Annotated in this window: 53 protein-coding genes and 1 tRNA gene (2 of these 54 cut by a window edge); 36 read left to right on the top strand and 18 right to left on the bottom strand. The window is 59.6% G+C overall.

Annotated features, from left to right (window positions below; all coding sequences use genetic code 11):
* A protein-coding gene (locus HAD_RS11405) for an NAD(P)/FAD-dependent oxidoreductase (protein ID WP_035571126.1) crosses the window boundary here: on the bottom strand, positions 1–756 show its 5' portion. It extends 372 nt beyond the left edge of the window; the window shows 756 of its 1,128 coding nt (coding positions 1–756); it begins with the start codon at positions 754–756; its stop codon lies off the left edge, out of view.
* Positions 757–967: 211 nt separating this feature from the next.
* Here HAD_RS11405 and HAD_RS11410 point away from each other — a divergent pair, with 211 nt between their 5' ends.
* The 6 genes from HAD_RS11410 (at position 968) to HAD_RS18600 (ending at position 9,138) form a co-directional block, all read left to right on the top strand.
* Positions 968–1,963, top strand: coding sequence for a glycosyltransferase family 2 protein (locus tag HAD_RS11410; RefSeq protein WP_035571128.1), 996 nt, complete (start codon positions 968–970; stop codon positions 1,961–1,963).
* A 326-nt stretch (positions 1,964–2,289) separates the two neighbouring features.
* Positions 2,290–3,585 (top strand): outer membrane beta-barrel protein, encoded by a 1,296-nt coding sequence (locus tag HAD_RS11415; protein ID WP_035571130.1) that lies wholly within the window; start codon positions 2,290–2,292, stop codon positions 3,583–3,585.
* Positions 3,586–3,639: 54 nt separating this feature from the next.
* A complete protein-coding gene (locus HAD_RS11420; protein WP_156942236.1) occupies positions 3,640–6,033 on the top strand; it encodes a GumC family protein in 2,394 nt (797 codons plus the stop codon).
* 23 nt (positions 6,034–6,056) lie between these two features.
* Positions 6,057–7,259, top strand: a complete 1,203-nt coding sequence (locus HAD_RS11425; RefSeq protein ID WP_156942237.1) for a glycosyltransferase family protein — start codon at positions 6,057–6,059, stop codon at positions 7,257–7,259.
* Positions 7,256–8,560: an O-antigen ligase family protein gene (locus tag HAD_RS11430; RefSeq protein ID WP_035571132.1), complete on the top strand. Its 1,305-nt coding sequence runs from the start codon at positions 7,256–7,258 to the stop codon at positions 8,558–8,560. The genes HAD_RS11425 and HAD_RS11430 overlap by 4 nt, the downstream gene beginning before the upstream one ends.
* Positions 8,561–8,925: 365 nt before the next feature.
* Positions 8,926–9,138 (top strand): hypothetical protein, encoded by a 213-nt coding sequence (locus HAD_RS18600; RefSeq protein ID WP_156942238.1) that lies wholly within the window; start codon positions 8,926–8,928, stop codon positions 9,136–9,138.
* 88 nt (positions 9,139–9,226) lie between these two features.
* Here the strand turns inward: HAD_RS18600 and HAD_RS11435 are convergent, their stop codons facing one another.
* From HAD_RS11435 to HAD_RS11450, 4 genes are all read right to left on the bottom strand, one after another.
* Entirely contained in the window at positions 9,227–9,814 is a 588-nt protein-coding gene (locus tag HAD_RS11435) for a sugar transferase (protein ID WP_156942239.1), read from the bottom strand.
* 470 nt (positions 9,815–10,284) lie between these two features.
* The gene (locus HAD_RS11440) at positions 10,285–10,875 is read right to left on the bottom strand and encodes a polysaccharide biosynthesis/export family protein (RefSeq protein WP_035571134.1); all 591 of its coding nucleotides are present in this window, start codon (positions 10,873–10,875) and stop codon (positions 10,285–10,287) included.
* A 58-nt stretch (positions 10,876–10,933) separates the two neighbouring features.
* The gene (locus tag HAD_RS11445) at positions 10,934–11,842 is read right to left on the bottom strand and encodes a metallophosphoesterase family protein (protein ID WP_051596175.1); all 909 of its coding nucleotides are present in this window, start codon (positions 11,840–11,842) and stop codon (positions 10,934–10,936) included.
* 74 nt (positions 11,843–11,916) lie between these two features.
* On the bottom strand, positions 11,917–12,930 hold the full coding sequence (locus HAD_RS11450; RefSeq protein WP_035572168.1) for a glycosyltransferase family 2 protein: 1,014 nt from the start codon (positions 12,928–12,930) through the stop codon (positions 11,917–11,919).
* 164 nt (positions 12,931–13,094) lie between these two features.
* Between HAD_RS11450 and HAD_RS11455 the strand changes: the two genes are divergently transcribed.
* The 4 genes from HAD_RS11455 to HAD_RS11470 all read left to right on the top strand — a co-directional run bounded on the left by HAD_RS11455 (position 13,095) and on the right by HAD_RS11470 (position 17,572).
* Positions 13,095–13,385 (top strand): putative quinol monooxygenase, encoded by a 291-nt coding sequence (locus HAD_RS11455; protein ID WP_035571136.1) that lies wholly within the window; start codon positions 13,095–13,097, stop codon positions 13,383–13,385.
* Between the two features lie 9 nt (positions 13,386–13,394).
* Positions 13,395–14,618 carry an acyl-CoA dehydrogenase family protein gene (locus HAD_RS11460; protein ID WP_035571138.1) on the top strand — a complete coding sequence of 408 codons (1,224 nt, stop codon included), beginning with the start codon at positions 13,395–13,397 and terminating at the stop codon, positions 14,616–14,618.
* 9 nt (positions 14,619–14,627) lie between these two features.
* Complete coding sequence (locus HAD_RS11465; protein ID WP_035571140.1) at positions 14,628–16,082, top strand: MFS transporter; 1,455 nt, start codon at positions 14,628–14,630, stop codon at positions 16,080–16,082.
* A gap of 68 nt (positions 16,083–16,150) precedes the next feature.
* A complete protein-coding gene (locus HAD_RS11470) occupies positions 16,151–17,572 on the top strand; it encodes a Do family serine endopeptidase (protein WP_241765346.1) in 1,422 nt (473 codons plus the stop codon).
* Between the two features lie 9 nt (positions 17,573–17,581).
* On the opposite strand, the gene HAD_RS11475 is transcribed toward HAD_RS11470, so the two are convergent.
* Complete coding sequence (locus HAD_RS11475) at positions 17,582–18,835, bottom strand: cytochrome P450 (RefSeq protein WP_035571144.1); 1,254 nt, start codon at positions 18,833–18,835, stop codon at positions 17,582–17,584.
* Positions 18,836–18,908: 73 nt separating this feature from the next.
* Positions 18,909–19,751 (bottom strand): TauD/TfdA dioxygenase family protein, encoded by an 843-nt coding sequence (locus HAD_RS11480; protein WP_035571146.1) that lies wholly within the window; start codon positions 19,749–19,751, stop codon positions 18,909–18,911.
* A 59-nt stretch (positions 19,752–19,810) separates the two neighbouring features.
* Between HAD_RS11480 and HAD_RS11485 the strand changes: the two genes are divergently transcribed.
* Both HAD_RS11485 and HAD_RS11490 read left to right on the top strand, forming a co-directional pair.
* Positions 19,811–21,115 (top strand): replication-associated recombination protein A, encoded by a 1,305-nt coding sequence (locus HAD_RS11485; RefSeq protein WP_035571147.1) that lies wholly within the window; start codon positions 19,811–19,813, stop codon positions 21,113–21,115.
* Between the two features lie 2 nt (positions 21,116–21,117).
* On the top strand, positions 21,118–21,849 hold the full coding sequence (locus HAD_RS11490; protein WP_035571148.1) for an RluA family pseudouridine synthase: 732 nt from the start codon (positions 21,118–21,120) through the stop codon (positions 21,847–21,849).
* On the opposite strand, the gene HAD_RS11495 is transcribed toward HAD_RS11490, so the two are convergent.
* The gene (locus HAD_RS11495) at positions 21,834–22,838 is read right to left on the bottom strand and encodes an NAD-dependent epimerase/dehydratase family protein (RefSeq protein WP_035571149.1); all 1,005 of its coding nucleotides are present in this window, start codon (positions 22,836–22,838) and stop codon (positions 21,834–21,836) included. The genes HAD_RS11490 and HAD_RS11495 overlap by 16 nt on opposite strands.
* 133 nt (positions 22,839–22,971) lie before the next feature.
* Positions 22,972–24,744, bottom strand: coding sequence for a signal peptide peptidase SppA (sppA, locus tag HAD_RS11500; RefSeq protein ID WP_035571150.1), 1,773 nt, complete (start codon positions 24,742–24,744; stop codon positions 22,972–22,974).
* Between the two features lie 196 nt (positions 24,745–24,940).
* Here sppA and HAD_RS11505 point away from each other — a divergent pair.
* The 9 genes from HAD_RS11505 (at position 24,941) to HAD_RS11545 (ending at position 32,191) form a co-directional block, all read left to right on the top strand.
* Positions 24,941–25,015, top strand: a tRNA-Gln gene (locus tag HAD_RS11505).
* A gap of 429 nt (positions 25,016–25,444) precedes the next feature.
* The gene (locus HAD_RS11510; protein WP_035571151.1) at positions 25,445–26,212 is read left to right on the top strand and encodes a DUF3450 domain-containing protein; all 768 of its coding nucleotides are present in this window, start codon (positions 25,445–25,447) and stop codon (positions 26,210–26,212) included.
* Positions 26,213–26,245: 33 nt separating this feature from the next.
* A complete protein-coding gene (locus HAD_RS11515; protein WP_035571152.1) occupies positions 26,246–27,640 on the top strand; it encodes a MotA/TolQ/ExbB proton channel family protein in 1,395 nt (464 codons plus the stop codon).
* Between the two features lie 36 nt (positions 27,641–27,676).
* Positions 27,677–28,186, top strand: coding sequence for a MotA/TolQ/ExbB proton channel family protein (locus HAD_RS11520; RefSeq protein ID WP_034762936.1), 510 nt, complete (start codon positions 27,677–27,679; stop codon positions 28,184–28,186).
* On the top strand, positions 28,186–28,605 hold the full coding sequence (locus HAD_RS11525) for an ExbD/TolR family protein (protein ID WP_035571153.1): 420 nt from the start codon (positions 28,186–28,188) through the stop codon (positions 28,603–28,605). Before HAD_RS11520 ends, HAD_RS11525 begins: the two co-directional genes overlap by 1 nt.
* A 12-nt stretch (positions 28,606–28,617) precedes the next feature.
* Positions 28,618–29,034: an ExbD/TolR family protein gene (locus HAD_RS11530; protein WP_035571154.1), complete on the top strand. Its 417-nt coding sequence runs from the start codon at positions 28,618–28,620 to the stop codon at positions 29,032–29,034.
* Positions 29,035–29,043: 9 nt separating this feature from the next.
* The gene (locus HAD_RS11535) at positions 29,044–29,667 is read left to right on the top strand and encodes an energy transducer TonB (protein WP_035571155.1); all 624 of its coding nucleotides are present in this window, start codon (positions 29,044–29,046) and stop codon (positions 29,665–29,667) included.
* A gap of 227 nt (positions 29,668–29,894) precedes the next feature.
* The gene (locus HAD_RS11540; protein ID WP_084331905.1) at positions 29,895–30,584 is read left to right on the top strand and encodes an energy transducer TonB; all 690 of its coding nucleotides are present in this window, start codon (positions 29,895–29,897) and stop codon (positions 30,582–30,584) included.
* Between the two features lie 206 nt (positions 30,585–30,790).
* Positions 30,791–32,191, top strand: coding sequence for a tetratricopeptide repeat protein (locus HAD_RS11545; protein ID WP_035571157.1), 1,401 nt, complete (start codon positions 30,791–30,793; stop codon positions 32,189–32,191).
* A gap of 67 nt (positions 32,192–32,258) precedes the next feature.
* Here HAD_RS11545 and HAD_RS11550 read toward each other — a convergent pair whose 3' ends face one another.
* The 3 genes from HAD_RS11550 to HAD_RS11560 form a co-directional block, all read right to left on the bottom strand.
* On the bottom strand, positions 32,259–33,599 hold the full coding sequence (locus tag HAD_RS11550; protein WP_035571158.1) for a vWA domain-containing protein: 1,341 nt from the start codon (positions 33,597–33,599) through the stop codon (positions 32,259–32,261).
* A gap of 21 nt (positions 33,600–33,620) precedes the next feature.
* Entirely contained in the window at positions 33,621–34,613 is a 993-nt protein-coding gene (locus tag HAD_RS11555; RefSeq protein ID WP_035571159.1) for an AAA family ATPase, read from the bottom strand.
* Between the two features lie 122 nt (positions 34,614–34,735).
* On the bottom strand, positions 34,736–35,335 hold the full coding sequence (locus HAD_RS11560) for a hypothetical protein (protein WP_035571160.1): 600 nt from the start codon (positions 35,333–35,335) through the stop codon (positions 34,736–34,738).
* A 204-nt stretch (positions 35,336–35,539) separates the two neighbouring features.
* Between HAD_RS11560 and HAD_RS11565 the strand changes: the two genes are divergently transcribed.
* Complete coding sequence (locus HAD_RS11565) at positions 35,540–36,580, top strand: glycosyltransferase family 2 protein (protein ID WP_051596176.1); 1,041 nt, start codon at positions 35,540–35,542, stop codon at positions 36,578–36,580.
* Here HAD_RS11565 and HAD_RS11570 read toward each other — a convergent pair.
* Positions 36,568–36,981: a PaaI family thioesterase gene (locus HAD_RS11570; RefSeq protein ID WP_035571161.1), complete on the bottom strand. Its 414-nt coding sequence runs from the start codon at positions 36,979–36,981 to the stop codon at positions 36,568–36,570. The two genes, HAD_RS11565 and HAD_RS11570, sit on opposite strands and share 13 nt — an antisense overlap.
* A gap of 82 nt (positions 36,982–37,063) precedes the next feature.
* On the opposite strand from HAD_RS11570, the gene HAD_RS11575 reads away from it, so the two are divergent.
* From HAD_RS11575 to HAD_RS11605, 7 genes are all read left to right on the top strand, one after another.
* The gene (locus HAD_RS11575; RefSeq protein WP_035571162.1) at positions 37,064–37,645 is read left to right on the top strand and encodes a TetR/AcrR family transcriptional regulator; all 582 of its coding nucleotides are present in this window, start codon (positions 37,064–37,066) and stop codon (positions 37,643–37,645) included.
* A 45-nt stretch (positions 37,646–37,690) separates the two neighbouring features.
* The gene (locus tag HAD_RS11580; RefSeq protein ID WP_035571164.1) at positions 37,691–39,862 is read left to right on the top strand and encodes a primosomal protein N'; all 2,172 of its coding nucleotides are present in this window, start codon (positions 37,691–37,693) and stop codon (positions 39,860–39,862) included.
* A gap of 337 nt (positions 39,863–40,199) precedes the next feature.
* Positions 40,200–40,760 (top strand): ATP synthase F1 subunit delta, encoded by a 561-nt coding sequence (atpH, locus tag HAD_RS11585; RefSeq protein ID WP_035571165.1) that lies wholly within the window; start codon positions 40,200–40,202, stop codon positions 40,758–40,760.
* A 7-nt stretch (positions 40,761–40,767) separates the two neighbouring features.
* The gene (gene atpA, locus HAD_RS11590) at positions 40,768–42,303 is read left to right on the top strand and encodes a F0F1 ATP synthase subunit alpha (protein WP_035571167.1); all 1,536 of its coding nucleotides are present in this window, start codon (positions 40,768–40,770) and stop codon (positions 42,301–42,303) included.
* Positions 42,304–42,339: 36 nt separating this feature from the next.
* Positions 42,340–43,218: a F0F1 ATP synthase subunit gamma gene (locus HAD_RS11595; protein ID WP_035571168.1), complete on the top strand. Its 879-nt coding sequence runs from the start codon at positions 42,340–42,342 to the stop codon at positions 43,216–43,218.
* Positions 43,219–43,260: 42 nt separating this feature from the next.
* On the top strand, positions 43,261–44,685 hold the full coding sequence (gene atpD, locus HAD_RS11600; protein WP_035571169.1) for a F0F1 ATP synthase subunit beta: 1,425 nt from the start codon (positions 43,261–43,263) through the stop codon (positions 44,683–44,685).
* A gap of 13 nt (positions 44,686–44,698) precedes the next feature.
* Entirely contained in the window at positions 44,699–45,106 is a 408-nt protein-coding gene (locus HAD_RS11605) for a F0F1 ATP synthase subunit epsilon (RefSeq protein ID WP_035571171.1), read from the top strand.
* 71 nt (positions 45,107–45,177) lie between these two features.
* Here the strand turns inward: HAD_RS11605 and HAD_RS11610 are convergent, their stop codons facing one another.
* A complete protein-coding gene (locus tag HAD_RS11610; protein WP_035571172.1) occupies positions 45,178–45,969 on the bottom strand; it encodes an enoyl-CoA hydratase/isomerase family protein in 792 nt (263 codons plus the stop codon).
* On the bottom strand, positions 45,966–46,625 hold the full coding sequence (locus HAD_RS11615; protein WP_035571174.1) for a DsbA family oxidoreductase: 660 nt from the start codon (positions 46,623–46,625) through the stop codon (positions 45,966–45,968). The genes HAD_RS11610 and HAD_RS11615 overlap by 4 nt, the downstream gene beginning before the upstream one ends.
* A 127-nt stretch (positions 46,626–46,752) precedes the next feature.
* On the opposite strand from HAD_RS11615, the gene HAD_RS11620 reads away from it, so the two are divergent.
* Genes HAD_RS11620 through HAD_RS11630 form a run of 3 tightly spaced genes read left to right on the top strand, consistent with a single transcriptional unit; the run spans position 46,753 to position 49,594 of the window.
* Positions 46,753–47,238 carry a MarR family winged helix-turn-helix transcriptional regulator gene (locus HAD_RS11620; RefSeq protein WP_035571175.1) on the top strand — a complete coding sequence of 162 codons (486 nt, stop codon included), beginning with the start codon at positions 46,753–46,755 and terminating at the stop codon, positions 47,236–47,238.
* Between the two features lies 1 nt (position 47,239).
* Positions 47,240–48,190, top strand: a complete 951-nt coding sequence (locus tag HAD_RS11625; protein ID WP_051596177.1) for an MBL fold metallo-hydrolase — start codon at positions 47,240–47,242, stop codon at positions 48,188–48,190.
* Between the two features lie 57 nt (positions 48,191–48,247).
* Positions 48,248–49,594 (top strand): S41 family peptidase, encoded by a 1,347-nt coding sequence (locus HAD_RS11630; protein ID WP_035571176.1) that lies wholly within the window; start codon positions 48,248–48,250, stop codon positions 49,592–49,594.
* Here the strand turns inward: HAD_RS11630 and ubiA are convergent.
* Positions 49,591–50,739, bottom strand: coding sequence for a 4-hydroxybenzoate octaprenyltransferase (gene ubiA, locus HAD_RS11635; protein ID WP_084331907.1), 1,149 nt, complete (start codon positions 50,737–50,739; stop codon positions 49,591–49,593). The two genes, HAD_RS11630 and ubiA, sit on opposite strands and share 4 nt — an antisense overlap.
* A gap of 62 nt (positions 50,740–50,801) precedes the next feature.
* Positions 50,802–52,175 carry an NAD-dependent succinate-semialdehyde dehydrogenase gene (locus HAD_RS11640; protein WP_035571177.1) on the bottom strand — a complete coding sequence of 458 codons (1,374 nt, stop codon included), beginning with the start codon at positions 52,173–52,175 and terminating at the stop codon, positions 50,802–50,804.
* Positions 52,176–52,224: 49 nt separating this feature from the next.
* Here HAD_RS11640 and HAD_RS11645 point away from each other — a divergent pair, with 49 nt between their 5' ends.
* Both HAD_RS11645 and HAD_RS11650 read left to right on the top strand, forming a co-directional pair.
* Positions 52,225–52,995: a 16S rRNA (uracil(1498)-N(3))-methyltransferase gene (locus HAD_RS11645; RefSeq protein WP_035571179.1), complete on the top strand. Its 771-nt coding sequence runs from the start codon at positions 52,225–52,227 to the stop codon at positions 52,993–52,995.
* A 77-nt stretch (positions 52,996–53,072) separates the two neighbouring features.
* Positions 53,073–53,513, top strand: coding sequence for a hypothetical protein (locus HAD_RS11650; RefSeq protein ID WP_035571180.1), 441 nt, complete (start codon positions 53,073–53,075; stop codon positions 53,511–53,513).
* Between the two features lie 14 nt (positions 53,514–53,527).
* Here the strand turns inward: HAD_RS11650 and HAD_RS11655 are convergent, their stop codons facing one another.
* On the bottom strand, positions 53,528–54,166 hold the full coding sequence (locus tag HAD_RS11655) for a DUF6891 domain-containing protein (RefSeq protein WP_051596178.1): 639 nt from the start codon (positions 54,164–54,166) through the stop codon (positions 53,528–53,530).
* A gap of 106 nt (positions 54,167–54,272) precedes the next feature.
* On the opposite strand from HAD_RS11655, the gene HAD_RS11660 reads away from it, so the two are divergent.
* Positions 54,273–55,652, top strand: coding sequence for a glutamate--cysteine ligase (locus HAD_RS11660; protein WP_035571182.1), 1,380 nt, complete (start codon positions 54,273–54,275; stop codon positions 55,650–55,652).
* Between the two features lie 108 nt (positions 55,653–55,760).
* Positions 55,761–56,954 carry the 5' portion of a peptide MFS transporter gene (locus HAD_RS11665; RefSeq protein ID WP_241765349.1) on the top strand. Its footprint extends 603 nt past the window's final position, so only the first 1,194 of its 1,797 coding nucleotides appear in the window; its start codon is at positions 55,761–55,763; the stop codon falls past the right edge of the window.

Consider the following 56,954-nt stretch of genomic DNA (forward strand, 5'->3'; position numbering starts at 1 on the left):
TTCCACGGGCGCCGGATAGATCAGCCGCTCGAAAGCCGTCTTTGCCTGACAGCTGAAATAATTGCCTTTTGCCAGCGTAAAGAACGGAATGAGGTCGGGCGGGTAGCCATCCATCTGCTTCGCGATCCGCACAGCATGGAGGCCGGCACTATTCACCAGAGTCCGGGTGATGATGCTCGTTGGTTCGGCCCCGCCGACATTCAGACAAAAGCGTCCATCGGGAAGGATTTCAGCCGTCTCTACGGGCGCACCGACGACAACAGATCCACCATGGTCTTCGAGATCACCCTGCAGGGAGAGCATGTAAGCGTGGCTGTCGAGGATGCCGGTTTCCTCAGACAGGACTGCGGCCGTGCAGGTCAGGTTTGGCTCAAGCGCCATGGCGTCCGGACCGGTCAGAAAATGGAGGCCTTCCACGCCGTTCCGTGTGCCTTGATCGAACAGGCTGCGCATCCGGGGGATCTGAGTGTCCGAGGTTCCGACAATCAGCTTGCCCGTCTTCCTGTAAGGGACGCCACGTTCCTCCATCCATTGGTACAGTTGCCGGCGGCCAGCAACGCACATCCGATGGCGTAGCGAGCCGGTGGGATAGTAAAGCCCGGCGTGGATCACTTCGCTGTTGCGGGCCGAGGTGCCGGTTCCGATACCGAGTGCGCTTTCCAGCACGAGTGTTTCGTTTCCGGCCCGCGCAAGCGCGGCGGCGCAGGCAAGCCCGACCGCGCCGGCTCCGATCACGATGGCTTCGGTTTCTATCAACTGCAGTGCACCTTCGTCCCGGAGGCTGGCGTGCCCGGGGTTCGATTTGTTATCTTGTGCCGGGTTTCATGCATTTTGAAGGCCAGTTCAGTTCCTGCGCGGCGTTGTCATTATCTCCGAACGAAACGCAATCCGGGAAGATGCGCCGAAAATCGATCACTTGCCTGGAAATTGCATGTTGTACCCACGAAGAACAGTGTAGTCAGGACCGATGCCGGCAGAGCCCGCCTCCATCACATATGACGAGACCAAGGTCGCGATCATCATTCCGCTTTACAATGATGAAGCGAACATCGCGCGTGCGTTGGAAAGTGCCGTGGCGCAGAAGCGACCAGAAGGCATCAGCTTTGAGGTGCTGGTCGTCGATGACCGTTCGCAGGATTCCGGACCGGAAATCGCCGAGGATTACGCCCGCCGGTTCGACAATGTGACATTCCTTCGGATGGAACAAAATGGCGGTCCGGCGGCGGCTCGAAACAGGGCTTTGCAGGAAACGGATGCCGGCTGGTTCACGCCGTTCGACAGCGACGATATCATGTTGCCGGAACGCGTGGCCGCGCTGTTTGAGAAAGCGCGTAGCGGAGAATTCGACCTCGTCGCCGACAATCTGCTGATCAGTTCAACCAGCGCGCCTGAGACGGTGAACCGTCACCTCTGGCCGGGAAAACCGGCTGGCGATGTCCCCCTGACGACCGAATTGTTCGTTAACCGATCCTATGCCGCTGAGACGGAACGGACGGAACTCGGCTTTCTCAAGCCGTTGATCCGGCGCGGCGCCGTGAAGTGCGGGCCGGAGCCCTATCAGCCAGACCTCCGGTTTGGCGAAGACTTCGAACTCTATGCGCGCATACTGGCGGATGGGGCCAAGGCGGTGCTGACCGATCCGGAAGGCTACCTCTTCGTGGTGCGCGACGGGTCTGCGTCTCATCGCCAGGGCGCCGCGGACCATCGCAAGCTTGCATTGATGGGGCGGAAATTCCTGAAACGACGAGGGTTGGCGCCTGCCGAACGGGCCGCGTTTGCGGGGTTTACGCGGTATTGCGAACGGGAATGGGCAGCCTGGACAGCGATCGAGGCCATTCGTGCGAAGAATCCTGTCGGGCTTTTGAAGGCATTCACGATTTCAGGTCCAGCGAGCTTGCATGTCGCCGGCAATCTCCTCAAGGCAGCCGGTGGAAAGCTGAGCGGAAGAGGGCACTCGACCTGACGAAATCACCCTGTAGGAGAAATGCAGGCAACCTTTGCGTGCCAACCTTTGCCGTGGGCAAGTTTCTCCGGGCGCGGCCCGTTTGAAAAGACGCTGTGCGCCGAAGATAAGGTTAATTTTATGAGTTTGAGGAGCCACCGCTTGAAATGGTACGCGCAACAGGGGAGGTTGGCTTGAAAACTCGCCGTAGCGGCTAGTTCTCGTGTATTTAAAGGTTAACAACCTCCTGAAAGCTTGCAGGTCGATGGTATGACACTTGCAAAACGATTGAGGTAAATGACGGCCTGTACGGTTATTCGGCGCGTTTGTGAGGGAACACAGAAAAAATGAACCACGTTAAAAGACTTTGCCTTCTCACGGTTGCCGGTGGCAGCCTCATCGCCGGGACTGCCGTGGCGCAAGGGCAGGGCGCCGACAATTATTATAGCCGAAACAAGTACGAAGCCGTGAAGGATCGCCGCCAGCCGGCATATGATCCTGAGCCTATCCGTTTGGGCACGTTCCTCGTGGATGCCACGGGTCTCGTCGGCGCGACCTATAATTCGAACGTTTACGCCCAGAACAACAACGAAGAGTCCGACGTGATTGTCCGTATCGGCGGCGAAGTTGCCGGCCGCACGAACTGGAATGTTCACCAGATCGGTTTCGACGTTTCTGCCTACCAGAATGAATATCTCGATCTGTCCGACGAATCTGCGCCGACGCTTCATGCGGGCCTGCGCGGCCGGTTGGACGTCACCCGCGAAGTTTCGCTGGGCGCGCGCGTCTACGCCGACAAGGCTGTGGAACAGCGATACGAGCCTGCCGGTCTTGGCGGGCTGGAGAAGCCGATCGAATATACGATCGCTGGCGCGGAAGTGAACGCCGATTACATCAATGACCGGTTCCGCTGGAACAACGCCGTGGGTGTGACGGACTATGACTACAAGGATGGCCGCATTATCGGGACTGGCGCGCCTGCCGACCAGGATTTCCGTGATCGCGAAAATACCTACGCCCGCTCGCGTCTGTCCTATGCCGTATCGCCCGACCTGGCTGTCTACACCCAGGGCACGGTGCATGACGAATCCTACAATTCCCCGCAGATCATCGGCGGGCTGCCGCGCTATCGCGATTCCAAGGGGTATACCGTTGCTGCGGGGGTAGACTTCGAGCTTCAGACCCTGATCCGGGGTGATGTCGCGATCGGATACCTCAATGAGGACAAACAGGACGATTATTTTGCCGACGTGGACGGCCTGTCTCTCGACGCACGTATTCAATGGTTCCCGTCGCGCCTGACGACGCTCACTTTCACGGGTAGCCGCCGTGTCGCAGACACGGGTGTCTTCACATCGCCAAGTGCGCTGGCGACCACCTATCGCGCTGAAGTCGACCATGAACTTCGCCGGAACCTGATCCTGTCCGCTCATGCCGGGTTCACCGACTATGATTATCAGGAGATCGATCGGACCGACAATATGTCCAACATCGGTGTGGCGGCGAAATACAAGATGAACAAACGCATTCATATCGATGCCTTCGCGCGTCATCTGTCCTGGGATTCCAGCGGGGCGGATGTGGCGTTCGTGCCATCTTACGGAATCGATCTGATCGGCGTGGAACTTCGCTTCCATCCTTAAGCAAGAGCGGACCTGTCCGTATCTCCTGCTCACTCTAATTTTCGGTGTGGTGTTTTGACCAAGAGTTTCAGCTTCGAACTACCTTCCCAGATGACCGGCCACGATACGCCGTCCGGTGAGGAAACATCTTTTGACCTGAAATCTCTGATCGGCATGGTCTATCGCCGGTTCTGGCTGATTGTGACCGGTTTTCTGGTCGTCTTTCTGGCCGTGGCTTACATCACCTTCACGGCGACACCCGTCTACAAGGCGTCGACCACGATCCAGCTGGGCACGAATCAGGAAAATGTCATCGACCTTGGCAGCGTGCTCGGCGGCATTGTCGCCAATACCGCTGCAATCGATACTGAGGTGATGGTCATCAGCTCCAAATCCCTTCTGACGAAGGTGGCGGAGCGCCAGAAGCTGATTGAGGACCCGGAATTCAACTGGACCCTCGTGGAACGGAAGCCGGGCCTGATCGACGGACTGGTCAACCCGATCAAGAAAAGCCTCGGCATGCGGACGGAGCGGGTCGACCCTTATGCCGGCCTCAGCGCAGAAGAGCGTGAAGCGGCCATCATGGAGTCGGTTGTCGAAGCGCTCACCAACCGCGTCAGCGTTTCCCGCGTCGGCACAACTTACCTGCTGACAGTGACAGTGATGTCCACGTCACCAGAGACTTCGGCACGCCTGGCGAATGCCGTTGCGGACCAATACCGCGTGCAACAGCTGGATACCAAGCTGGATGCAACCCGCCGCGCAACGGAATGGCTGGGTGAGCGCGTTTCGGGCCTGCGGGACGAGGTGGCGGAGAAGGAGAACCGCGTTGAAGTCTATCGTGCGCAGAATGGTCTCGACACCGCGATGGGCACGACGCTGGCCGAGCAGAAGATTGCCGACCTGACCAAACAGAAGACCCAACTGGATTTCGACCTGAGCCAGGCCCGCGCGCGTTACGAGAATATGCGCCGCCAGATCGATTCCGGTACAGGGATCGACGGCATCAGCGAAGTACTTGATTCTCCACTGATTTCTCGTCTGAAGGAACAGCTTTCCGTCCTGCGTGGCCGGGTGGCGGAACTCGAAACGAAGCTCGGTCCTCAGCACCCGGAACTGATTGGTGCGCGGAACGAAGTCCGCGATGTTGAGCGCCAGATGAAGGCAGAGGTGAACCGGATCGCCGATAATCTCGAAAGCGAGGTTAAGGCGAAACGGGACCAGGTCAACGCGATCCAGGCTCGCATCAACCAGGCCAACGGCCAGCTGCGCGATAACTCCATCGCAAGCGTGCGTCTTCGCGAGCTCGAGCGTGACGCTGAAACCAGCCGGGTGCTCTACGAAGAATTCATCGCGCGTTCGAAGGAAACCAGCGTTCAGGACGATCTTGTCCAGGCGGACGCCGTCATCCTCTCCGCTGCCTCAGTGCCAAACCGGCCGGCTGCGCCGAAGAAGAAGCTTAACCTGCTGATCGGCGCTGTCCTCGGCGCGGCAATCGGTGCTGCGATGGCAATCATCGCAGAGATGTTCGATGCCAAGATCAGTTCGACTGAAGACATTGAGCGGAAGCTTGGCGTGTCGTCGATCGGGTCCGTCCCGTTGATCCGCGCGTCGAGCCTGTTCGGTCTCGGCCAGACGAACCCTGCCGATTACCTGGTGGAAAATCCCTTATCAGCTTACGCCGAAAGTGTGCGTTACCTACGCGCGGCGATTGCTTTCTCGGATCTCGACAGCGAGACCAAGACCGTAGCGATCACATCGTCCCTGCCGGATGAAGGCAAAACCAGCCTGACGCTCAGCCTTGGCCGCATGTCTGCGATGTCCGGTTCGCGCACGATTGTCATCGACGGTGATTTCCGCCGCCGGCAGCTGACCGAAGCGGCAGGCATGTCGCCGGAGATCGGCTTCATTGAACACCTGTTCGGTGCGGGTCAGCTTTCAGACGCGATCCAGAAGGACAGCAAGACCATGCTGGACATCCTGCCGCTGTCCCAGTCCGGCCATACGCCGCACGACGTGTTTGGCACGCGCGCCTTTGATGACCTGCTGTCGCGCCTGCGTTCGATGTATGACCTGATCCTGATCGACACCGGTCCGCTGCTGCTGATGGCGGAAGCCCGCGTCGTGGCTGGCAAGGTCGACAAGACGATCCTGATGGTGCGCTGGCGTCATTCCACCCGCGCGGCCGTCAAGCAGTCGCTGAACCTGCTGCGGTCCTTCAACGCGGACGTGCTTGGCGCGACGCTGAACATGGTGGATCTGAACCGCCGCCGGCACCACCGCGATCCGGGCGCCAGCTACAAGGCTTACCGCAAGTACTACCAGATGGAGAGCAAGAAGTCGGTGTTCGGTTTCGACCTCAATGGTGGCAAGCGGAAGAAAGGCGGCAAGGGGCCAGTGGCCATGCAGACACCGCCAGAGCACGCCAAAAGCACGGTCGAAGAAGAAGTCCCTGTGGGCTTTGAATAGTCGGCACGAAGCGGGACGGATCCATGTCAGGAGATGCGCGGATCGCGAAACCATCCATGGAACGCGAGGCCGTCAAAGGCTTGCGGGCCTGGCGTATTGCCTATTTCGGCCATGACGCAGGTGATGCTGCCATCCGCCGCCGTGTGCGCGCTTTTGAAGACGATGGGGCGGCCGTCACGGGATTCATGATGCGCCGCGGCGATGCCCAGACAACAGAGTGGAAGAATATCGACCTTGGCCGTACGGCGGACGGAGCTTTCCTCCAGCGGATCCGGCAGGTTTTTTCCGGCGCGGCGACCGCTGCCATGCAGCATGAAGAACTGGCGTCGGCAGATGTCATTGTCGCCCGCAATCTCGACATGCTCGCTTGCGCGTTCCTGGCCAAGCGCAAGGCGAAGCTTGATACGCCGGTGATCTACGAGTCTCTGGACGTCCACCGGCTGTTGTGCCGGCAAGACCTGATCGGCAAGGCGCTGCGTTGGCTGGAAGGCCGCCTGCTGCGCAGGACAAAGGGCCTGATCGTCAGTTCACCGGCCTTCCTGGAAAATCATTTCGAGCGATACTATCCGGATCAATACCGGGCCTTCCTTGTGGAAAACCGCTTGGCGGCAGGGGCGGAGTACGGGCCGCGGCCGGTTCCGGAAATGCCGGAGGCAGATCGGCCGTTGCGCCTTGGATGGGTCGGTGTCCTGAGGTGCCAGCGTTCGTTCGATCTGCTGTGCGATCTGGCGGACCGGTTTCCCGATACGCTGGAAGTGCATCTTCATGGTGTGCCGGCGCGCACGGAAATTCCCGTGTTCGAGCCGGAAGTCTCAAAACATCCGAATATGATCTATCATGGTCGCTACAAGTCACCTGAAGATCTGTCGGAGCTCTATGGTCATCTCGACATGGTCTGGGCGGGTGACTTCATGGAGGCTGGTTTCAATTCGGTATGGCTGTTGCCGAACCGGATTTATGAAGGCGGTTATTACTGCGTTCCCGCCATCGCCCCCGCTGAGACCCAGACAGCCGCATGGATCAGCAGCCGTCAGGGTGGCTTCAGCATTCAAGAGCCGTTGAACGAGACCCTGCCTGCATTGATCGCGGGCCTCATTGAAAACCGCGCGCCACTCCTTGCTTGCGCCCGCGCATTGGCTGAGTGTCCGGAACAGGATTTCGTCCAGCCAGCGGGCATGCTGTCTGGCGTCGTGGAGTCCGTGCTGGAAGGGAGTGACGCATCATGAATGTCATGTCCCGCAAGATGAAGGTGACGGAAGACACGACGCTCGTCTGGGCGAAGGTCTTCTCGGAAGACAAAAGCGCACCAATCTGGTTCCAGGGCATCGTCACTGCCTGGTTCTTTGCGACCTATATCGATTTCCCGGCGGTGACGGCAGTTCGTTACCTGCTTGTGCTGGCCTTGCTTGGCGTGCTCGCGATGAAAAGCGCCATTGTGCTGCCGAATGTGGTGCGCAGCTGGCCGCTGTTTGCCATGCCGGTCTTCGCCTTGTCTTCCATTCTCTGGTCTCCGTATCCGTCCGAGGCATTGAAGCAGGGGGTGTACTTCATTCTCACCCCACTCTTCATCATCACGATCATATCCGTTCTGGACGCACGGCGGGCTATGCGGTGCCTGATGTTTGCAGGCTGGATCACGTCTTTCATGGTGCTCGCGAAGTTCTCGTCAATCGATTCCGGTGGGCCATACCCGTCCAAGAACTATGTCGCGCTTCAGATGAACTTCATGATGCTGCTCTCAGTGGCAGCAGCCCTGAACAAGAATGAGCTGACCTGGATCCGCCTGGCAGCCCTGCCGTTCATCCCGATGGGCATTCTCTTTGTGGTCGCGGCAAATTCGGCAACCAACCTGGTTCTGGGTGGGGTTGGTATCATGGGCCTTGTCGCGCTTCGTATTCTCTGGGTGGACATGGGCCGCGTGAAGAATGCGCGTAGCCTCCTGTTCCTGGGAGGCATCGTTCTGATTTTCTCAATTCTGACGGTTGCGCTCGCCATGCCGGGTGAAGACTTTGTCGGCGATGTGCTGCAGGCGCTGGGCAAGGACGGGACGCTCAGCGGCCGTACGGCAATCTGGTCTGCGGGCCGCGTTGTGCAGGAACAGCATCCGATTTTCGGCACTGGGCTTTCCGGTTTCTGGCAGCCCGACAACGGCGCGGCGCAGTCCATCAACTATTATGACTTCAAGCCGTACGGCACGATTTTGACCTTCCACAACTCCTACATGGAGGTGCGGGTGCATCTCGGTTACATCGGGTGGGCCCTCTATGTGGCCACATGGGTCTGGCAGGGTCAGCGGGCGATCCGGAACTGGATGGTTTCCCACGATCTCGAAGCGTCGGCGCTCTTGATGCTCCTCCTGCTCGTCTTCGTCACCACCTTCACGGAGTCGACGCCCTGGGGCGTCTTCAACACGCCGGTCAATATCATGTTGCTAGCCTCGACCGCAGCGTTCAGTTCCAATCGCCGGAAATTCGAGGGTTATGTCCCGGTGAAGGTTAGTGAAACACAGGTCCACTCGGCGCGATGAACCGGGGCGCGGGGCCTGTGGCCTGTGGCTGCTCTTCCAAATGCGCTTGATTGGGCAAATTCCGACACATTTTCACCACGTTTCGGCGCGTCTGCCGACGGCGGTTGTGAGCAGGCATCGATGACCGGCCCAAGGCGTGGGCGACATCTTCGACGCAAATACAATGCATTGGCGTATCCTGGCGCGTGTGAAGGGCTGCCTGAAGGGTAACGGCCGTGGCGGCAGATGACATTTCTGTCGGCCACAGCAGCAGCCCGCCGGAAACACATTGCTGACACGGCGCGGAACCAAAATTGATCCGATGCATATAGACTTCATCGGGCATTTAACACGCCCTTAAGAGTTAGATGAGTTGATGTGGCTTGATGAGCAACGCCACTTCATCCGTGTCAGGGAGCAGACCTGTGGTCGATATTGCCAATGCCACCATTGCGCATCGCGGCTGGGATGCCGGCATCCATGCCGAGCAGGAATCCTATGACAAATGGCCCGTTTGGGCACGCCTCCTGATCATCGTAGGTCTCAGCGCCTTGCTGTGGGCTGGGATTATCAGCGCTGTCGTTGCGCTTTTCGGCTGAACAAAACGAAGCCCTTTGATACAAAAAAGCCCCGGTGACATCACCGGGGCTTTTTGTTGTTGGGATCAGTGCCTGGGGCGCGGCAATCTCAGCGGGCGCCTCGCGACAACAGGACTGCCGGTACAGTGCGCAGCATAATCATGAAGTCGCCAGTGAAGGTGCGCGTGCGGGTGTATTTCACGTCCAGCTGTACCCGCTCTTCATAAGTGGTGTTGCTGCGGCCTTCGACCTGCCACAGGCCGGTCAGGCCCGGGCGGACAGCGCAATAGTCGCGATAGAACTCACCATACTTGGCGATTTCGTTTTCGACGATCGGGCGTGGACCGACCAGGGACATGTCGCCGCGCAGGATATTCCACAACTGCGGCAGTTCATCGATGGAGGTCTTGCGGATGAAATGTCCCAGCGGAGTGATGCGCGGGTCATTTACGAACTTCTGCGTTTCTTCCCATTCCGCGCGGGCGGCGGGGTTCGTTGCCAGGATCTCCTGCAGGCGCTCATCAGCGTTTGCGACCATGGAGCGGAGCTTATAGCACTTGAAGGTGCGTCCGTTCTGTCCGTAGCGCTTTTGGGCGTAGACGGCCCGGCCGCCATCCTGAAGCCGGATGAGGATACCCACGACAAGAAGAAGCGGGAAAACAAAGACCAGCGCGATGCTCGCGATGACGATGTCCATAATACGTTTGGCATTCGTATTGGCCTCATTCTCCCTGCGATCAAGTCGCGTGGAAGAGTATGCGGCCGTTTCCGCATGCCGTGATTGATTTGATAGTCTCAGACCCATAACTGTCCCCGGAACTCTACCGCATGGCATAAGAAATCTTCCCGGAATTCCTTACGCCCAAGCCAACAACCGTTAACTTTGAGAGCAAGGAAACCTTTATTTCATTTGGGGACGTTTGCAATCTGTATACCGGGATTTGACCGAATATTTGGGGTGTTTTCTCGAAATTCGCCTGCTAGGCGAAGTATTTTTCAAGTAATCGGGGTCGCATGGGCATTTATTAACCACAAAACCTCGTTTTGAGGTGTTTCGGCGGTTTCGCCTGTGCCAGGACAGGTCACTTACGTGCCATTTCGAAACGAAAAAAAAGCGGCAGAGCCGTTGGCCCTGCCGCTTTGATTCGGGTGTGGTTATCAGGCAGATCAGAAGCGACGTTCCTTAATGCGAATCGTGTCGCCTGGCTGGACGATGGTCGAAGTTGTTAACTCAATTGCCTGCTCTTCGTTCGAGTCCACGCTTTTGATGTACACGACGTTTTTCTTTGCGCGGTAAGTCCATCCGCCCGCAGCCGCGACCGCATTCACGACAGTGAGACCAGAGTTGTATGGGTATTCCCCAGGCCGGTTCACTTCGCCAAGAATATAATAGGGGCGGTAGTTGATGACTTCAGCACTGACGCGTGGGTTCAGGACATAGTCGCCTTCCAGCATCTCCACGATACGGTTTTCAAGCTGCGGTGTCGTGAGGCCCAGGGCTTCGACCTGGCCGATCAATGGCATGGATATGGAGCCCGTCCCGTCCACTTCGAATTGGCCGGAGAGGTCGGGCTGGCCGAATACTGTAATACGGAGTTGGTCTCCGTTGCCGAGAGCATAGGCGCCGACGGTCTCTTGTTGCACCACTCGCTCCGCAGAAGCGGAGTTTGGCACGGAAGGGACCGTGGATTCACAGGCAGCAACAAACAGAAGCAGGCTGCCCAGAATGGTTGTGACGAGAGGGCGCAGAAAATTCATCGTCTCTTTTCTCCCAGATTTGGTGATCCTGCTACGTAGCAAGACCTATTCCAGAGTTTCAGGTTGAGAGGAAGGAAACTTCATCCCGGAAAAGTCGAACAGCTGAAAGTTTTCCGCTGATGAACGCACCGGTATCAAGGCCGATCCGTCGATCGTCGCGAAACACCCCATCGGTCGGGGTATGCCCATGTACGACGACTTGGGGGAACTGTTCCTCAGCGTCCAGGAATTCCTCACGAATCCACAGCATGTCCCGCACCGTCTGATTCTCAAGCGATTCACCCGGACGCAGGCCGGCATGAACGAAAAGGTAGTCGCCGGTTACATAGTAATGCTGGAGGTTCTGATAGAACTTCAAATGCTGCTCGGGCAGGCGGTTCCGGAAATCTGTCCAGACCTTGTCCCAGGCACGCTTGTAGGCGTCCATGGCTTCATGGGACTGCATCGCCGCCCGCGCGTTTTGCGGTGGCTGAAGACCATAGGAATAGAGCGTTTCAGCGCCGCCATAGCGCACCCATTGTTTTCCGAAATTGACGTCGTTCAGAAAACGCAGGAGCGCTTCCTCGTGGTTGCCCATCAGGAAGACCCGTTCAAACGCTTGCATGCGATCGCTCAGCATGAACTCGATCACGTCTTTGGATTGCAGGCCGCGATCAATATAATCCCCAAGAAAAACAAGGACTCGCTTGGTTCCTTCCGGCAAGGACTTTGAATCTTCGTCAATTTGCTCGACGAGCTTCATGAGCAGGTCGCAGCGGCCATGAACGTCGCCAATCGCATAGACGCACTGGCCTTCTGGCGCACGGGACTGACGTGTTACCTCTGCTGGCGGTTCCTCCTGCACCGGCACGTCCGCTTCGGGAGTGGAAAGGCCAATGCCCCGGCGGATTCGCGCACGCAAAGACGTTGCTGATCGGGTCAGGTTACTGATCCGCTGCAGGAAGCTTTGCCGGGTTTGGTCGGTCATTTTACTCATCTGGGTGCAAGTATTAACGATTACTTATAGCGCTTTCTGGTCTGAAACCAATCGGTGCGGGAAAATCAGGGCTTTGATCCACTTAGCGCTTCCTTGAGGAAGCCAGCCGCCCAGCTCATGTGCATGGTGCCTGAAATCAGGCCCGCAAGAAGGCCGCAAGACGACCGTTTCCAGACGGCGACGGCAACCGAAGCGGCAGCGAGCACGCCGATATAGCCAGCCGGCAAGATTAGGGCCGGCAGGAAAACGGACGATCCGATCAGTCCGCCGGTGCTGGCCAGAAGGGCGAATATTGGCAGGGCCTGGCGGATCTTGAGCCTCTGGCGGTGCTTTCGCACATTGCGCGCGCGGCCTTTGCCATAATTGAAGTACTGTTTTGCCAGCCGGCGCACCGATCCGCGCGGGATGTAACGGATGCGGATATCGGCATCGAGATAGATTTTTCCGCCCGCCTGCGCCACGCGTTCATCATATTCGGCGTCTTCATTGTGAGAGAAGGTCTCATCGTAACCGCCAACCTGACGGTACATTTCAATGTTGAAGCCAGCATGGTGCCCATGGTCGACATAGCCAGACGTTTTCCCGCCGCGATGCACAGAGCCGCCAGAGCCGAGCGGCGTGTCGACGATCCAGGCGTTTGCACGTTCGAAGCATGTGTCTCCGACAGCATCCATCGGGATGACCACCGAGGCGGCGCCGGTCGACTGAAGTGTCCTGGCGACTGAAAGAATGAAGCCCGCAGGGTAAATGGAATGCGCGTCGCAGCGCACGACATAGCGCGTCCCGGGGGTGCTTGTATTCGAGACGGCCAGGTTCAGGGCGGCAGCTTGCAGCTGCTTCGGATTGTGAATGAGCCGCAGGTTGGGGAATTCGGATTTCAGGCGTTCGACGATCTCAACCGTGTTGTCGGAGCTCCCGCCATCGGCAACAACCAGCGGCACGTCACCAAGCTGGGCATCTCCAGCCATCAATGAACGGATGCATGTTTCAATATGGCGCTCTTCGTTAAGCGTTGGAATGACAGCCAGAATCGAGTCCGGCGCCAGTTCCGGCGCGTCGTTTCTATCGATTTGAGCCATTGCATGCGCACCCATGGCGACCTCTGGTGTTTGTTTTCTCCTGAGAGGGGAGCAAGTTCCATTCCACACAGACGCACGGACTGCATCCCGGGCATCCCTAACGTCAATCTTGCCGCGCGGGCCGAACCTCATATGGTGGGGCAAAACAGGAGGAATTGCGAAAAATGATTGGCGTTGTGGCAAAACTGACGATCCAGGCAGACAAAGAGTCCGAGTTCGAGCAAGTCGGCAAGGACCTGATGGCCAAGGTCAAGGCAAATGAACCTGGCTGTCTGACCTACCAGCTCTACAAGTCGAAAAAAGACGCGAATGTTTACATCTTCATGGAGCAATACGCTTCGGAAGAGGCATTCAAGGCGCACGGTCAGAGTGATTATTTCAAAGCGGCAGGACCTGCGATCGGCGCCTGCCTGGCGGGTGCTCCGGAGATTCAGTACTTCGATATCGTGGAATAGGGGCGCGTCATGGATCTCGCCTTCACACCGGAGGACCGCGCGTTCCAGCAAGAGGTGCGCGACTGGATCGCTGAAAACTATACTCCGGACCTGCGTGCAAAAAGTGCCGCGTCCAAGAATGGTTACCTCGACAAGGAGGGCCAGGTCGCCTGGCAGAAGAAGCTTTACGATAGGGGCTGGGTCGCGCCGAACTGGCCTGTGGAGTATGGCGGTCCCGGCCTGTCCGCGTCTGAACGCTATATCCTGAACATGGAACTTTCTTCGGCCGGAACGCCGCCGGTCAGCCCGATGGGCATTTCCATGGTCGCACCGGTGTTGATGGCGTTTGGCTCGGACGAGCAGAAGAAGAAATACCTGCCGCCGATCCTCCGGTCTGATGTCTGGTGGTGCCAGGGGTACTCCGAGCCGGGCGCAGGTTCCGACCTTGCATCCCTCCAGATGAGCGCCGTGCGCGACGGCGATGATTATGTGCTCAATGGATCGAAGATCTGGACGACCCACGCGCAGTGGGCCGACATGATCTTCTGCCTGGTGCGTACTTCCAGAGAAGGCAAGCACCAGGAAGGTATCAGTTTCATCGTCTTCCCGATGACTTTGCCGGGCATCAAGATTTCCCCTCTGCCGACGCTCGACGGACCAGCCGAAGGCGGGCAGGAGATCAATCAGGTTTTCTTCGAAGACGTTCGTGTGCCGATTGCCGAAGCACTCGTTGGCGAAGAGAACAAGGGGTGGACCTACGCGAAATACCTACTCCAGTTCGAGCGAGGAAACGCCTATGCTCCGGGCCTGCGGGCCATGCTCAACAAGGCGCGCAAGATCGCGAGTGTCGAAGAAACGGGCGGTGATGCCCTGATCCGCGACCATGACTTCGCCCGCAAACTGGCGCAGCTGGAGATCAAGATCGACAGTCTGGACGCGACGGAACAGCGGATTTTCTCTGCCCTTGCGGCCGGACAGGCCGTCGGACCGGAAAGTTCCATGCTCAAATGCGCAGGCTCCGAGACGCAGCAGGCGATCACGGAATTGGTGATCGAGGCTGCAGGGACCTATGGCGCGCCATTTGTACGGGACAATTTCGCGATCGCCCGCGAGGGTGCGAACGCCGATCTGCCGTTTCCGTCTTACTCGGTCAGCGCTGTGCCCAGTTATTTCAACTATCGGAAAACCTCCATCTACGCCGGCTCCAACGAGATCCAGCGTAACATCATGGCCAAGATGGTCCTGGGGCTCTGACGGTTGGCGATGACGGACGTTGTCCCAGCAAAGACCTCCGGGCCAAGCCTGCCAACCCGGCTAGCCTTCGGGTTTGGCGGGGCGGCTGAGGGGATCAAGAACAACGGGTTCGAATACTTCCTGCTGTTCTTCTACAGCCAGATTCTGGGCGTTCCCGCGGCGATGGTTTTCCTCGCCCTGATGATCGCCCTGGTCGTAGACGCAATGTCCGATCCCATCGTCGGGTACTGGTCCGACAATATCCGGACTCGTATCGGCCGGCGGCATCCCTTTATGTATGCGGCCCTCCTGCCGGTTGGACTGACGTATTATCTCGCCTGGAACCCGCCTGAAGGCTTGTCGACAAACGGCTTGTTCCTCTGGCTTCTGGTTCTGACAATCAGTGTGCGGCTTTCTTTTACCATGTATGAGGTGCCGAGTACGGCGCTGGTTCCGGAACTTACGCCGGACTATGACGCCCGCACCAGCCTGATGTCGTACCGCTACTTCTTCGCTTGGATCGGTGGTCTTTCCATCCAGATTTTCCTGCTCTTCTTCCTGTTGAAGCCAAGCGAACAGAACCCGTCCGGCTATTTCCATATTCCGGGGTGGCACCTCTACGGTCAGGTCGCGGCCGGTGTCATTCTGCTGGCCGCAGCCGTGTCGACGTTCGGCACGCATGCGCGCATCCCCCATCTGAAGGCGCCGCCAGCGCAGCGTAATCTGACTCTCGGCAAGGTTTTTTCGGAAATCTTCGAGACGATTTCGAACCCCTCCTTCAGGGCTTTGTTCCTCGCGACCCTGTTCGGTCTGCTGGCCTCCGGTGTGTCTGCCTCGCTGAATCAGTACATCAATGGCTACTTCTGGGGCTTCACGACGACCCAGACGGCGGGCCTGACGGTGGCTGTCTACATCTCTGCGGTACTGGCCCTGATCATTGCGCCGATCGCGGGCCGGATGTTCGGGAAGAAGCGTGCCGCCCTCGCGATCGGCGTCCTGGCGTTTACGATTGCACCGGCACCGGTCTTTGCGCGCCTGATGGGGCTGATGCCGCCGAATGGCACGGACGCGCTGTACAATATTGTGCTGACCGTCACGATCTTTGATCTTGCGCTCATCATCGCCACGCAAATGCTGATGGGTTCGATGGTCGCTGACATTGTCGAGGACAGTGAGGTTCAGACGGGCCGGCGCTCAGAAGGCATCTTCTATGCGGGCATCAGCTTCATCCGGAAGCTCGCGCAGGCCTCCGGTGTGTTTGTGGCAACTATGGTTCTGACCTTTGCCGGCATACAGGAGGGCGCTCAGCCAGATAAGGTCACCGACAGTTCGCTGACGTCGCTGGGCTGGGGATATGCGGTGACGCTGCTGGCCGCGTGGACGCTGATGATGTTCTGCGTTGGCTTCTACCGCATCAGCCGTGAAAGCCACGCAGCCAACCTTGTGGCGCTTGCGGAGCGTGAGGGTAAAGGACCAACTCACTGAAAACTCTCTCAGAATTGTCATGTTAGAAGGAATTGCGTCCCCATTGGTGCCGCAATAGAGCCATAGACATGATGCACGCTCTTCGCATGACAAAACATGTTTCAAAGTTCCTGGCGGTGGCTGGGCTTTGTGTGGTGGCACTTCTGGTGCTGGCGGTTTCCCCTTTGATGGCGCATGCTCAGCGATTGCCGGAGACGCGATCCGAGATAGAGCTGACTTTTGCGCCCCTGGTGAAGGAAGTCTCACCGGCAGTGGTGAACGTCTACACGCAGAAAACCGTCAAGACGGGCATCACGCCGATGGAGATGCTTCTTTACGGTCGCGCTGCGCCGCAAAGCCGCGTGCAGAACTCGTTGGGGTCTGGTGTGGTCGTCCGCGACGATGGCGTGATCGTCACCAACAACCATGTTGTGGAAGACGCTGACTCTTTCCGTGTCGTGCTGAGCGACCGCCGGGAATACCCTGCGGAGCTTGTGCTGAATGACGAGCGGACAGACCTTGCCGTCCTCAAGATCGATACCGGCGGGGACAAGTTGCCGGTCCTCCACTACGCCGACACGCGTGAGGCGCAGGTGGGAGACCTGGTCATGGCCATTGGTAATCCGTTCGGCGTCGGCCAGACCGTCACCAGCGGCATTATCTCTGCGACGGCGCGGACAGATGTCGGCATTTCCGACTACTCGTTTTTCATCCAGACGGATGCGGCCGTTAATCCCGGAAATTCGGGCGGGGCGCTCGTGAACATGAGAGGCGAACTCGTCGGCGTGAACACGGCGATCTTTTCTCGCGGTGGCGGATCAAACGGGATCGGCTTCGCCATTCCGTCGGAGATGGTGAAGCGTGTTGTCGACGCAGCGATGAATGAAGGCACGTTCGTGCGTCCATGGCTGGGGCTGGCAGCGCAGTCGGTCAGCTTCGACATGGCCAAGGCTCAAGGCCTTTCGCGTCCGATTGGTGTCATGGTCACAGAAGTTTACAATGACGGCCCGGCAGACAAGGCGGGCCTGCGCCGAGGTGATCTCGTCACCGCCATCGATGGCCGCGAGGTTTTCGATGAGAAGGGCCTGAAATTCCTCGCCGCCATCCGCAACCCGGGTGAAAAGGCGCAGCTGAACGTTTTACGCGGTGGCAAAAATCGGGTGATCGGCGTGACAGTCGCGCCGCCGCCGGGGGCGACAGAAGCCGATATCGTGCTGCTGGAAGGGCAGGACGTGTTCAACGGCGCGCGCGTTGTCGAGCTTTCGCCGCGCCTGGCCGAGGAGAACGGTCTGGACCCGTTCCAGAAGGGCTCTGGCATCTATGTGTATTCGGTTGCGCGGCGTTCGGTTGCCCGCAACTATTTCCGCCCGGGCGACATTATCCGTTCCGTGAACGGCAAGCAGACCAAGACGGTGAAAGACCTGGAAACCGTGCTGGGGGATTCCGACCGGAGCTGGGATATCGAACTGGACCGCAACGGGCGGACTATCCGGGGGAAAGTCCGCCTTTAAGGCTGCGGCCTATTTCGGGTGAACGATGACGGGCACGTCTTCGTAACCGAGCACGAAGTTCGACAAGACGCGCTTCGGTTCGCCAACCAATTCGATATGGTCGAAGCGGTTGAGAATCTCTTCCCAGAGAATCCGCAATTGCATCTCGGCAACGCGGTTGCCCATGCAGCGATGAATGCCAAACCCGAATGACAGGTGGCGACGCGCATTCGGACGATCAATCAGGAACTCGTCGGCCCGCTCGATCACCGTGTCATCGCGATTTCCGGACGCGTACCACATGACGACCCGGTCTCCGGCGCGGATCTTGTGGCCTTTGAAGTCCACGTCTTCCAGTGCGGTCCGGCGCATATGGGCCAGTGGCGTCTGATAGCGGATGATCTCCGATACCATGTTCGGGATCAGGGACGGGTCAGCTTTCAGCTTGGCATACTCCGCCGGGTTGTTGTTGAGATGTACGACCCCACCGGAAATGGAGTTTCGCGTTGTGTCGTTGCCGCCAACGATCAGGAGCATCAGATTGCCCATCAACTCCATGGGATTGTTGATCATGTCTTTGGTTTTCGGATCATGAGCAAACAGTGAAATGAAGTCGAACTTGCGTGGTTCGCTGGCCCGCTGCTGCCAGAGACGCATGAAGTATTCAAGGCACTTCATGAGTTCCTGTTTTCGATGTTCCATGTCCACGGCAATGCCGACGGTTTCGGATGTCGTCGTGACGTCCGACCAGTAAGGCAGCAGGTGACGATCTTCGAACGGGAAGTCGAACAGGGTCGCCAGCATCTGCGTCGTCAGCTCTTTCGAGACATGCTCGACCCAGTTGATGCGTTCTCCGACCGGGACGTCATCCAGTATGTTGCAAACGCGCTGGCGAATGAGGGATTCGATGTCGGAGAGCTGACTCGGCGCGACGGCCGGCTGGACCGCTTTGCGCTGCACGTCATGGATTGGCGGATCCTGCGCGATGAACATCGGCGTGTCGAAATCATCCGGCGTGTCTCCGATCACGATGCTCTTCTGCGATGAGAACTGCAGGTGATTTGAATCGACCGCGATGATGTCGTCATAGCGAGTGATCGACCAGTAGGGGCCGAACATGCTCTCCGGACAGTAATGGACCGGGGCCTCTTCCCGCAGTCTGCGGAAATACGCTCCCTGTTTGTTTTGCTGGAATATTTCAGCTCTTGAAACGTCAAATGTGTCCAGGGGGAGGCTCCACGGATCGGGAACTTCCACGTCTATCGACTGCGCTGTGTCGGCCATATTTTCCTCCCTTGCAGGCTTATTCGCCTGTCTGGGGACGAGCGTACGTCCGAATGCGTCAGGTGCAAAGTTTTTACGCGGCCCCTATTGTTGTGCGGTGCAGCAGGCGATCGTGCCCGGCATAGCCGCCGGTCGCCATATGCAGCAGGCAGCGATTGTCCCACATCAGCAGCATGTCGGGCTCCCATTCGTGCCGATATTGAAACTCCGGCCGGGTTTGCCAGCGATAGAGATCCGTCACCAGGTCCCAGCCTTCTTCCTGTTCCATCCCGGCAATTCCGACGATGTAACCGGCGCAACCGAATATGGATTTCCGGCCTGTTTCTGGATGGACGCGAATGATGTCGTGGCGTTCCGTGGCCTCGGCATCCGCAGACGGGCGGATGTCCATGCTGCGTCCCTTGGCCTTGTCATCTTCTCCATACATGCCCACCGGGGAGTAGGCATTCCGCGCCGAATGGATGGCGTGGCGCCCTTCAATTCGGCTGCGCAGATCCTCCGGCATTTGTTCCAGTGCCAAATACTGGTTGGCGAAAAGCGTATCGCCCCCGCTGGGTGGAATGGTGATGCCGAACAGGCAGGTGCCGGCGGGCGGACGCTTCTGAAAGCTCCAGTCGGTGTGCCAGCTCTCGGCAAAAATCGGCGCGGTCTCGTCAGCCGCGCGTTTCACGGCAATGATGTGCGGATGTCCCTCGATCGGGGCAATGAACGGGTCATCCCCAAACGGTCCGAAGTATTGCGTAAATCGCTCCAGGTCCGAATCGGTCATCTTCTGATCCGGAAAAGACAGGACCTGGTGGTCCAGCCAGGCCTTCCGGATGTCAGCAATCGTTTCTTTGTCGAGCGGACGGGTCAGGTCCACGCCGCGCACCGTTGCGCCGCAGGCCTGCCCGGATGGTGTGATCTCCAGGCTCATATGCGTTTCCTCCAGTGCCTACCTTACCACGGCGCACCAGCTCGCCTAGAACACGGGTTATGAGCGATCTATTCGAATCTGCCGGCATGTCGGAAGGCGCACCGCGCCCGCTTGCGGACCGGCTGCGCCCGCAGAAGCTGACAGAGGTCGTTGGGCAGGACCACCTGGTCGGTCCGGAGGGCACGCTCACGCGCATGCTGCAGGCGAAACGCCTGTCCTCCATCATTTTCTGGGGCCCGCCCGGGGTCGGCAAGACGACCATTGCCCGATTGCTGGCGCAGGAAACCGATCTCGAATTCGAAGCGATCAGCGCGATCTTCTCCGGCGTGAAAGACTTGCGCGCGGCTTTCGATCGGGCGGAAGGCCGCCGGAAAGTGGGGAAAGGTACGCTCCTTTTCGTCGATGAGATCCACCGCTTCAACAAGGCGCAGCAAGACGGCTTCCTGCCATTCGTTGAAAGCGGTGTCGTCACGCTGGTTGGTGCCACAACCGAAAATCCCAGCTTTGAGATTAATGGCGCGCTCCTTTCACGCTGCCAGGTGCTGGTGCTGAAGCGGTTGGAAGACTCCGCGCTGATGGAGTTGGTACGCAGGGCGGAAGCATTGGAAGGGCGCTCTTTACCGGTTGCGGAGGAGGCCGTGGCGCCAATCCTCGCAATGGCGGATGGGGACGGGCGGTACCTCCTGAATATTGTCGAGCAGATTTATTCGCTTGCCGGACCGAAGGCAGTGCTTAGCCTGCCGCAAGTGACGTCCGGTCTGCAAAAGCGCGCGCCAGCCTACGACAAGACCGGTGACGGCCACTACAACCTTATTTCCGCGCTCCATAAATCGGTACGCGGATCAGACCCCGACGCTGCGCTGTACTGGTTCGCCCGAATGGTCGATGGCGGGGAAGACCCGCTCTATCTGGCCCGTCGCCTGGTTCGGATGGCCAGTGAGGATATTGGACTCGCTGACCCGACGGCCTTGATGGTGGCAAGCGAAGCGGCCCGGGCTTACGAGCGTATGGGCTCTCCTGAGGGAGAGTTGGCGCTTGCGCATGCTGTTATCCATCTGGCGACGGCACCGAAATCCAACGCAGCATATGTCGCATGGAAAGCGGCACTCAGTTCAGCGCGGGAGACGGGTAGCCTGATCCCTCCAAAACACATTTTGAATGCGCCGACAAAGATGATGAAAGATCAGGGCTACGGTGACGGTTACGCCTATGATCACGATACGGCAGAAGGTGTATCGGGGCAGAACTATTTTCCCGATGGCATGGCGCGGCAAGTATTCTACCAGCCAAAGGGGCAGGGGCGAGAGAAGTCGATCGCCGAACGTCTGGCGTGGATCGCAAAGATCCGCGAACAAAAAGGCTGAGCATGACGCGAAACCGTCCGGTACCGGAAGTCAGTGGCGAGGACGCAAATTTCGTGCGTGGTCTTGTCATTCATGAAGACAACCAGGTGATTGTGTTCAACAAGCCCTCCGGCCTGGCTGTGCAGGGTGGAGGCGGTATTGCCCGGTCTTTGGATGGCTTGCTGGCTGTCTTCGCCAAGTCGAACGGGAAGCGTCCACGGTTGGTCCACCGGTTGGATCAGGGGACATCCGGCGTGATCATTACGGCGCGGACTCAGCCCGCCGCGGCGTTCCTGTCGGAGGAGTTTGCCTCACGCCGTGCAAAGAAAACCTATCTTGCCCTTGTTCATGGTGCATTGCCCGACGCCGATACAGGGGTGCTGGAGATGCCGCTTGTGAAAGTTGAGGAAGCCGGACGTCCGCGCATGATCTCGGCGAAACCCGGTCGCAAAGGCGCGCAGGCCGCAACAACAGGTTGGCGGATCCTCGCCCGCAATCGTGACGCTGCGCTGATTGAAGCCCGCCCTGAAACCGGCCGCATGCATCAGATCCGTGCACACTTTTCCATTGCGGGCATGCCTATTCTTGGGGATCGGCTTTACGGCACCGGTGTGGAAGGTGCCCCTCGGCTGATGCTTCACGCGGCGCGGCTCGTCATCCGGAATCCGGATGGGGAGACGAAAAGTTTTGAGGTGCCTGTGCCGGAAGACTTCAGCTTGCTTGCCGGAAAGCTCGGGCTTCAGTCTGGCTTGTAATAGGTGCGATACCAGTCAACGAATGCCTGAATACCGGCTTTAACATCCGTGGTCGGAGTATATCCTGTCAAGGCCTGAAGCAAACTCACGTCGGCATAGGTTTGCTTCACGTCGCCGGGCTGCATGTCGAGCATGTTCTTGATCGCCGTTTTGCCAATCGCGCTTTCGATGGCTTCGATATAATCCATCAGGCGAACCGGAGCGGCGTGGCCGATGTTGACCAGGCGGTACGGGGCGACCGGGCTGAGAGAGTCGTTCTCGGTAACGGGCTGACCCGCGACAGGTGGCGTATCCATCAATCGGCGGATCGCTTCGACCAAATCGTCGATATAGGTGAAATCGCGCATCAAGTCGCCATGGTTGTAGACATCAATTGGCTGGTTCTTGAAGATCCGGTCGGTGAAAAGGAAGAAGGCCATGTCCGGCCTGCCCCATGGACCGTATACGCTGAAGAACCGGAGCAGGGTCGTTGGCGTGCCGTACAGGTGAGAGTGGCTGTGTGCGATCAACTCGCTCGACAGTTTGGTTGCGGCGTAGATGGTAAGCGGGTGGGGCGCGGGGGCGGTTTCCTGAAATGGAAACTTCTGATTTGCGCCGTAGGCAGATGAGGTTGATGCCAGAACAAGGTGCTTGGTGCCGTGGAGCCGCGCGAGCTCAATCACATTGAAAGAGCCGACTATGTTTGACGCGATGTATTCCCGTGGATGATCCAGGCTGTAGCGAACGCCGGCCTGGGCGGCGAGGTGTACGACGATGTCCGGAGTGCTTTCCTGAAAGGCGGCCGTCATCGCCTCCTCATCTTCGACCTTCACCTCGTGCATGCGGAAGTTTTCGTATGCATCCAGCCGTTTCACACGATTCCGTTTCAGCATGACATCGTAATAGGGCGAGAAACAATCGACCCCTGTTACCTCGTGTCCTTCCTTGACGAGGCGGAGGGAAAGTTCATTGCCAATAAAACCGGCTGCGCCAGTAACGAGGATCTTCATGCTCATGCCCTGTATTTAAATCCCGGGCTATATGATCGCAGCCGTCCGTACAAGCACTGCGCACTGTAATAAAGAAAGGCCTTCCGGTTGTCCGAAAGGCCTTTCCTGTCGGGTTTTGGTCAGGCAGATGCGCCTAGCGCTCATTCATGCGCGGGACGATTGCCTGGGCTTCGCCAGCGCTGAGTGCCCGGGCCGTTGCCAATTCATCCAGCAGGACCTGAACGCGTTTGTCATTCGTGATGCTGGAGATCGCCGCCATGGATTCCGCCGTTTGGGCGGAGGCGCCGAACAGGCCTTCCAGGGCTTCGAAGCCGGATTTGCGATGCGGATAGTAGATCAGGCGAGGTGTGGCGTCGGCGTCGATGCCAGCCAGTTCCTTCGCTTTCTCGATTGCGTCGGTGAAGGAGCCGATCTCATCCACCAGGCCGCGGTCGAGCGCATCTTCACCGCTCCACACATGGCCGCGCGCTACATCGTGAACTTCATCATAGGTCATGCCCCGGCCGTCGGCGACGATGCCGACGAAGCGGTCGTACCCGCGTTTCAGCGATGCCTTTACCTCGGCTTCCTGCTCCGGCGTGAACTCATCCATGCCATAGGCATCGGCAAACTGGCCGCCAACCGAGACCGTGTCGAAGGTCACCCCCAGCTTGTTGAAACCGCCAGCGAGCGCGAACTTGCCGCCGAAGATCCCGATGGAGCCGGTGATGGTGGAGCGGTTGGCGACAATATAGTCGGCGCCGGCAGAGACATAGTAGCCTCCGGAAGCTGCCAGCGAGCCCATGGAGACGACGACCGGCTTGCCTTTGGCCTGCACGCGCTCAATCGCGTTCCAGATCTGGTCCGAAGCGGTCGGGGAGCCGCCGGGGCTGTCAACGCGGAAGACAATCGCTTTCACCTTGTCATTGTCACCGGCATCCAGAATGGCGCGGGCGACCGTGTCGGAAGCAAAGGCCGGTCCGGAATCAAAGGGTGAACCGGAGTTTGTGCCGCCCGTTACGACCGCCCCTTCACCGCCGACCACGGCGATGGCGGGCGCTTTCAGCGGCAGGGAAGGCGGCGTGTAGCTGGCAAGGTCGACGAATTCGGCGTCTTTGCCGGCTTTCTCCTTGGCCGCCTCTTCGGCTTGTTCGGGATACCCTTCCTTGTCCATCAGCTCATTCGCGATGATCTGCTCGGCCGTCATCGGGCCGCTTTCCAGGGCCGTTTGCACGTCAGCGACCGCGAGACCGCGATCAGCTGCGATGTCATTCAGAGATTGGGTCCAAAGGGACTGAGCCAGTTGTGTCATCGCCTCACGGTGAGGCGCGGTATAGCCGCTCTCATTGTAAGAGTTTGGTGCATTCTTGTATTCGTAAAAAGGATAGATCTCCGGGGTCACGTCGATCTTGTCGAACAGGCCCTTCAGGAATTCCGTCTCAAAGGTGACGCCCGCGGCGAAAACTTCGGAGCCTGGCTGGATCCAGACTTCGTCGGCGGGTGTGATGGACCGCAAAGCAGATGGGCCGCCGACACCAAACGTGCCTTGTGTATGGGCAATCACGAATTTTCCGGAGTCGCGGAAACTGAGCAGCGCTTCACGAAGTTCTTCTGCCCGGGAGCTTCCAATCCCGACTGTGGCGCCTCTCAGGTACAGGCCTTTCACCGAGTCATCGGCTTCGGCTGCCTGAAGTTTGGTCAAAAGGTCTACAAATCCGGGCGTTGCTGCAAAAGCTGCAATTCCGCTGACAGGCGCCTGATCGGAGTATTCCGAGTTCAGGTCGAGGGACAGAACGATGTTATCGGGCGTGTCCGGCGCAGACGATGTCGCGCTGAAAATGATTGCGACGAAGAAAATTCCCATCAGGAATAGGAAGAGAAACATGGCGACGAAGGCGCCTGCCATCGACAGGAAAAAAGTTCTCATTGGGGCGTGGTCTCCGGTTCTGACCATGAGGCAGTGTTGATACCTGATATTGTCGATTATCGATAAAATGTAAAGGTTAGGCTCTGCTAACAGGCGAAAATTGCAACAAAACGCAGGTATCAGGGAGGAACTGCTGGGATGCGGTGCGAAGGGGTGTTGCCAGCGAAAGAAAGAGTGGCTATCTCGGCGCCTCCGTTGGGGTGTCGCCAAGTGGTAAGGCACCGGTTTTTGGTACCGGCATTCCCAGGTTCGAATCCTGGCACCCCAGCCATCCTCTCCGGGCAGCACGTGCCTGTTGATTTTGCAGCTCGGTCAGCTTCTCATCATAGTTGAGTATTGCAGGTTTCCACTGCATGCGATGTGTTGCGTTCGTAGAGGCGGCGGATATTTTCTAAATGAATCGTAAAGCCTTGTTGATCGTGTCACAGAGGGTTGTTAGCGTCTGGTTTCACAGCTAAGGGCTTGGCCGCAGACCTGCCAGAAGGCGGGCCTTCAGGGATCAATGACAGAGGGTGGATAACGCCCCGCAAAACTCAGGGGAGGTGTTGGGCGGTCTCCGTCTCTCTGCTTCCAAGGGAACTTGCCCCGTTTGTGTGTGGGGCGTTGTAAGGACCGGGACGCTCTCGTTAGCAGAGTGCCCGAATGTCGGATTTCCCGCGCAACACCAGCGCGACCGTTTGGAGAGTGAGAGGCAAACCTCATGAAGAAACTTCTGTCACCAGCTCGCGGCGTGATTGCCGCGGCGCTTATCGCAGGACTGGCCATCCCGGCCCAGGCCCAGTTGCGCCAGGCGCTCGATGTCGGCGAACAGGCGACCCGCCGTGCAGAGCAGGTCCAGAACCAGATCAACCAGCTGGACGATGAGCGCACCGACATGGTGCGCGAATACCGTACGCTTCTGCAGCGCCGAGATGCTGCTGACCTGTACGCGAAACAGCAGGAACTGGTTGTTGCCTCGCAGCGCGAAGAAATCACTTCGCTGACCGAGCAGCTGGGCTCGATCGACGACATCACCGCTCAGACGGTGCCAATGCTTCTCAGCATGGTCGAAGACCTCAAGGCTTTTGTTGCCGCTGACCTGCCGTTCAAAAAGACCGAGCGTTCCGCCCGCCTCGAAGCGCTCGACGGCGTCATGACGCAGCCGGACGTGACCCCCGCTGAACAGTACCGCCTCATCATGGAAGCCTATCAGGCCGAAATGGAATATGGCCGCACGATCAGCACGTGGCAGGAAGAGATCGACATCGACGGCAATCCGACGACTGTCGACATGTTCCTCTACGGCCGTGTCGCCCTCGTTTACCTCGCGCCTAACGGCAAAGCTGCCCGGTACAACCGCGCCAGCGGATCGTGGGAAGCGCTTCCGGGCAAATATGTGGCCGACATCCAGCGGGCCATCCGTGTCGCTCAAGCCAAAGCACAACAGACTGTGCTGTTCGCTCCGATTCAGAAGTTCCAGGTCCAGTAAGGCCCGGCTCAGAGAACTAAGAGGAAAACCGTAATGTTGAATTTCAAATCCTCGCTGAAGGCTCTGGGTGCAGCTTCGCTGCTCGGCCTTAGCGCAATGACCATGGCCGCTCCGGCGTCCGCACAATCGCTGGCAGACGTGCTGAAGCGCGTTCAGGCTGACTCGAGCGAGATGACCGCTGAGAACCAGCAACGCCTGAAAGAATTCCAGCAGGACAAGAACGCCCAGGAAGCCAAGATGGCTGAAGCCCGGGGCGCTCTGAACGCTGCTGAAGCTCGGGGCCGCGCGCTCGGTGCAGAGTTCGATGCGAACGAAGCCACGCTTGGCGATCTGGAAGCCCAGGTCACCGAACAGGCTGGTGACTTCCAGGAACTGCTTGGCCAGTTCCGTTCGGCAGCTGGTGAAACCATGCCGGAAATCGCGAACTCCTTCGCAAACTTCGATTACCAGGGCCGCGTTGAAGGCATTGCCGAAATCGCTGAAGCCCGCACGCTTCCGAACCGCGCTCAGCTGGAACGTCTTCCGAAGGCCATCCTTCAGGAAATGATCGCCCAGTCTGAGGTGAAGCCGTTCACGGCCACTGTGGATGGTGTTGGTCCGGATGCTTCGAACGCTGATGTCGAACTGATGCGCGTCGGTGTGTTCACCGCGGCAACGACTGAAGGCACCAAGTTCGTCGAAGTCAAAAAGAAGGACAATGGCGACACCTACCTGCAGGCCTTCAAAACCCAGCCTGCCGGCTCTTACGCCGGTGCGATGAAGTCGCTTATCAATGCTGGCCCGGACCAGATTGTCCGCGCTCCGGTCGATCCGTCGAAAGGTAACCTGTTCGGTATCCTGGGCGACCTGCCGGTCCTCAGCGACCGTATCAAGCAAGGTGGCCCGGTTGGTGCAGTCATCATGTTCCTGCTGGCGATCGGCCTTCTGATCGGTCTCTACAAAATGTTCACCCTGTTCACGATGGGTGGCGCCATGCGCAAGACGGCGAAAACCCGTCAGGCAGGCGACGGCAATCCGCTGGCCCGTCTGTTCGAGACCTTTGAACAGAACCGTGGATCCGACATCGAAACGCTCGAACTCAAGCTCGACGAACAGATCCTTCGCGAATCGCCGCGTATCGAACGCTTCAACGACATCGTCAAAGTTCTGTCCGCCGTCTCTCCGCTGCTGGGCCTTCTGGGTACCGTCATCGGTATGATCATCACCTTCACGTCGATCACCATCTACGGTGCCGGCGATCCGAAGCTGATGGCTGGTGGTATTTCGGTTGCCCTCATGACCACGGTGTTCGGTCTCGTGTCGGCTATCCCGCTCCTGCTGGTGCACGCCATCATCGCTTCGATGGCTCGCGGTAATCAGCAGATTCTCGACGAACAGGCTGCTGGTCTGATCGCTGAGAAGGCGGAATCCCAGCGTGGTGCGGCGTAAGCCGCGCTACGTAAGCCTCACTGAGGAGGAGCCCCTATGGGTTTGCTAGATTTACAAGCTTTCCTCGACCGAGGCGGTCCGGTGTTGCTGGTCATTATGTTTGCAACATTCGTTATGTGGGCACTGATTTTGGAACGTGTGTTCTATTTCAGGTTCGCTCATAAACAGGTGGCCGCTGAGGCGATTGCGGAGTGGCGTTCGCGCTCCGACAGGAAATCGACCTTCGCTCATTGGATCCGCGACAAGCTGGTCTCTGAAGTCCGCATGAAGGCGGAGCAGAATGTCAGCCTGACCAAGGCAATGGTGTCTCTGGCACCTTTGCTGGGTCTGCTCGGAACCGTGACCGGGATGGTCGCCGTGTTCGACGTCATGGCGATCACAAATGGTGCAGACGCGAAGGCCATGTCGGCCGGTGTGTCCCGCGCCACGATCCCGACCATGGCCGGCATGGTGGCATCGCTGTCCGGAATTCTGTTCACCTCCGGCATGGACCGCCGGGTTGCCCGCTCGGTCCAGCAGGTTGAAGACGCGATGGAGATTAGCTGATGCGAGGACGTTCACATGACGCGCCTGAAGAGGCAAATGTCGACCTCACGCCGATGCTGGATGTTGTCTTCATTCTGCTCATCTTCTTCATCGTGACTTCGACTTTCGCCCAGGAGAAGGCGATGGGCCTCGAGCCCCCGCCGCCGCCTGCACCGCCTGATCAGGAGCAGCTGGAATCCGTTCCTGCCATTCTGATCTACGTGGATGAGTCCAACATGATCACTGTAAATGGCCGTACCACCGATATTGGGTCTGTTCGGGCCAACATCGAACGGGTTCGGGCGGAGACGCCGGAGAGCCAGGTCATAATTCAGGCACATCCGCGTGCGAAGAGTGGTGTCGTCGTCCTTATCCGGGACGCAGCCTATAACGCCGGCTATCAGACAGGGGTTAACCTTGTTCTGTCGCAGGACCAGTAAGAGGAGCACCCAATGGCACGCAGAAAACGCCAGGCTTTCGCCTCCGGGGGTGCAGAAGATGATGTGAACCTCACGCCGATGCTCGACGTGGTGTTCATTCTTCTGATCTTCTTCATCGTGACGGCGCAGTTCATTAAGGAACCGGGTGTTGGTATCATCCGTCCGGAAGTGGACAACAAGGCAGACGCCAAGCCGCTCGCCATCCTGATCGCGATCACCGACGAAAGCGAAATCTACATCGACAAGAAGCTGATTGCTCCGGAAGAAGTTGGCTTCACCATCAAGCAGATGCGTGAAGACAACCCGCGCGGTGAAATCGTGGTTCAGGCAGATGTGGATTCTTCCGCCGAAACGCTTGTCGACGTGATGGAAACCATCAACCGGCTCGATGGCGCGACCGCCATCAATATCTCGGCCAAGATTGACTAGGAGAACACCATGTTCACTAATCCCCTGACGAGACTTCTGGTTGGTGTCGCTATCGCCATTCCGATCGTTTATCTTCTCTTCATCGTGATGAACCAGCTCATCTCGGTGAAGGAAGTGAACTTGGAAAAAGGTGAGCAGCGGGTACTTACCGCCATCACGCCACAACAGCAGGACTCCGAGGTTCGCACGCGTCAGCGTTCGAAGCCGAAGCGGATCGACTCGGCCAAAAAGCCGCCGCCGCCGCCGAAGGTTTCGGCCACGAAGTCCAACATCAATCTGCCGACACCGCAGATTGAAGGGGCTGCCCCAACGGATCTGAACCTCGGCCGTATGCAGTCGCTGGCGATTGACCCGGTGGCCATCTCGGACCGTGACGCTCAACCGATCCGTCCGCCGGTGCCGACCTATCCGCAGCGCGCTGCGGAACGCGGCATCGAGGGAACGTGCGAAGTGCGCTTTGACGTGGATACCCGCGGCAAGCCGTACAACATTCAGGCAACTTGCTCTGACAACGTCTTCAAGCGCGAAGCTGAGCGGGCCGTTGGCCGGGTCGAGTTCGCACCGAAGATCGTGCGCGGTAAAGCGGCCGAGCGTCGGAACGTGGTTTACCCGCTGGAGTTCAAGCTTCAGTAAGCCACTGGCTTCATTGTGATTATCCTGGAAAAGGGCGCTCTTCGGGGCGCCCTTTTTCGTTCCGGTGGAGACTTCTGGTTCGTGCGATGCGAGGCGCAATGAGTCAGGATGGCCCGCAGTCATTGCAATCATCGATGGGAAGATTCTAACCCGGCCCACCATGTTTCCCTTGCGTCACCCTGACAAATATGTAATGTAATTACATAAATAAAAAGGCGGAGGAAAAGATGATCCAGATTAAGGGACACAGCATCAGCGGCGGTTCACTTGCTGTGCCGTTCGGCACTGGCAGCGCGCGCAGGATTGTAAGGCAGGATCGGCGGTTTCTAACTTCGATGCTGCCGGCGGCAGTGGTCACGCTCGGTCTGTTCGTCGCAATGACCCAGCTGATCCGGGTCGATGAGGTCGAGCTGGCGCCTGTGGTGCACAGGCCACTGCTGACAATCACGCCACAGCACAAGGAAAGTGAGCCAAACCTGATTGATCGGGTTCCTGCACCCGACGTGGATGTGGAGCTTCCGCCCATGCCGCCGGTCACGAAGACCGGTCCGACGGTGGAGGGCTTGCCTTTGCCGGTTATTGATCGCGGAGACTGGGACATTTCGAGGGAACCGATCCGCTTTGCGCCGCCTGCGCCGCAGCCCATCGCTGAACGTATTGCCCAGGCGATCCGGCCACCTGTTGCGTCTTATCCGGCGGATATGGCCCGGAGGGGACTGGAAGGCAGTTGCGACGTCCACTTCAGCCTGACGACGCGCGGATTGCCGTATGATATTTCAGCGACCTGTTCGCATGCAGGATTCGAAAAAGAAGCTGTCAGGGCGGTCGGCCGGGCCGAGTTCCTGCCAGAAATCAGGCAGGGAGTGCCTGTCGAGTCGCACAATTATGTCTATCCGATGGAATTCAAGCTGCAGTGATGTGGAATCCATGCGTTCTCATGTGTATCAGCATTGACGAAAGGGTCATGAGCGAACCATATCAGGAGCAAGTCACGACCAAGCTGGAAACGGGTCATTTGGCGCAGATAAAAAGCCTCAGAAGCCGCGCTGAAGTCCTTGATCCTGCCGGGCAATTCCGGTTGATTGGGTACAACTCCGCTAAGCCAGCGGTCAGGAGAGGAATTATGGGTATCAGATCTGTTCTCAAAGGCGCCGTCATTGCCGGCATCATGGTGTCAGTTGGCGCCGGTTCGGCACTTGCTCAGGCTTGCGAAGAAACAGAGTTTTCGTCGAAAACGGGCCAGCTTTATCTGGACGCCGAACAGGCGGCGATGACGAACAACGACTACGTTACAGCTGCCAACAAGATGAACCAGCTCAAATCGATGGGGCTGAATTGTTATGAAGAAGGCGCCGTCCTGAAGCTGTCTGCGTATATCAACATCCAGAAGGGTGACCGCAAGGCCGCTGTACGCGATCTCCTGTCCGCCCTGGACAAGGGATATATCGCTGACAAGGACCGGGCGCAGACCTATTACAATATCGCCCAGATCTACCTGCAGGAAGAGGACATCAATAAGTCCCTCGAATACATGAACAAGTGGCGGCAGGCTGGTGGCAAGCCGGACCGGACTCAGAAATGGCAGCTCGCGGTTCTCTACCAGCGGGTCGACAATTTCAAGGAAGCCATCAAGTGGGCTGAACTGGTCAAGGCCGAAGACGGTTCCAAATACGACCAGCAGCTCTATGATCTGTTGATCTTCCTCTACAACCAGGCTGACGATAAGGCCAAGCTCGCCAGCATTCTGGAAGAAGTGGTCGCGCACAACCCGACTGAACGTAAGTATTGGGACGCGATTGCGGGCAACTACTTCGCCAGTAACGAGGAGCGTCGTGCGTTTGAGGTCCAGAAGGCGATGTATCTCGCCGGTATGCTGAAGACCGAAGACGAGATCATGCGCATCGTGAACTTCTACAACCGGTTCAACGTGCCTTATCAGGGCGCCAAGATCCTCGAGAAGGAAATGAACGCTGGCCGTATTTCCCGCAATCTCGACCATCTCGAACTTCTGGCGAACCTCTATCAGGTCGCACGAGAGCACGAGAAAGCCATTCCGGTAATTCAGGCGGCTGCAGAAGCAGGCGGCGGCGGTGCCATGTATGAGCGTCTTGGCCGCTCCTATGCTGACCTTCAGCAGTGGGAAAATGCCGAAAACGCCCTTCAAAAAGCACTCAGCATGGGCGGCGTGAAAGATCCGGGCACCGCGTGGGTCCAGATTGGCCAGTCCCGCTATGAACGTGATGACCGTTCCGGCGCGCGTGAAGCCTTCCGCAAGGCTGGCAACCGGGCAGGCCGCAGCTGGCTGGGCTTCATGGATTCCGAAGAGGCGACAGCCTCGGCACTCGACTGCTTCCAGTATCAGTCGGCCCTGCTGAACGTCACCAACGAGGCCAAGATCTGTAAGCGCCTGTCAGTGCTGGGCGAAGATCAGATGACGGACAACTGCAAGACCGTGAACGAGCGTCTCGACGCCGCCGAAAAGGCCTTCAACGAAGCGCCGTCGTGCCGAGGTCAGCGGACCTGATCTGCGTCTGAAACGAATTTGGAAAAGCCCCGGCCAATGCGCCGGGGCTTTTTTTTGATTCTGCTGATCAGTTATAGGCGCTGAGAATTTCGTCGACCGCGCGTTCCAGGTCCTTCAGGGTCGAGACATGCGTGACCTGGGCGCAGAAGGGAGCGTAGCGGGGGATCACGCTGTCGCCAGTGCCCCAGAGGCCCGGACCTTCCGGGTTCAGCCAGATCACCCGCTTGGCGCGGGCGGCAAATTCGCGGAACAGGTCCATCCGCGGGTCGCCATAGTTCGAACGGGCATCGCCCAGGACGAGCAATGTTGTGCGCCGGTCGATGATTTGTTCATGGTTGATCTTCAGGTCAGACCAGGCCTGGCCATAACTGGTCGAGCCCATGCCGTATTCCCGCAGGATCTTCGTCATAGCCGTTTCGAAATCGTTCTGCTCCAGAACCTCATCCACCGAGCCGAGACGGAACGAGAAGGCGAAGGCGTGCATGTCCGGCACGACATCCTTCATCGACCAGAGCAGCAGGAGCAGGAAGCGCACATATTGCGCGACCGAACCGGACACGTCGCAGACCACGACAATCTTCGGCTTGTCCTTCCGCTTCTGGCGCCAGATCACATTGAAGGGAACACCATCGAAACCGGCATTGGCGCGCATTGTGCGGCGGACATCCAGCTGGCCGCGATTGCGGCGGCGCTTGCGGCGTGAATGCTTGACCGCGAGCCGCTTGGCGATCTTCGCGATCAGGCGCTTCATGCGCTCCATGTCGCTGCGGTCAATCGCGGAGAGCTTTTTCTCAGCGGCATAGTCGTCGCGGAATTGTTGCGTCTCTCCGGCGCCGAAGACCTGGAAGGCTTTTTCGGCGCGTTCCCGGGCTTTCATTGTGACATCCCGGCGGACATCAATCAGGCGCTGGGCTTCTGCGTCGCCGTCCTGACCACCTTGCTGCAGGGCTTCAAGCAGGCGCGCCTGCAGGGCTTCGCCGCCCATTTTCTTCACCATCTGCTGGGCGTAATACGCGACCTGGGTGGAGAAGCGGATATCGTCGGTTCCGGCTGCCTCGGCCGCTTTTTCAAGAGCGAGGGAAATGGCGCTTTCGTCTCCGGACTCCATCAGGTCGACGAGGTCGGATGCATCGGCTTGCGATTCGGATGTATCGGACGCATCCGCATCGTCCTGTTCGGACTGGGCGGAGGTTTCCTGTCTTGAGAAGTAGAGTTCAAACAGTTCGTCGAACGTCAGTTTCTCTTCCGGTGATTTTGCCAGCACGCAGGCGAGGGAATCCTTCAGCATGCTGCGGTCCGCATAGCCGATCAGCTTCAGCGTGTGGGCGGCATCCAGGGCCTCGCCGGTGGAGACCCGCACTTCCGAAGAGCGCAGGGCACGGATGAAGTTGGTGAGCGGGCGTTCCATGGACCCGTCAGTCCCCCTTCGTCATCCGAGATCAGGATAGCCGGACGCCGTGCGGCTGCCGGGTTTTTGTGCAACGGCTTCGCGCAGCATTTTCGGGACTTCCGGACCGATCACGGCAATGTCGCTCTCATGCTTCAGCAGCACATTCAGCGTATCGCGCACAAAGGTCTCGTCCAGTGCCGTGGCATGCAGCAGCAGAAGTGTTTTCGCCCAGTCCACGGTTTCGGCGATTGAGGGGCGCTTCTTGATGTCCACATCGCGCACCGACTGGACGAAGGAGACCATCTGGTCCAGCAGCGCCTCTTCAAGGCCATCGACGCGGGCGCGGACAATGCGGCGCTCGCGGGCGTGATCGGGGAAACCGATATGCAAGTGCAGGCAGCGGCGCTTCAGCGCGTCGCCCAGTTCGCGCACATTGTTCGAGGTCAGAATAACCAGCGGCGGCACATTGGCGGAAATCGTCCCGATCTCCGGCACGGTGACCTGATAGTCCGACAGGACTTCCAGCAGGAAGGCTTCGAATTCCTCGTCAGACTTGTCGATTTCGTCGATCAGCAGGACGGAACCGACTTCCTGTTTCATCGCCGTCAGCAAGGGGCGGGATTCCAGGAATTGCTCGGAGAAGAACAGGTCTTCGAACGTGGACAGCTTCCCAAGCGAGCTTTCCAGCGAGCCGGCATCGCCGATCACCTCGTTCAGCTTCTCTTTCAGGATCTGCGTATAAAGCAGCTGCTTGCCGTATTTCCATTCGTAAAGCGCTTTGCCCTCATCCAGGCCTTCATAGCATTGCAGGCGCAGGAGCGGCAGGTCGAGCCAGCGCGACAGCGAGGCGGCGAGGTCTGTCTTGCCGACACCGGCCGGGCCTTCGATCAGGATCGGCTTGCGAAGGCCGTGGGCAAGGAAAACAGCCGTCGAAATCTGCTTTGTGGAGATATACCCCACGCCTTCGAGGCCCGCAGTAATTGCGTCAACGGAAGTCATCGGCTCGTAGCCGGTGGGAAGGTCTTTAGCCATGCTTTCAGGGGTAGGGCGGGGGGGCAAAACTGGCAAGCCATATCGCGGGGGAAGCATCTGCCAGCACGTTTGCCCGGACACGCGTGTCGCGCACCGGCAGAAACCCTGATTGTGCGGTAAACTTAGCTCGTGTCGGCGGGCGGCCAGTCGCGCAGGGCTTGGGTCAGCTGTACGGTGAGGGCGCCGGAAACGATGCCGAGCGCAGCGGGCATGGCGTAGGTTTTCGGAATGGGCGCGAGATAAGGCCTGGCCTTGCTTTCAGCCTTCCAGCGCTGGATCGTGCGGGCGAGGCATTTCGAACGGCGCTTGGCGTGTTTCAGCGTGTCCAGCATGGCTTCCCAACGGGCGATCAGCGGCGCAGCGGGCACGGGGCCACGCGTCGGCACAATTAGCGGGCCGCGCAGGAAGTCCGGCGCTTCGCCCGCGGGCACAGGCAGCACGGAAAAGACCGCCTTGCGCGCTTCCGGTTCACCCTCACTCTTTTCGAAATAATTGCTTCCCGGACGCGGCTTCACGGGCGCCAGTTCCACCTGCAGCGCCATCAGGAAGATCAGACGGCGGAGCAGCACGGCCAGCCGCTTCAGCTCTGCCGAGACGCGGCGCTTCACAGTCTTCGGGATCATCTCCGGCTGTTTGAACAGATCGGCATTCACGCCCGCTTCCGCCATGGCGCGGGCGATCGTCTTGTAGGCATGAATGATGAAATCGGTGAGGTCTGTCATGGCACAGAGTTTGGTGCCGGGTTCTCTCGGGGAGGATATCTCTGTCGGGAGCGTGTTCGCACCCTCAACGAGAACAATGGGTTGCGGCAGACACCTGTGGTGGATTGCCACGAAATTATCCCCCCGATTCTCCTTTCAGGACGTAGAGCGCGGGACTGGACTTCGCTATATTCCGGTCTCCGGGGCGGGACACGAGTACAAGCAATGGGACAGGCAAAAGAGCCACCACGCGCCACAATTGTTCTCACGACACGGGACCGCTACAGCCTGATGCGGGACTCGATCGCAAACCTTTACGACAATACGGACCATCCATTCGAACTGGTCGTCGTCACCGGTGCGGCGCCCGCGCGCGTCAGGCGCTGGTGCGATGAGGAGGCCGCACGCCGCGAGTTCCGGCATGTCGCGGTCGACCGACCACTGACGCCTGCAGAAGCCCGCAATACCGGGATCGAACATGCAACGGGCGAGTACATCGCCTTTGTCGAGAACGACATCATGTACAAGGCGGGCTGGCTGGGGGCGCTGGTGAAATGCGGGGATGAAACCGGCGCGGGCATGGTCGCGCCCCTGACCTGCGAAGGCCGCCCGATCCACACAATCGTCCATCATATGGGCCCGGAAGAAAACAATACCGAGACGCTGGAAGATGCCGGCGACGGCCATAAGGATTTCAATGAGGATTTCTACCTTCAGGGCAACACGCTGGACGAAATTCAACCTCACCTGAAACGGCGCCGTACACAGAGTGTGGAGATGCATTGTTTCATGGTGCGCCGCAGCCTGTTTGACCGTATCGGGACGTTCGATCCAGATATTGTCTCAAAGGAGTACCTCGATTTTTCCTGGCGCGCGCGGGAGGCCGGAGAGAGCATCTGGTTCGAACCGTCATCCGTGATCACCTTCCTGATCCCGTCGGAGGATGATCCTGTCCGGATGGTGGACCTGCCTTATTTTCTGCTGCGCTGGTCACGGTCCTGGCAAAGGCGCAGCCATGACGCCCTGAAGGCGAAGTGGAACATGCAGGAGGATGGCTTCATCAGTTACCGGCGGTCGCTGGCGGACTGGCGGATTGTGGACCATGTGACCAAGCCGACCCTGTCGCATGTGCCCGTGGTGGGCAAGCGCTGGGGCTTTGTCCATCGCGCGGCCGTGCCGGTGAATTTCTGCCTCAACGCGGCCTCGAACCTGATGGCCTGGCGGTATGACCGGGCGCGGGGCGGCAAGGGCGATCACGCCGCCTGAAGCGCGCGGAAGGTTGCGTTGGCGCGGGCGCAGAGCGCTTCGTCTGCATGAATGGTGGCCGCGCAGAAAGACAGGTTTTTCCCGGTACGCAGCACAACCGGCCGGATTTCCAGCCACTGGTCCAGCCGGGCCGTGGACAAATAGTCGAGCGACAAGCCAACGGTGACCAGACCGGCAATCCCGTCCAGCGACAGGCCGCAGCTGAGCCCCATGGCATTGTCGGCGAGCGCCGAGATCAGCGCGCCGTGGACAAAGCCGCGCGAATTGGCGTGGGCTGGCCCGGCGCGCAGGCCGATCCGGATCGCGTCGCCGGTGTTGCGCGAATAGAGCGGCTCCCATGGGTCTGTCAGACCGCTTTTCCTGAAATGCGGGGCGAAGCCCTCGGGGATGTCTTGTGTCATCTGCCGTGTCCTCATTGCCTGTTAACGGGTCGAGGTGTATCGAAACCATGTAGACCAGTCTATATAATTTCTGGAGACTCACATGGCAGCCGCCGCAAAACATCGCGATGCCCTTCTTGCCGCGTCGGTCCGGCTGTTCCGTCAGAAGGGGTATGCGGGGACCGGACTGTCCGAGATCCTGCAGGAGAGCGGGGCGCCGAAAGGCTCGCTCTATCACTACTTTCCGGGCGGCAAGGTCGAGATCGGCGTCGAGGCCGTGCAGCTGGCCGGGAAGGCCGTGACGCGCACATTGAAAGACCTGGCCGCAAAGACGGACGGGCCCGGCGCGCTGGTCTCGCACTATCTGGACCTGCTGGCCGGGTGGATGGCGGCGTCGGACTACCGTGATGGCTGCCCGATCACGACGACCCTGCTGGAAACCGTGCCGGAGCATGAAGCGATCCGCGAGGCAGGGGCCGCGGCCTTCGCAGCGTGGGCCGGGGTCTTGGAGGAGTCGGCTGTTGCTGCCGGTATTCCGCAGGACCGGGCCGCGCGTCTCGCACACTTCACCATATCGGCGCTGGAAGGCGCGCTGGTGCAGTGCAGGGTGAGCGGCGACGCGGCGCCTTTGCGGCTGGTCGCGGAGGAACTGAGCGCGCTGTACGCGGCGGCTGAAACGCGCTGAGGGGGCAGGATGACGGAAGGCGGTTGAGGGGCTAAGCCTTGGCCTATGGCCGTCGCCCGGATTCTCTTTCCCATGCCCCTGCCGGAGCCGTTTGACTATGCGGTGCCGGAGGATCTGGACGTGGAGGAAGGCAGCTATGTTGCTGCGCCGCTTGGCAAGCATCAGCGGCTGGGAATCGTCGTCGAAATGCTGGGGGATGAGGCGGCGGAGGGCCGCACGCTGAAGGCTGTGTCGGAGGTGTATCCCACGCCGCCGATGACAAAGGCGATGCGGGATTTCCTCGCCTTCGCCGCGCGCTACACGGTCAGCCATCCGGGCCACCTCCTGTCCATGGCGCTGAGGGCGCGGGCCGGTCTGTTGCCGTCGGCGACCGAGACCGTGTTCACGGCGACGGGCGAGACGCCGCCGCGCATGACCGAGGCGCGCGCAAAGGTGCTGGACGTGATGGCGGCCGCGGACGATCCCATGACGGCTGCGCAGATCGCCGAGGCGGCGGGCGTGTCATCCGGCGTGGTGCGGGGGCTAGCCGAGGCTGGCGCCCTGCGTGCGACCGACGTGCCGACCGACCCGCCTTTCCCGCCGGTCAATCCGGACCTGCCGGGCGCCACGCTGACAGCGGAGCAGGCCGAGGCGGCGACCGAACTGTGCGCTGCGGTGCGTGAGGACATATTCCACACTTTCCTGATCGACGGGGTCACCGGCTCCGGCAAGACGGAAGTCTATTTCGAGGCCATCGCCGAGACGCTGAGGGGCGATCCGGAGGCGCAGGTTCTGGTCCTGTTGCCGGAGATCGCGCTGACGCAGGCAATCCTGTCCCGTTTCACCGCGCGGTTCGGCGCCGCGCCGGCGCCGTGGCATTCCGGCCTGTCCGACAAGGAGCGCCGCCGGACCTGGCGCGAGACGGCGCATGGCCGCGCCCGCATCGTGATCGGCGCGCGCTCGGCCCTGTTCCTGCCGTTCCGCAAGCTGAAGCTGATCATCGTGGATGAGGAGCATGACGGCAGCTTCAAGCAGGAAGACGGCGTGACGTATCATGCCCGCGACATGTCCGTGATGCGCGGCAAGCTGGAGGAGGCGGTCGTGGTGCTGGCCTCGGCGACGCCCGCGCTGGAGACGGTCGTGAATGCCGAGATGGGCCGCTACACGCGGTTGAAACTGTCGGCGCGGCCGGGCGCGGCGCGGCTGCCGGACGTGGAGCTGGTGGACCTGCGGGCCGACCCGCCCGCGAAGGGCATGTGGCTGTCGTCCCGGCTGGTGCACGAGATGCGCGCGACGCTGGCAGCGGGCGAGCAGACGCTGCTGTTCCTGAACCGGCGGGGCTATGCGCCGCTCGTGATCTGCAAGGCGTGCGGAGAGCGGCTGAAGACGCCGGGCACGGAGAACTGGCTGACCGAGCACCGCTACACTAACCGGCTTGTGTGCCATGTCACGGGCTATTCCATCCTGAAGCCGCAGATGTGCCCGCATTGCGGCGCAGCGGATTCGCTGATGGGCGTCGGCCCCGGTGTCGAGCGCGTGGCCGAAGAGGTGCGCGTGCTGATGCCGCATGCGCGAATCGAGATTTTCTCCTCCGACACGGCGCAGGGCGGCGACGCCACGCGCGGCATTGTCGAGCGGATGGAGAATGGCGAGATCGACGTGCTGATCGGCACGCAGATCGTGGCCAAGGGGCATAACTTCCCGAACCTGACCCTCGTCGGCGTCGTGGATGCCGACAGCGGCATGAAGGGCGGAGACCTGCGTGCGGGCGAGCGGACCTATCAGCTGCTGAGCCAGGTGGCAGGCCGGGCAGGGCGGGCCGAACGGCCGGGCCGCGCGCTGGTGCAGACCTACGCGCCGGATAATCCGGCCATGCTGGCGCTGGCCGATGGTGACCGCGACGGCTTCCTCCAGATCGAGCGGGACGTGCGGGCCGAACTGGGCTTGCCGCCCTTCGGCCGGCTGGCGGCGGTCATCCTGTCTGCGCCGTCTGCTGAAATGGTGGATCAGGCCGCGCGGGACGTGGCAGCCCTCGCGCCGAACGGGCAGGGAATCGAGCTGTTCGGCCCGGCCCCGGCGCCGATTACCGTGCTGCGCGGACGCCATCGGCGGCGATTCCTGGTGAAATCTCCCCGCAATGTGGACCTGTCGGCTTACATGTCGGCGTGGCTGGGGAAGATCAAACTCCCCGCCGCCGTCCGCATGTCGGTGGACATCGACCCGTATTCTTTCCTTTAGCGGCGCATTTCCGTGCCGGTGGGGCGCGGTTCCGAACGAGAGAATCGGTGAGACGGCGGCCCGCGCTGCCGGATCAATTGCGATGCCTTTGGCAGGCCCTGAACCGGGGACAGACACCGAAAGCTGTGACATACCGGAAAGCCAAATACTGCGGGGCTTTCGCGGCGCCTTGTCATAATTGTCATTTCGCCGCAGACATTGGCGCCATGCCCATGTTGTCAGGTCAGATGACTGATGCTAAGCGGCGCACAGTTTTCAAGGGCGCGGGCATTTCGCACGCAGCCCTGTTTGCTGTTTTTGGGCCATTCCGCCCACCTGAACATGGACGAAGAGACCCTTGGCTGGATCAAAGACGACACATGCGAACGAAGCAGCACGCCGTTATGCGAGCGCGCTGTTCGAACTCGCACAGGACAATGGCGAACTTGCCAATGTCTATAAGGATTTTCGGGCATTCGCCGAGATGGTGAATGGCTCTGACGATCTGGCGCTTCTCCTGGATTCGCCGGCTTTCTCCCGCGAGGAGAAAGTGAAGGCGCTGAGCGAGGTTTCGGCCAAAGCGGGCCTCGGTGACCTGTTCGGCAAATTCCTCGGGACCATGGCGCAGAACGGCCGTTCGGGCGACGTTCTCGGCGCTGAACTGGCTTTTGATGAACTTTACGCACAACAGCGCGGCGTGAAGCGCGCCGTTGTGCGCACCGCGAAAGAAATGACCGGCGCCGAGCGCCAGCGGATCGAATCAATCCTCGCCAAGGCCGTTGGCGGCGAGGTGGAACTTACCAGCGAGGTTGATGCCTCGCTCATCGGCGGCATCCAGCTGCGCATCGGGTCTCAGCTCGTTGATGCAAGCCTTGCCGCCAAACTGGAACGCATGAACACCGCCATGAAGGGAGCTTAGTCGCTCGATGGATATCTCAGCAGCAGAAATTTCGGGCATCCTGAAGTCGCAGATCGAGAATTTCGGCGTTGAAGCCGAAGTCTCCGATGTCGGTCAGGTTCTGTCAGTGGGCGACGGTATCGCCCGTATCTACGGTCTGGACAGCGTTCAGGCCGGCGAAATGGTCGAGTTCGACGGCGGCATCAAGGGCATGGCCCTGAACCTGGAAAGCGACAATGTCGGCGTCGTGATCTTCGGTGACGACCGCGATATTAAAGAAGGCGACACCGTCAAGCGCCTCGACGAAATCGTGTCGGCTCCGGTCGGCAAAGGCCTGCTGGGCCGCGTCGTGGATGCGCTTGGTAACCCGATCGACGGCAAGGGCGCCCTCGAAAACGTCGCTGCCCGCCAGCGCGTGGACGTGAAAGCGCCGGGCATCATCCCGCGTAAGTCTGTTGACGAGCCGATGATGACGGGCCTGAAAGCCATCGACGGCATGATCCCGGTTGGCCGCGGTCAGCGCGAGCTGGTCATTGGTGACCGCCAGACCGGCAAGACCGCGATCTGCATCGACACCATCCTGAACCAGAAGGCGACCAATGACGCCGCCAAGGACGACAGCGAGAAGCTGTTCTGTGTCTACGTCGCCATCGGCCAGAAGCGTTCCACGGTGGCCCAGGTCGTCAAGACGCTCGAAGAGCGCGGCGCCCTCGACTACACGATCATCGTGACCGCTACCGCATCCGAGCCGGCCCCGCTGCAATACCTCGCACCGTTCACCGGCTGCGCTATGGGCGAATGGTTCCGTGACAACGGCATGCACGCCCTGATCATCTATGATGACCTTTCCAAGCAGGCCGTTGCTTATCGTCAGATGTCCCTGCTGCTGCGCCGCCCGCCGGGCCGCGAAGCCTATCCGGGTGACGTGTTCTACCTGCACTCGCGCCTTCTGGAGCGCGCTGCGAAGCTGAACGATGACAATGGCAACGGTTCGCTGACGGCCCTGCCGATCATTGAAACCCAGGCTAACGACGTGTCGGCCTATATTCCGACGAACGTGATCTCGATCACCGACGGCCAGATCTTCCTTGAGACGGACTTGTTCTATCAGGGTATCCGCCCGGCCGTGAACGTCGGTCTGTCGGTGTCGCGTGTGGGCTCTGCTGCCCAGACGAAAGCGATGAAAAAGGTTGCCGGCTCGATGAAGGGTGAACTCGCCCAGTATCGTGAGATGGCCGCCTTCGCGAAATTCGGTTCCGACCTCGACGCTGCGACCCAGCGCCTGCTGAACCGCGGTGCGCGCCTGACCGAACTGCTGAAGCAGCCGCAATACTCGCCGCTTCTGATGGAAGAGCAGGTCTGCGTGATCTACGCCGGTACGCGTGGTTACCTCGACAAGGTCGAACTGAAGGACGTCACCCGCTACGAGAAAGAACTGCTGGTTCACCTCCGCGGTGCGAACAAGGACCTGCTGGCCAAGATCGCTTCTGAGAAAGCTCTCAGCGACGAGATCGAAGCTGAAATCAAGAAGGCCCTGGACGACTTCACTTCGAAGTTTGCCTGAGCCCCGGACGACTGAGCACGAACTGGAAGGCCTGACATGCCCAGCCTGAAGGACCTGAAAAACCGGATCTCGAGCGTGAAATCCACGCAGAAGATCACCAAGGCCATGCAAATGGTGGCCGCGGCGAAGCTGAAGCGCGCGCAAGACGCCGCGACGGCTGCCCGCCCGTATGCCGAACGCATGGCTGCGGTTCTCGCCAACCTGTCGGCGTCAGCCGGCGCGGGTGGCCCCAAACTGCTTGCCGGCACCGGCAGCGACCAGACGCATCTGGTCGTCGTCATGACCGCAGAGCGTGGTCTGGCCGGTGGCTTCAACACCTACACGGCCAAACTTGCCCGTCAGACGATTGCTGCGCTGCAGGGTGAGGGAAAGACCGTGAAAGTGCTGACCGTCGGCAAAAAAGGCCGCGAGCAGCTGAAGCGCGACTATGCAGACCTCTTCATCGGTCACGTCGATCTGTCTGCTGTGAAGGGGAATGACTTCTCCGAATCGGCGATTTCCATCGGCAAGAACCTGACCTCCCGTTTCGACGAGGGCGAGTTCGACACCGCGACGCTGATCTATTCGCAGTTCAAGAACGTGCTGAGCCAGGTTCCGACCGCGCAGCAGCTGATCCCGGCAGCAGCCCCTGCTGATGCCGAAACGGTTGATCTGGGCAACGCGATTTACCGGTATGAGCCGTCGGAAGATGCGATCCTCGAGGCGCTTCTGCCGCGTTATATCAACACGCAGATCCTGTCGGCCCTGCTGGAAGGGTCTGCTGGTTTCTATGCGAGCCAGATGACCGCCATGGACAACGCGACCCGCAATGCCGGCGAAATGATCGACTCGCTGGAACTGCAGTACAACCGCGCACGCCAGGCACAGATCACCAAAGAACTCATCGAGATTATTTCGGGCGCGGAAGCGCTGTAGAGAACAACCCAGAGACTACCCGCTCCAAAGGAGACGACCCGCATGAGCACTCCCGCAAACGCCAAAGGCCGCATTTCCCAGGTCATCGGCGCCGTTGTCGACGTCGAGTTCGATGGCGAGCTGCCGGCAATTCTCAACGCGCTTGAAACCGACAACAACGGTACGCGCCTGGTGCTGGAAGTTGCTCAGCACCTCGGTGAAAGCACCGTGCGGACCATCGCCATGGACTCCACCGAGGGCCTCGTGCGCGGCGGCCCGGTGGCTGACACCGGCAAGTCCATCACCGTTCCGGTTGGTCCGAAAACGCTCGGCCGAATCATGAACGTCATCGGCGAGCCGATCGACGAACGTGGCCCGATCGGCTCTGACATGGACCGCCCGATCCACGCCCCGGCGCCGGATTTCATCGACCAGTCCACCGAATCCGAAGTGCTCGTCACCGGTATCAAGGTTGTGGACCTGCTCTGCCCGTACGCCAAAGGCGGCAAGATCGGCCTGTTCGGCGGTGCCGGCGTGGGCAAGACGGTTCTCATTCAGGAACTGATCAACAACATCGCCAAGCTGTTCGGCGGCTACTCGGTCTTCGCCGGCGTCGGCGAACGGACCCGTGAAGGCAACGACCTCTACCACGAGATGATCGAATCCAAGGTTATCAACCTGGAAGGCGAGAGCCGCGTGGCCCTGGTCTATGGTCAGATGAACGAACCTCCGGGCGCCCGTGCCCGCGTCGCCCTGACCGGTCTGACCCAGGCTGAATACTTCCGCGACGAGGAAGGCAAGGACGTGCTGTTCTTCGTGGACAACATCTTCCGCTTCACCCAGGCCGGTGCCGAGGTGTCCGCGCTTCTCGGCCGTATCCCCTCCGCTGTGGGCTACCAGCCGACGCTGGCCACTGACATGGGCCAGCTGCAGGAACGGATTACCTCCACGAACAAGGGCTCGATCACCTCGATCCAGGCCGTCTACGTTCCGGCGGATGACCTCACCGACCCGGCGCCTGCCACCTCGTTTGCCCACCTTGATGCGACGACGGTTCTGAACCGCGCCATCTCGGAAAAAGGCATCTACCCGGCCGTGGACCCGCTGGACTCCACCAGCCGTATCCTCGACCCGCTGGTCGTTGGCGAAGAGCATTATGGTGTTGCCCGCGGCGTGCAGGAAATCCTGCAGAAGTACAAAGAGCTGCAGGACATCATCGCCATCCTCGGCATGGACGAACTGTCGGAAGAAGACAAACTCGTCGTGGCCCGTGCGCGGAAAGTGGAACGCTTCCTGTCGCAGCCGTTCGACGTGGCTGAAGTCTTCACCGGTTCGCCCGGCGTTCAGGTGAAACTCGAAGACACGATCAAGGGCTTCAAAGGCCTGATCGCTGGCGACTATGACCACCTGCCGGAACAGGCCTTCTACATGGTCGGCGACATCGAAGCCGCCAAAGCCAAGGCCGCCAAGATGATGGCAGACGCGTAAGCGGACAGGATATATGGCCGATAAACTCCACTTCTCGCTCGTTTCGCCCGCGAAAGAGCTCTTCTCCGGCGAGGTCGATCATGTGATCGCACCTGGTTCGGACGGTGAGTTCGGCGTGCTGGCGCACCATGCACCCTTCATGACGACGCTGCGCAATGGCGTGGTGCGCGTGCTGGAAGGCGACACGGTCAAGATGCGCATCTTTGTGCGCGGCGGCTTTGCGGACATCACGTCGGCTGGCCTGACCATCCTGGCTGAAGAAGCCCGCATGCTCGACGACGTGAAAGTTGACGACGTGCAGGCCGAGATGGAAGCGACGCTCCTGAAGATCCAGTCGCTCGACAAGGACGATTCCACCCGTTCGACGCTGCAGGAACACTACGACTATCTCGAAAGCCTGAAGGCCGCTCTGGTCCACTAAGGTGACGCCAGAACCGAATTGAAGACGCCGCCCGTTTCCGGGCGGCGTTTTTTATTGGCTGACGGCAGGGGTCAGTCGCCCGTAAATTCCGGGTCGCGGCCTTCGAAGAAGGCTTTTATGCCTTCCCGGAAATCGTCGGAACGCTGGAGCAGGGCGAACGCCTCAAGGTCCCGGTGGGCCGTGGCTTTTGCCAGGGCGTGGGCTGCCACGTTCACATCCTGCTTGACCATTTTCAGGGCTGTTGGTGGCAGGCGGGCCGCCGCCGCAGCGACTTCGTGCGCCTTGTGCATGGCTGTGCCGGCAGGCACGACGTGATCTGCAAGGCCCCAGTTGAATGCGGTGGCGGCATCGATCTTTTCGCACAGACCGGCGATCCGCTTGGCCCGGGCCGGGCCGACCAGCGCCACGAAACGGGGAATGGAGCCCCAGCTCATGTTCATGCCGCGCTCGACTTCGGGAACGTAAAAAACAGAGTTTTCGGCGGCGACGCGCAAGTCGCAGGATGTCGCCAGCGCCGCGCCACCCCCGACACACCAGCCTTCGATGGCGCAGATGGTCAATGCGTCAACATTCTCCCAGGCCTCACACATACGGGGGCCACGGCGCAAATGAATCCTCCGCTCCCGGAGGGAGGACTTGGCTGCAGTTGTCCCAGCTGGATCTTTCAGATCGGCGCCCATGGAAAACTGGTCGTCTCGCCCACTTAGAATGACGGTCGAGATTTCCGGCGCATCATGGAATTGGAGCGCCGCCTCTGTCAGGTCCTGCATCAGTTTCTGGCTGAGCGCATTGGCCCGTGCGCCGGTGTCGAACCGGACAATGGCAATTCGGCCATCAATCTCTGTGCGGACGAGGTCGCTCATGCGGATTCAGCAGGGGGGTGTTCAGCCGCATGGCGGATGAATCGCGCAAGTTTTTCGGGCGTTTCGGCGCCCTGGGCCGCAAACTGCCGGTTGGCGATATAGGTTGGCACGCCTGTGATGCCGACTTCGCGGAAGTATTTTTCTTCGGCGCGAACGGTGACGACATCGGCATCTGTGGACAGAAGGTCAGCCACGATGGTCGGGTCGAGGTCGATCTGGCGGGCAATGTCCACAAGAACGCCGTGGTCGCCAATATCGCGTCCGTCGTGGAAGAAGGCGCGGAAGAGGGCCTCCTTGGCGGCGGCCCCTTTTTTCTGCCCCTGAGCCCAATGGACGAGGCGGTGCGCATCCAGGCTGTTCGGGCGCCAGGTGATCTCGTCGAAGCGGTAGGGAATATCCTCGGCCTCGCCATAATCGATCAGCGCCTGGCGCATTGCGCCGGACCGTTCTTTCGCCTCGGGCGAGCTGAAGGCTTTGCGCATGTATTCCTTGTAGTCGACCCCGCCCGCCGGAATGGACGGGTCGAGTTCATAAGGGCGGAATAGAAGCTCTACTTCCACGTCCGGCACCATGGCGATGGCCGTTTCGATGCGGCGCTTGCCGAGCCAGCACCACGGACAGACGAGATCGGAAACCATTTCAATAACAACAGGCATGGCATGAACCTATGCCCCGCCGCTGGCCGGCGCAACCAGCGAGACCGGCTGATCCGGGGTCAACGGGTTGACCAGGCAAAAAAATACAACTAATTGTACAATTAGTTGTATAAAAGGTGTGCCGCAGATGAGCGAGACGAATTTTGTCGATTCCCACAGGCTGAGCGCAGCATTTGTTGCCAACCAGCTTGAACGCCTGGTGGAAGTGATCGTGACGCAAGGCAATGACATGCTGGATGCGGCAGGGATCCGGTTTCCCTCCCGGACGGTCTCGACGGTCCTGTTTGTGGGAGAAAATGAGCCGACTTCGACAGCCGATATCGCCCGCGCGCTCGGGCAGCCTCATCAGTTGGCGACCCAACGTGTCGACCTTCTGACCCAGCTCGGCATTTTTGAACGTATCAGCGATCCCGACGATGCCCGCCGGAAACTGCTCCGCCTGACACCGGAAGGACGGGATCAGTTTACCGTCCTGACCGGACGGCTCGAAAAAGCCGGACAGGCTTTCGAGGCGCTATTCACCGAAATCGGATGTGACCTGCCAGCCGTTTCGCGGCGTGCGGCCGATGCCCTTCACGAGTCGTCCCTTCTCACACGCATGAAAGCGATTTGACATGATCAGACTTGCCGCCTCCATCTTTTCCGCGCTTTTGCTCGGAAATATCTCTGCCTGCCAAATGCCGGGCGCGCCATCCGAAGCACCGCCGTCCACCCTGTTCGCGGAACCATGGAACAGTGGTGTCGATCCGGATGAGCCGGCGTTTCAGGTTCAGGCCATTGATGCGGACACATATGTGATCCGACAGTCTTTACGGACAAGTTTCGAAGCGCCGTTTCTCTATCTCCTGTTTGGCGAAGATTCGGCGCTGTTGATCGATACGGGCACCGAAGAGGGTGACCTGCGTCCGGTGGTCGATCGGTTGATTGCTCAGCACCTTGCGGACAGCGGGCGCTCGTCATTGCCGCTTGTCGTCATGCACACGCATGGTCATGGCGATCATGTCGGGGGCGATGACGGTTTTGCAGGCAGACCCGATACAGTGGTTGTCGGGCACTCAGTTGAGGATGTGGCCGCATTCTTCGGAATCTCCGATTGGCCGGAAGACGTCGGCGCCCTCGAGCTTGGCGGACGGGCGGTCGAGATCCTGCCCACGCCGGGGCATCATCCCTCACATGTCATGGTCTATGATCCCGCGACGCACATTCTGTTCAGCGGGGATGCAATCTATCCCGGCCGGCTGTTCTTCGAATGCGGCGCGGCTGGCGAGTATGCGGCCTCCATCGACCGGGTGGCGCGCTTCGCAGAAAGCCATCAGGTCGACTGGCTGCTGGGCGGACATGTAGAGATGAAGGCGCAGCCCGGGCAAGCCTTCGGGCAACAGGCAAAATCACGCCGGGGCGAACATGTGCTGGAATTGCCGGCAAGCGCCATCGGCGATGTACAGGCTGCTTTTTCCGGAATTGACGACTATCCCCGCGTGACGCCGTTTGCCGAGTTTGTGCTGTTGCCGCACCCGGCCGACCCGCGTGGCAAATCTCCGCCGAATTGGTGCAAGCCGTCCTAGGAGGACTCGTCTTGCTCAGGAAAGTATCCATCCTTACACGAATTAAGGATCTCTGAAATGATCAAACTTTTCGCTCCACTTATTTCGCTCATTCTGCTTGTCTTCGCTCTGTTTCCTGCGGCTTGCGCTTCATCCGCCGATGTTGAAACGAATAAAACCGTCTGGAGCCGGGTCGAACTCGAATCCGATCTGGATGCCTGGCTGGATTGGACGCGCTCGACCCATCCGGCGTTCGAGCAGAGTGTCGACGTGGACGCATTTGAACGTCAAATCAAACAGGTTCGCGCGGGTCTTCATGATGGAATGGAAACGTCGGAGGCATGGTATCTGTTCGCGCGGCTGAACCCGCTCCTGAATGACGCGCATATGGGATTGGAGTTGCCCGCAATCGATTCCGATTTGGATTCTTGGGACGTGGAGATCGAAAATGGGCGCGCCTATGTTCAGCTGGCCGGAGCAGACGAAAAACGTCAGGAGATCGTCGCTGTAGATGGCCTTTCAGTGCCAGAGATGATCGCACGGACTTTGCCGGTTGTGCGAGGGGAATCCGATGCGTTGAGACAGCGCATATTGGAGCTGCGTTTCCGGGAACTGGTCATGCTGAATCTTGATGGTGGTTCACCTCTGGAGGTTCGGATTCAGTCTGCGGACGGCACGGAACGCGTCGTTTCCGAAATCAAGCCAGTCGCCGCAGCTTCCGAGGCGACACCGTTCAGCCTGTCGTTTCTCAATTCTACGGCAATCATGCGGATCGATACGTTCGAGAAAGACATCGATGCGGAATTCGCCAGTTTTGTCGAAGAGAGCTTTGCCAGAATCGCATCTGAAAAAGCCACGCGACTGGTCGTCGATCTTCGAGACAATGGAGGCGGTGCGCATGAGGTATCAGATCGGCTGCTGAATTATCTCACCTCGGAACGTTACACGCCGATTTCCGCTGTCCGCGCCCGTGTCACCGAGGCGAACAGGGGACAAATTCCAGGAGCCGAGCCGGGAGACGTGGTGGCCATGCCCTATGCACAATGGGTTGAACCTGAAAGCAGATTGGACCACCGTTTCGGCGGAGACGTTATCATTCTGATCGGCCCGGCGACTTATTCGCAAGCCATCGTTTTTTCAACGACTGTCCAGGATTATCAGATCGGCTTGATTGCGGGCGCGGAGACGGTTGGCAAGGCCAATCAGACCGCTCAGGTGCAGCACTTCGACCTGCCGAATACTGGTTTCCAGGTTCGCGCACCACTTTATGTGCTGACCCGTTCTTCCGGTGAGGAGACAGGGACGGGGGTCTTGCCGGACATTCCGATATCGAATGTAGAAGACCGGACAATCGCGCAGATCCTGGAAACGGTTGATCAGTGGGCAGCTGAAAACGGTCAGCCGGATTCGGCCTTGCAGCGCTAAGGCTTGGTTGGCTCAGATTGATCGTGTGAGTTATCCGCGGCGTCGGGGAAGACAAATCCATCACGCTCCAGAATGCGGCGTATGTCGGTCTTCAGCCATGTCTCCCGGGAAGACGGTTTTTGTCCCGATTTCTGCAGTTCCAGGCCGAAGGGCAGGGACACCTTGTCCGGCGCGCCGTCGGGCACGATTTCCGGGCCGGAGAATATCGTGCGGGGTGTGGGCTCCGGTGTCATGGCAGACAGGGTCAGGCCGAGGGCCACCAGCGCGCCGGTCCAGACATTCGACTTGAAAACAGCCAGCGCGATGTCTTCCCCATGGCGCTTCAGCCGTGAGATCTGTGACGTGGCATGGCCGAGGAAGGCGAGGGACGTGACAGCGCCCATGCGGCCGGCGCCCTGAAGGCCGGAGGCGGCGGCGATGAGGGCCGCAGCGATGATGAAGAAGCCGAAACTGTAGAGCGCCGCATGCTTGCCAAAGAGACGCGCTGTGGATTTGACGCCGATCAGGGCGTCGTCTTCCCGGTCCTGCAGGGCGTAGATCGTGTCATAGGCCACCGTCCAGCAGCCAAGGCCGACATAGAGCAGGATCGCGGGAAACCCGACGCTGCCTGCCACGGCGACACCCACCAGGGCGCCCCAGTTGAACGTGGCCCCCAACCATGCCTGCGGCCACCAGGTGACCCGCTTCATGAAGGGATAGGCCGCGACCAGCGGGATGGAGAGCAAGGCAACGATCTTGGCGTCGCCCGGCAAGCAGAGCCAGACAAGAAGGCCCACCGCCAGCTGGATGCCCAGGAAAATATGAGCTTCCCGCAAGCTGACCAGACCGGCCGGCAACGGGCGCAGCGCGGTGCGCTCCACTTTCGCATCGAAGTCGCGGTCTGTGATGTCGTTCCAGGTGCAGCCCGCCCCGCGCATGGCGATGGCGCCGATCAGGAACAGGACAGCCCAGATGAAATCGGTGAGGTAAAGCCCGGTTTTGATCCGCTCGAAGGCGAGGCCGATCAGGCAGGGCAGGTACAGCAGCCAGATGCCCACAGGCCTGTCCCAGCGTGCCAGCATGGCATAAGGGCGCATGCCCGGCGGCAGGCGGGAAAGCCAGCCCGGCAGAGCGCTGTCGGCAGGAGAGATCTGGGTCTCGGTCATCTGCGCGGCTTATAGCGCGGATTCCCCGGACGGACAGCGGATTGCACGTTTCAGGGGAGTGATTACGCCACCGAGACGGTCTTACGGTTCATGAAGGCGTGAAGCCCGTCGGCGGCCAGTTCGCGGCCATAGCCTGATTGTTTGATGCCGCCGAAGGGCAGGCGTGGATCGGAGGCCACCATGGAATTGATGAATGTCGCGCCGGCTTCAAGCTCGTTTACGGCCTTGTCGATTTCGGCCTCCTCCTTGGAGAACAGGGTCGAACCAAGACCGAACACGCTGCGATTCGCACGGGCAATGGCGTCGTCGAGGCTGGAAACCTTCCAGAGATTGGCGACAGGGCCGAACATTTCCTCATCGGTCGAGGGCGTGCCGGAATGCGCTTCGGCAAGGATCTGAGGCGCGATCCAGGCGCCTTTGCCGGGCAGGGTCCGATCTTTCGTCAGGCTTTCGGCGCCGCCCTTCAGGGACCGGTCGACCTGATCTGCCAGTTCATCGCGGATCTGCAGTGTGGCAAGCGGGCCGACGTCCGTGCTGTCTTTCATCGGATCGCCTACTTCGAGCGCGTCGAACGCGGCCACGAAGCGTTTGCTGAATTCCGCATGGATGTCAGCGTGCACGAAGAACCGCTTGGCGGCGATACAGGACTGGCCGGAATTCTGGGTGCGGGCGGTGACCGCTGTCTTCACGGCCTTGTCCAGATCGGCGGACGGCATGACAATGAAGGCATCCGAACCGCCAAGTTCCAGCAGACTCGGTTTGATGCTGTCTCCGGCAATCGCGGCCACGCTGCGCCCGGCAGGGCCGGACCCCGTCAGCGTCACGGCTTTCACCCGGTTATCGCGAATCACGCCTTCGACATCAGACGAGCCGATCAGCAGCGTCTGGAAACAGCCGTCAGGAAAACCGGCGCGGCGGAATACGTCTTCGATGTTCAGGGCAGACCGCCAGACATTCGAGGCGTGTTTCAGCAGGCCCACATTACCCGCCATCAGGCCCGGCGCGGCGAAGCGGAAAACCTGCCAGAAGGGGAAGTTCCATGGCATGACGGCGAGGACCGGCCCCATGGGCAGGTGACGCACAAATGCGCGGTGCGCGTCGGTCCGGATTGTCTCATCCTGCAGGTAGCTGGCGCCGTGTTCGGCGTAGTGACGGCAGGCGGTCGCGCACTTTTTCACTTCGCCTTCAGCCTGGGCGAGCGGCTTTCCCATCTCCAGTGTGATGTCACGCGCATATTCGGAGGCCTTGGCCTCCAGGATGTCTGCCGCGCTGTTCAGCAACTCGGCGCGCTCCGCCAGCGGCACGTTCCGCCAGCTGAGGAACCGGTCAGCGGCTTTGTCCAGCGCGGACTCGATGCCCGACGCGTTGAGCGGCGTGAAGCTTTCGATCACTTCGCCATTTGCTGGGTTTATTGACTGCACCTGTGTGTCTGGCATGGCGTGCTCCTGACTTAACCTCGTCCCTGTATAAGCCTATACCCCGCCCATGAGTTCCACACCCCGACTGTTTGTGACCCAGGATCTGGCCGAAGGCGCAGCCTTTCCGCTGGACGATGCGCAATCGAATTACCTTCTTCGCGTCCTGCGGTTAGGCACGGGGGCGCCCGTGCGGGTGTTCAATGGCCGTGATGGCGAATGGGACGTCCGGATCGGCAATGTTCAGGGCAAACGCGCCAGCCTTGAGCCGGTCTCCCGGGTCCGCCCCCAGCCGGACGTGCCGGCCAGTGCGCCCATCCTGTTGTTTGCCCCGGTGAAGAAGGCAGAGACGGATTTTATCGTGGAAAAGGCGACGGAACTCGGGGCCGCGCAAATCTGCCCGGTTCTGACGGAGCGCACGCAGACCCGCACGGTTCGGCTCGATCGTTTCCACAAGATTGTGCTGGAGGCCGCCGAACAGACCGAAAGGCTGGACCTGCCGGAGGTGAAAGACCTTCAGCCACTTGCTGCGGCGCTGGATGCGCTGGCGGCGGGCACGGTCCTGATCTTCTGTGACGAGCGGGGCGACGATGCAGATGCGCCCTGGGGCGGCGAGACTGGCCGGGCAGGCCCCATCGCGGACGTGCTGGCAGGGCTCGGCGAGGCGCCGGTTGCGATCCTGATCGGGCCAGAAGGCGGATTCACACCGGAGGAACGTGACTGGCTACGTGGCCGGGAAGATGCCGCAGCCGTCAGTCTGGGCCCGCGTATCCTGCGGGCAGAAACAGCCGCTGTCGCAGCCCTTTCTGTCTGGCAGGCGTTGAAGGGGGACTGGCGCTGAACGGAAGCGGGGCTGCCTGTCTTGACGCGGGGAGACCAATACTTTTTCTGAAGGGCAAGAAACGTGGGGGAACAGCCATGAAACTGGATTGGAAGCGGGCCATTATGTCCGGGGGGGTGCTGGCTGGCCTTCTGTGCCTGACTTCGGCGCCGGCTTATGCGGAAGACGAAGCAAATCCTGTCGGCTGCGCGGCGATATACCGGCAACTGAACGAGCTGCGGAGCGAAGCGTTGGCGCCATGGACTATCCGAAAACGGCAAATCAACGAGTTCGAAGCGTTCGACTTCTTGGCACGTGAAGCAAAGATGCTCGAACTGGTCGAGGCGGATCCCAGCATGACGCCTGCCGATGTCGACACAATTTACGCGTTCATGGCGATGACGTCGTTTGAAGGGCTGATGACGGAGTATTCGATGACTCCTGAAATGATTGTTGGAACGCTCAAGACCGCTTCAGATTGCGACAGGCATTATGAATTCAGCCCTGTATCCGACGCGCTGATCCGGCATTTTAAGTAGAAAACCGGCCTGGCTCAGTAAAACCAGCGCTTGATCGGTTTCGGCCTGGCGCCTTCCCAGCGGCGTTTCCAGTCGATGGCGAGGCCGACGCGGTGATTGATCTTGCCGTCCCAGACCGGCTTCAGCCCAACCGATAGCAGCGTATCGTGCAGGCGCTGGCCGATGGCCACATTGTCTTCTGGTGAGGCGGTCGCGTCGGCGGCGCCGTAGCTGATATACAGGCTACCGCTTTCCACGGCGCTTTCCGTATCCTGCTGGTGGAAAAAGACATACCCCTTCGGTTCGCGGTTGGAGAGGTCCTGAAAGTCATCCATCTCGATGCCGATTTCGGCAGCGCCGCACGTGCCGCAGCAGGTAAAATGCTGGCGGGCGACAATGTCTTCATCTTCCAGCATGTCGAAGGCGAGGGCGAGACGGTCGTAATCGGTGAGAATTGGCCACGCCTCCTGATCCTGTACCAGTGCGGACACGGCGTGGACGAGGGCGTTGCGCACCTCGATCTGGCGGTCGCGGTCGGTGAGCGGGCTGCGAAAATCCTGTGCGTAATCCAGCAGGATTTCCTCGATCTCCTCCAGCGGCTCATAGCCGCCACGAACGTGCAGACGCGCCCACATTTTCAGGTCGTCGCGTTCATCGGTTGTCATCTTGGTCATCTGCGGACTCTCAACTTAAACTAATTCGTGAGAATAACGCGGTTGGCGTTCAAGAGAAACAACCTTATCTGCAAGCTTCATTCTGGTTCGCAACAGGGGGTTTGGGATGACCACGCCAACGTCGGACATCGACGAAACCTCCCCGCGCATCGCGGGAAAGCATGAACTCGTCGAGTATCTTGAGGCCGGGAACAAACCGGCAGCAGACTGGCGCATCGGGACTGAACACGAAAAGTTCGGCTTCCTGCGCGAGAATCTCGCGCCGCTCCCCTATGACGGGAAGGCCTCCGTGCTGGCCATGCTGGAAGGCTTGCGGGACCGGTTCGGCTGGGATCCCATTGTGGAAGGCGGCAAACTGATCGGATTGCAGCGTGACGGCGCCAGCGTGTCGCTTGAGCCGGGCGGCCAGTTCGAACTGTCCGGTGCACCGCTGGAGACGATCCACCAGACATGTACTGAAGTCGGCCGGCACCTCGAGGAAGTACGCGAGATTGCCGATCCGCTGGGGATTGCATTTCTCGGCCTTGGCGCGAGCCCGCTGTGGAGTCTTGCCGAGACGCCGGTGATGCCGAAAGGCCGCTACAAGATCATGATGGAGTATATGGACAAGGTCGGACGCCTTGGCCGCCAGATGATGTTCCGGACCTGCACCGTGCAGACCAATCTGGATTTCGAATCCGAAGCGGACATGGTGAAGAAATTCCGTGTGGCCCTCGCGCTGCAGCCGCTGGGCACGGCGCTGTTTGCCAATTCGCCCTTCATGGAAGGCCGGCCGAACGGTTTCCTGTCCTACCGGTCGCAGATCTGGACGGACACCGACCCGGACCGGACGGGCATGCTGCCGTTCGTTTTCGAGGACGGCATGGGCTTCGAACGTTATGTCGATTATGCCCTCGACGTGCCGATGTACTTCGTGCGCCGGGGCGGAAAATACCTGGATGCCAGCGGTCTCAATTTCCGGGATTTCATGGACGGCAAGCTTGAAATCCTGCCAGGCGAGCGGCCAGCGCTCGATGACTTCGTTGATCACCTTTCCACCATCTTCCCGGAAGTGCGCCTGAAGCGGTTCCTGGAGATGCGCGGGTCCGATGCCGGACCGTGGTCACACTTGTGTGCTTTCTCGGCTTTCTGGGTGGGATTGCTCTACTGCCCGACCTGCCTCGACGCGGCGTGGGACCGTGTGAAGTTGTGGACGGCGGCAGAGCGTGAGGCAATGCGCCAGTCGGTGCGGACACTCGGTCTCAGGACGCCGATTCCGGGCGGGGCCACAATGCAGGACCTGGCTATGGAAATGCTGGACCTTGCCCGTATCGGACTCAGCAATCGTAACAATCTCTCCGCATCCGGCGACAACGAGACGGGCTACCTGTCTGAGCTCGATGAGATTGCCCGTTCCGGCAAAACGCCCGCCGAACGCCTGCTGGAGCGCTATTACGGCGCCTGGAACCGCGATGTGCGCCATGTTTTCACGGAAAAGGCGTATTAGGGCAAAGCCTTCCCCGGTTCCGGGTATGATTTGGCACATACTGCCTTGAGACCACTGCGCTTGCGTGGTCATACTACCAGATCATAGAACTTCCGGGGAGTTGAACGCGTGACTGATATCGCTGCGTCGGGTGAAGCGGGCAAGGGCCGCGACACGTCTTTTTTTGGCCATCCAAAAGGATTGGCGATCCTGTTCCTGACAGAGATGTGGGAGCGTTTTTCGTACTACGGAATGCGTGGCCTGCTGGTGTTGTACCTGACCCAGCATTTCCTTTTCTCGGATGAGAAATCCTCGATCATGTACGGCGCTTACACAGCGCTTGTTTACGTGATGACGATTATCGGCGGCACCCTGGCTGACCGTTATCTCGGACAGCGCAAGGCGGTGACTTTCGGCGCCATCCTGCTGTGCCTTGGCCATTTTGGAATGGCGTTCGAAGGGGAGGGCTCAAAGGAATATGTTGTCACCAACGGCGCGGAAATAGAAATCCAGCATGAAGGGCGCGGCGACAACCGCCAGCTCTTCGTGGACATGGATGGAGAGAGCCGCAGGGTCGTGTTCGAGCAGGGAACGGGGGACCTGCAGATCCTCGAAACTGCGGACACCGCGAAAGAGCCGACCGCATCTGTTTATCAGCAGATCGCCAAGGATGATTACACGACCCGTATCGAGCGACAGCAGCTCTATACCAACATCCTGTATCTTTCGCTGGCCTTCATCATCGCTGGTGTCGGCTATTTGAAGGCAAACATTTCCACCATTGTTGGCGCAATCTACGAGTTTGACGATCCGCGCCGGGATTCAGGATTCAGCCTGTTCTACATGGGGATTAATCTCGGCTCTCTGATTTCGTCGCTGACTTGCGGCATCATCGGGATTGTATGGGGCTGGAGTTATGGTTTCGGACTCGCCGGAATCGGCATGCTGGCCGGATTGCTTGTGTTCCTCTGGGGACAGAAATTCCTTGATGGTAAAGCCGAGCCACCCAATCCGGAAGCCCTGAAGAAGTCGTTCCTGGGGCCAATCACTGTCGAAGCAGCCTGTTATCTTGCCGGCGCCGTCGTCATTGCGGTTGCCATGCTGCTGGTGATGAACGCGGAAGTTATTCCGGACTGGTTCGTTGGCTCTCTGGGTATCGTCATCTTCCTGGGACTGGTGATCTATGCGTTCGTTCAGCTTCACGGCAGTGAACGCAAGCGCATGTTTGCGGCAATATACTTTGTTTTGGCGCAGATTCCGTTCTGGGCCCTGTTCGAACAGGCTGGCTCCTCATTGACCCTGTTCACTGATCGTCTGGTCAAC

The organism is Hyphomonas adhaerens MHS-3 (assembly GCF_000685235.1).
GTDB classification, from domain to species: Bacteria; Pseudomonadota; Alphaproteobacteria; order Caulobacterales; family Hyphomonadaceae; genus Hyphomonas; species Hyphomonas adhaerens.

Excerpts from the sequence above, each read along its gene's own strand:
- HAD_RS11410 (WP_035571128.1), top strand. The coding sequence starts at position 968 with ATGCCGGCAGAGCCCGCCTCCATCACATATGACGAGACCAAGGTCGCG.
- HAD_RS11415 (WP_035571130.1), top strand. The coding sequence starts at position 2,290 with ATGAACCACGTTAAAAGACTTTGCCTTCTCACGGTTGCCGGTGGCAGC.
- HAD_RS11425 (WP_156942237.1), top strand. The coding sequence starts at position 6,057 with ATGTCAGGAGATGCGCGGATCGCGAAACCATCCATGGAACGCGAGGCC.
- HAD_RS11430 (WP_035571132.1), top strand. The coding sequence starts at position 7,256 with ATGAATGTCATGTCCCGCAAGATGAAGGTGACGGAAGACACGACGCTC.
- HAD_RS18600 (WP_156942238.1), top strand. The coding sequence starts at position 8,926 with ATGAGCAACGCCACTTCATCCGTGTCAGGGAGCAGACCTGTGGTCGAT.
- HAD_RS11435 (WP_156942239.1), bottom strand. The coding sequence starts at position 9,814 with ATGGACATCGTCATCGCGAGCATCGCGCTGGTCTTTGTTTTCCCGCTT.
- HAD_RS11440 (WP_035571134.1), bottom strand. The coding sequence starts at position 10,875 with ATGAATTTTCTGCGCCCTCTCGTCACAACCATTCTGGGCAGCCTGCTT.
- HAD_RS11445 (WP_051596175.1), bottom strand. The coding sequence starts at position 11,842 with ATGACCGACCAAACCCGGCAAAGCTTCCTGCAGCGGATCAGTAACCTG.
- HAD_RS11450 (WP_035572168.1), bottom strand. The coding sequence starts at position 12,930 with ATGGCTCAAATCGATAGAAACGACGCGCCGGAACTGGCGCCGGACTCG.
- HAD_RS11455 (WP_035571136.1), top strand. The coding sequence starts at position 13,095 with ATGATTGGCGTTGTGGCAAAACTGACGATCCAGGCAGACAAAGAGTCC.
- HAD_RS11460 (WP_035571138.1), top strand. The coding sequence starts at position 13,395 with ATGGATCTCGCCTTCACACCGGAGGACCGCGCGTTCCAGCAAGAGGTG.
- HAD_RS11465 (WP_035571140.1), top strand. The coding sequence starts at position 14,628 with ATGACGGACGTTGTCCCAGCAAAGACCTCCGGGCCAAGCCTGCCAACC.
- HAD_RS11470 (WP_241765346.1), top strand. The coding sequence starts at position 16,151 with ATGATGCACGCTCTTCGCATGACAAAACATGTTTCAAAGTTCCTGGCG.
- HAD_RS11475 (WP_035571144.1), bottom strand. The coding sequence starts at position 18,835 with ATGGCCGACACAGCGCAGTCGATAGACGTGGAAGTTCCCGATCCGTGG.
- HAD_RS11480 (WP_035571146.1), bottom strand. The coding sequence starts at position 19,751 with ATGAGCCTGGAGATCACACCATCCGGGCAGGCCTGCGGCGCAACGGTG.
- HAD_RS11485 (WP_035571147.1), top strand. The coding sequence starts at position 19,811 with ATGAGCGATCTATTCGAATCTGCCGGCATGTCGGAAGGCGCACCGCGC.
- HAD_RS11490 (WP_035571148.1), top strand. The coding sequence starts at position 21,118 with ATGACGCGAAACCGTCCGGTACCGGAAGTCAGTGGCGAGGACGCAAAT.
- HAD_RS11495 (WP_035571149.1), bottom strand. The coding sequence starts at position 22,838 with ATGAAGATCCTCGTTACTGGCGCAGCCGGTTTTATTGGCAATGAACTT.
- sppA (WP_035571150.1), bottom strand. The coding sequence starts at position 24,744 with ATGAGAACTTTTTTCCTGTCGATGGCAGGCGCCTTCGTCGCCATGTTT.
- HAD_RS11510 (WP_035571151.1), top strand. The coding sequence starts at position 25,445 with ATGAAGAAACTTCTGTCACCAGCTCGCGGCGTGATTGCCGCGGCGCTT.
- HAD_RS11515 (WP_035571152.1), top strand. The coding sequence starts at position 26,246 with ATGTTGAATTTCAAATCCTCGCTGAAGGCTCTGGGTGCAGCTTCGCTG.
- HAD_RS11520 (WP_034762936.1), top strand. The coding sequence starts at position 27,677 with ATGGGTTTGCTAGATTTACAAGCTTTCCTCGACCGAGGCGGTCCGGTG.
- HAD_RS11525 (WP_035571153.1), top strand. The coding sequence starts at position 28,186 with ATGCGAGGACGTTCACATGACGCGCCTGAAGAGGCAAATGTCGACCTC.
- HAD_RS11530 (WP_035571154.1), top strand. The coding sequence starts at position 28,618 with ATGGCACGCAGAAAACGCCAGGCTTTCGCCTCCGGGGGTGCAGAAGAT.
- HAD_RS11535 (WP_035571155.1), top strand. The coding sequence starts at position 29,044 with ATGTTCACTAATCCCCTGACGAGACTTCTGGTTGGTGTCGCTATCGCC.
- HAD_RS11540 (WP_084331905.1), top strand. The coding sequence starts at position 29,895 with ATGATCCAGATTAAGGGACACAGCATCAGCGGCGGTTCACTTGCTGTG.
- HAD_RS11545 (WP_035571157.1), top strand. The coding sequence starts at position 30,791 with ATGGGTATCAGATCTGTTCTCAAAGGCGCCGTCATTGCCGGCATCATG.
- HAD_RS11550 (WP_035571158.1), bottom strand. The coding sequence starts at position 33,599 with ATGGAACGCCCGCTCACCAACTTCATCCGTGCCCTGCGCTCTTCGGAA.
- HAD_RS11555 (WP_035571159.1), bottom strand. The coding sequence starts at position 34,613 with ATGGCTAAAGACCTTCCCACCGGCTACGAGCCGATGACTTCCGTTGAC.
- HAD_RS11560 (WP_035571160.1), bottom strand. The coding sequence starts at position 35,335 with ATGACAGACCTCACCGATTTCATCATTCATGCCTACAAGACGATCGCC.
- HAD_RS11565 (WP_051596176.1), top strand. The coding sequence starts at position 35,540 with ATGGGACAGGCAAAAGAGCCACCACGCGCCACAATTGTTCTCACGACA.
- HAD_RS11570 (WP_035571161.1), bottom strand. The coding sequence starts at position 36,981 with ATGACACAAGACATCCCCGAGGGCTTCGCCCCGCATTTCAGGAAAAGC.
- HAD_RS11575 (WP_035571162.1), top strand. The coding sequence starts at position 37,064 with ATGGCAGCCGCCGCAAAACATCGCGATGCCCTTCTTGCCGCGTCGGTC.
- HAD_RS11580 (WP_035571164.1), top strand. The coding sequence starts at position 37,691 with ATGGCCGTCGCCCGGATTCTCTTTCCCATGCCCCTGCCGGAGCCGTTT.
- atpA (WP_035571167.1), top strand. The coding sequence starts at position 40,768 with ATGGATATCTCAGCAGCAGAAATTTCGGGCATCCTGAAGTCGCAGATC.
- HAD_RS11595 (WP_035571168.1), top strand. The coding sequence starts at position 42,340 with ATGCCCAGCCTGAAGGACCTGAAAAACCGGATCTCGAGCGTGAAATCC.
- atpD (WP_035571169.1), top strand. The coding sequence starts at position 43,261 with ATGAGCACTCCCGCAAACGCCAAAGGCCGCATTTCCCAGGTCATCGGC.
- HAD_RS11605 (WP_035571171.1), top strand. The coding sequence starts at position 44,699 with ATGGCCGATAAACTCCACTTCTCGCTCGTTTCGCCCGCGAAAGAGCTC.
- HAD_RS11610 (WP_035571172.1), bottom strand. The coding sequence starts at position 45,969 with ATGAGCGACCTCGTCCGCACAGAGATTGATGGCCGAATTGCCATTGTC.
- HAD_RS11615 (WP_035571174.1), bottom strand. The coding sequence starts at position 46,625 with ATGCCTGTTGTTATTGAAATGGTTTCCGATCTCGTCTGTCCGTGGTGC.
- HAD_RS11620 (WP_035571175.1), top strand. The coding sequence starts at position 46,753 with ATGAGCGAGACGAATTTTGTCGATTCCCACAGGCTGAGCGCAGCATTT.
- HAD_RS11625 (WP_051596177.1), top strand. The coding sequence starts at position 47,240 with ATGATCAGACTTGCCGCCTCCATCTTTTCCGCGCTTTTGCTCGGAAAT.
- HAD_RS11630 (WP_035571176.1), top strand. The coding sequence starts at position 48,248 with ATGATCAAACTTTTCGCTCCACTTATTTCGCTCATTCTGCTTGTCTTC.
- ubiA (WP_084331907.1), bottom strand. The coding sequence starts at position 50,739 with ATGACCGAGACCCAGATCTCTCCTGCCGACAGCGCTCTGCCGGGCTGG.
- HAD_RS11640 (WP_035571177.1), bottom strand. The coding sequence starts at position 52,175 with ATGCCAGACACACAGGTGCAGTCAATAAACCCAGCAAATGGCGAAGTG.
- HAD_RS11645 (WP_035571179.1), top strand. The coding sequence starts at position 52,225 with ATGAGTTCCACACCCCGACTGTTTGTGACCCAGGATCTGGCCGAAGGC.
- HAD_RS11650 (WP_035571180.1), top strand. The coding sequence starts at position 53,073 with ATGAAACTGGATTGGAAGCGGGCCATTATGTCCGGGGGGGTGCTGGCT.
- HAD_RS11655 (WP_051596178.1), bottom strand. The coding sequence starts at position 54,166 with ATGACCAAGATGACAACCGATGAACGCGACGACCTGAAAATGTGGGCG.
- HAD_RS11660 (WP_035571182.1), top strand. The coding sequence starts at position 54,273 with ATGACCACGCCAACGTCGGACATCGACGAAACCTCCCCGCGCATCGCG.